This is a genomic window from Halomicrobium sp. IBSBa, assembly GCF_017612575.1.
In the GTDB taxonomy this organism is placed as follows: Archaea; Halobacteriota; Halobacteria; order Halobacteriales; family Haloarculaceae; genus Halomicrobium.
On record NZ_JADPQC010000001.1, the window covers coordinates 1,112,841 to 1,168,133 of the forward strand.

The following is a 55,293-nucleotide window of genomic DNA, read 5'->3' on the forward strand; positions in this document are numbered from 1 at the left end:
ACCGATTCGCGCAGCTTGCCGCCCAGAAGCTGATAGATGGGCTGGCCGAGGAGTTTCCCCGCGGCGTCCCACAGCGCGATCTCGACGCCGCTGATCGCGATCGTCCCGATCCCCTGCTGTGAGCCGCGTCCGGAGAGACTCTCGCGCATGAGGTTGTACAGTCGCTCGACGTCGGTCGGATTTTCGCCGACCAGCACCGGCCGGAGGTAGTCGGTGATGACCTCGTGGACGCCCGGCGACGGGTAACACTCCCCGATCCCGGTGACCCCCTCGCTGGTCTCGACGGTGACGATCGTCCACGGGAAGTTGCCGTCGACGACCACCGTCTGTACGTCGGTGATCTCGCCCGGCGGACCGTCCGCCCGGCGGGGCTGTTCGTCGAAGTCGGCCCACATAGTCGCTGCGAGCGTCGATGCGAAGTCTTCGTACATGTGTTGTCGTGTATCGACGTGTGGTTTCGCTTAGTGGTTTCGGTCCGTCTCGCGTCAGTAATCGCCCAGCAGCGGCGCTCCCTGGGTCTGTCGGAACAGATCGGCGATCAGGCGCACGTCGGCCCGTCCCTCTTGGAAGGGGGTCCGGACCTCGGCGTCGCCGCGGATACAGGCGACGAAGTGCTCGACCTCTCGCTTGAAGCTCTCCTCGTAGGAGGGCGTTCGGGTCTCGTCGGAGATCTCGTCGGTGCCGCGCTTGACCCGTACCGACGGCGGCGAGTTCCGGATGAAGGGGTCGTCGAAGGACAGTTCGATCATCCCCGTCGGCGAGTCGACGCGGACGAACTCCTCGAACCACTTGCGGTCCGAGAGCCCGGAGTCGAGCGTACACCGCCGGCCGCCCTCGTAGACGAGGTTCGCGGTCGCGTACCGTCCGTCGGCGTACAGGTCGACGTGGTCGATCGACTCGACGCCGCCGAACAGCCCCCGTAGGAGGTTCACGTCGTGACAGATGTGTTCGAGGTGCCAGTGGTAGTCGTCGGCCAGCTCGTCGTCGTCGCTGTCGATCACCTGCTTGCTGTCGGCGAGTTGCTTCTCGCGGGTCGTCTCGACGACCGACTCGGGGACGGCACCGTCGACGAGATCGTACACCTCCTCGATGTTGCGCCCGTGATTCGGGTCCACGTCGTAGGCGGTGATCTTGTCGACCTGATCGAGTGCCGCGATCTCCTCGCGAGCGGCCTCGACGGCGGGCGCGTAGCGCTTGTTGTAGGCGACCATCGCGGTCGCGTCGGCCGCCTCGGCCGCCGAGACCATCCGATCGGCGTCCGCGACCGAGACCGAGAGCGGTTTCTCGACGAGCGTGTCGATCTCCGCGCCCAGCGTCGTCTCGACCACGTCGGCGTGCTGGCTCGGCGGCGTCAACACGATCACGGCGTCGAGTTCTTCGCCGCGTTCGGCGATCATCTCGTCCACCGACTCGTACCGGTGGGGGACGTTGTACCGCTCGCCCAGCGTCGTGACCCGCTCGGTGGCGGGATCGGCCAGCGCGTACAGCTCCAGGTCGGGCAGTTCCGTCACGTACGGGATGTGCATAATCTGCGCGATCGTGCCACACCCGATGATACCGAATCGCATATACGCCGTATCCGGACAGTCGGTGTTATAACTTCCGATAGACGGGGTGGCCGGTGTCCGCGACCCCGTGATTTATTTGCACTGGCGTCCCAGAGGGGAGACGAAGACACACGACACAGCGACCGGCGAGTGCCCAGGAGTCGCTGTGTCATCCCCACAAATGACACACGTCAAAGACGCAATCGAGGCCGGAGAGTCGCCCCTCGGGACGTGGATCTCCGTCGGCCATCCCACGATCGCAGAGGCGGTAGCACAGCTCGATATCGACTTCCTCCTCGTCGACATGGAGCACACGACGATGGGGTTAGAGACCGTCGAGAGCATCGCGCGGAGCGTCGATGCCGCCGACGGCGAGACGGAGACGGTCGTCCGGGTCCCGTGGAACGATCCCGTCCGACTGAAGCGCGTCGTCGATATCGGCGTCGCTGGCGTCATGGTCCCGATGGTCGGGACGGCCGAGGAAGCCCGCGAACTCGTCCGCGCGGTGCAGTACCCGCCCGACGGCATCAGGGGGATCGCGGGCAGTCGAGCGACAGAGTACGGCCGGAACTTCGAGGAGTACGTCGCGAACGCCAACGGGACGATCCTCACGATCGCACAGATCGAGACCGAGGCGGGACTGGAAAACGCCGCCGAGATCGCCGCCGTCGACGGCGTCGACGCCCTGTTCGTCGGCCCCGCAGACCTCTCGGGTGCGCTGGGGAAGTTCGCGGAGTGGGACTCCCAGTCGCTCACGACCGCCATGGCGTCGGTCATCGAGGCCGGGAACGACGCGGACGTTCCGGTCGGGACGCTGGTCACCGACCTCGACGACATCGACACACGGGTAGATCAGGGCCACGACTTCCTCATCGCCGGGAAGGACGTCTCGCTGCTGATGGACGGCGTCGACGAAGCCATCGACCGATACGACGCCGCCTTCGAGGAGACGACGTCCGTCGAACAGGACTGATACTGCCGGCTGTAACTGTTTCAAGATATTCGCGACCCCGTGTCGCGAAATTCTTCACAGACTTACAGCTGGCAGTATAAGCTCGGCGCGCTCGGTCGGCGTTCGAGGCGGACAGCGTCGGACTAGCTGTACCAGCGCTCGATCTCGATCGTCTTGTCCGTGTAGAAGGCGACGGCGTCCTCGCCCTGCGCGTGGAGGTCACCGAAGAACGACTCCTTGGTGCCACCGAAGTGGAAGAATCCCATCGGCGCGCAGACGCCGACGTTGACGCCGATGTTGCCGGCGTCGACCTCGTATCGGTACTGGCGTGCCTCGCTGCCGTCCTCGGTGAAGATCGAGGAGGCGTTGCCGTACTCCGTACCGTCGACCATCTCGATGGCGTCGTCGAGTGACGGCTGTGCGGCGAGACACAGCACTGGGCCGAAGATCTCGGTCTGGGCGATCTCCATGTCGGCCGTGACGCCCGCCAACAGCGTCGGCCCCAGGAAGTTGCCGTCGGGGTAGTCGGGGTGTTCGAAGCCGCGTCCGTCGACGACGACCTCTGCGCCCTCCTCGACGGCCTCGGCGATCAGTTCGGTGACCCGTTCGCGAGATGCGCCGGTGATGAGCGGGCCGACGTCGGTGCCCTCGTCGAGGCCGCGTCCGACGGTCAGGTCCTCGACTGCGTCGACGAGAGCCCCGCGCAACTCGTCGTACACGTCACCGACGGCGACGACCACGTCGTTGGCCAGGCAGCGCTGCCCGGCGTTGGCGTAGCCCGAGCCGACGATGTTTGGCACCGACTGGTCGAGTTCGGCCGACGGCGTGACGACCGCGAAGTTCTTCGCGCCGCCCTGGGCCTGGACGCGCTTGCCGTGCTGGGCGGCGGTCTCGTAGACGTGTCGAGCGACCGGCGTCGAACCGACGAACGAGACCCCCTCGATGCCGTCGTGTTCCAGCAGCGCGTCGACCGTCTCGACGCCGCCGTTGACGAGATTGACGACGCCGTCGGGGAACTCGACGGCCTCGATCGCCTCGAAGATGAGCTGTGCGGTGAGGGGCACCTTCTCGCTGGGCTTGAGGACGAAGGTGTTCCCCGTCGCGACCGCGTAGGGGAGGAACCACAGCGGGATCATCGACGGGAAGTTGAACGGCGTGACGGCGGCGAAGGTCCCCAGTGGCTGGCGGACGGCCGTCTCGTCCATCCCGGGGGCGACGTCTTCGACGGTCCCGCTGGCCTCGCGGAGCATGTTCGGGATGCCGGTGGCGACTTCGACGTTCTCGATCCCGCGGCGGATCTCCCCGCGGGCCTCCGCGACGGTCTTGCCGTGTTCCCGAGAGAGCGCGTGCGCGATCTGTGCTTCCCGCGCTTCCAGTTCGTGTTTCAGGTCGAAGAGGTACTGGACCCGCTCGACCGGTGGCGTTCGCCGCCACTCCTCGAAGGCGTCGTTGGCCGTCTGGACTGCGTCGTCGACGTCGTCGGCGCTGGAAAACGGTACGTCGGCGAGGTGCTCTCCGGTGGCCGGATCGACGACCGGCTGGCCGTCCGCCGACCCGGACGCCCACTCGCCGCCGACGTAGTTCCGGACGGCGTCGGGGATCGCAGTCGCTGCTGGGGGCTGCTCGTGCTTGCGTGTCATGCGTTGATGGAGTCAGGACGAGACCACATAGATGTTACGACAGCCGGGACCGCCGGCAGCGCGCGGCCGAGGCTTACTCTTCGAGGTCCGCGAGATCCCACTCGCCGGTGACGATCGCGCCGGAGTCGGGGTTGTCGGGCTCGACGACCGCCTCGACCATCGCGGGCCCGTCGTGGGCGACCGCGTCTTCGAGGGCGGCGTCGAGGTTCTCGGGCTTGACGACGCGCTCGGCGTAGTCGAGGTTGAACGAGTCGGCCATCGCCATGTAGTCGACCCCGGCGTCCTCGTCGAACGCCGTGTTGAGGACGCGGTCCCAGCCGTACTTGTCGACCTGGAGGTTCCGGATCGACTTCCAGCCACGGTTGTTGAGGACCAGGTAGGTCACGTCGACGCCGTGTTCGACGGCCGCGGCCACCTCCTGGTTACACATCAGGAAGCTCCCGTCGCCCTCGATGTCGACGACCGGGCTGTCGGGCTTGCCGAGTTTGGCACCGATCGCCGCCGAGACGCCAAAGCCCATCGTCGAGAAGCCGCCACAGGAGACGTTCGTCCGGGGCTCGTACACCGGGAACTCGGGGTTGACCGTCTCCTGGGGCTGGCCGGCACTGGAGACGACGACGCCGTCTCTGGGCAACACCTCGCGCAGCGACGCCAGCACGCGGGAGATGCTCATCGGGACACTGTCGTCGTCCCAGCGCTCCTGGACCATCGCCGCCCACTCGTCCCACAGCTCCTGCATCTCCGCGTAGTAGTCGTTGTCTTCGGTCGAGACCGGCTCCATCCGCTCGCGCAGTTGCTCGGTGAGCTGGCGGGTGACCACCTTCGCGTCGCCCTGGATACCGACTTCGATGGGGTAGTTCTTCCCGATCTCCTGGGGATCGATGTCGACGTGGATCAGCTTGCTCGGCGGGATCTCGAAGCTGACGCCCGCCTCGAACGACGAGGTGTGCATGTCGGTGAACCGACAGCCGACGGCGAGGATCGTGTCGGCGTTGGACGCGAGTTCGTTCCCGGCCGTCGAGCCGATCCACCCCGCGTAGCCGACGAACAGGTCGTGGTCCTCGGGGATGATCCCCTTGGCCTGGAACGTCGGGACGACGGGTGCCTGGAGGTGTTCGGCCAGCGCTTGCACCTCGTCCCAGGCCTCCGCGAGCATCGTCCCGCCGCCGGGAACGATCACCGGCCGGTCGGCCTCGGCCAGCAGCGTCGCCGCCTCCGAGACCGTCTCCGGATCGCCACCGGGGCGACTGTGAGGCCGGTGCTGGGTGGGTTCGGGCAGCGTCACGTCGGCGGCAGCGCCCTGTACGTCCATCGGCACGTCGACGTGAACCGGACCCGGACGGCCGGAGCGGGCGATCTGGAAGGCCCGCCGGAGCACGCGTGGGAGCTGCTCGACGGAGCTGACCTCGAAGCTCTGTTTCGTGACCGGCTCCATGACGCTCGGGAAGTCGCCGGGCTTCTGGCGTTCGATCTCCTGGAGGATCCCCTGGCCGTACTCGTGGGTCTGTGGCGCGCCGGTGAAGACGACCATCGGGATCGAGTCGACGTAGGCCGTCGCGACGCCGGTGACCGTGTTGGTCGCGCCGGGGCCGATCGAGGTGAAGACGGCCAGTGGCTCGCCGGTCACGCGGGCGTACCCGTCTGCGAGGTGAGCGGCACCTTGCTCGTGACGGGGTTGGACGACCGATACGTCGGAGTCGTTGAAGGCGTCGAGCAGGTTCGTGCTCCCGTGGCCGGGAATCCCGACGAGGTACTCGACGCCCTCCTTCTCCAGATACGTGGCGATAATCTCGCCACCGTTCATTCGAGACATCTCGTGCGTACCGACGGAACCCCAATTATTAAACGTACCTCAAAGCGGCCGGCCCGATTACGCTCACAGCGACGGGATGACCTCGTCGCCCATCACCTCGAAGAACCGTTCCGGCTCCGGACTGGTGTTGCCGAGCGCGATCCGGTCGAAGCCCATCTCCGCGTACGCTTCGAGCTGGCCGGCGATCTCGGCCGGGTCGTCGGCGATGAGGAACTTCGCCTCGACCTGTTCGCGCGTGGCCTTCTCCCCCTCGCGCTCGATCGCCTTCGGGTTCGCCAGCGCGCGGTCGAAGACGTCCTGTGTGGTCGCCCACCACGGTCGGGTCGATTCGCGTGCCCGCTCGCGGTCCTCGTCGTAGGACGCGATCACGAGCAGCGTCGTCTCGATCTGGTCGGGGTCTCGGCCGGCGTCTGTCGCGTACCGCCTGATCGCCGGATACATCCGTTCCGTGTACTCCTCGCCGGTCTTGACCGTGATGAACCCGTCCCCGTACTCGCCGGTCAGCGACGCCGTGCTGGGACCGTTGGCCGCGATCTGTACCTCGGGTCGTTCGTCGGGCATCGTGTAGAGGCGGGCGTCGTCGACCTCGTAGTGCTCGCCCTCGTAGCTGTAGAAGCCGTCGTTCTCCCAGAGCCCGTGGACGATCTCCAGCGTCTCTTCGAGGCGGCTGCGCCGGACGTCGTAGTCGGGCCACTCGTGTCCGAGCGGTTTCTCGTTCATCGCCTCGCCGGTCGACAGCCCGAGGACGACCCGCTCGTCGTGCATCGACTGGAGCGTGGCGAAGGCCTGGGCGACCAGCGCGGGGTGGTAGTGTTCGCCTGCCGGCGTCACGCACGTCCCGACCGGGAGGTCGACGCGCTCGATCGCCGCCCCGAGCCACGACCACGCGAACCCCGCCTCTGCGTCCGTGTGAAACCAGGGGTGGAAGTGGTCCGAGGTCCAGATGAAGTCAAAGCCGTTCGCCGCAGCGAGCTCGGAGAATTCCAGTAGCTCCGACGGACTGTACTGCTCCTGGTGGGCCATGTAATCGACTGCGACCATCGTATCCCGGGATTTCGGCGAGAACCGTATAGCCTTTTCCCTGTGAAACAGAGCGTCGTCGTTGTCCCACCTCGCGACGACTCGACGATCCGTTCGGATACCACGAACGGACCAAATTGTTCGCGTCAGCCGAACGACTATATACCACTAGCCTGTACAGCCGAGCATGGCCAGCGAGCACCAGTCCCGAACGGTGGACGCGGTACAGACGAGCCTGGACATCATCGAGTTCCTCCAGTCGGTCGAGAGTGCCGGGATCACGGAGATCGCCGACGCGGTGAACCGATCGAAAGGGACGGTCCACGGACACATGGCGACGCTCGTCGACAACGAGTACGTCGTGAACGACGACGGCACGTACCGGCTGAGCCTCCAGTATCTCGACCTCGCCGAGACGGTCAAAGACCGGCTCCAGATCTACGACGTGGTGCGCAAGGAGCTGGACGATCTGGCAGAGGAGTGTGGAGAGCTCGCACAGTTCGCCACCGAGGAGCACGGAAAGGCGGTGTACATCTACAAGACCGAGGGCGAAGACGCCGTCCAGACCGCGTCGTCGGTCGGCAACCGGGCGCATCTCCACTGTCTCTCGCTGGGCAAGGCGATGCTCGCACGGATGGACGAGAGCCGGGTCGAAGCGATCGTCGACGAGCACGGACTGCCGGCGTTCACCGACGCGACGATCACCACCCGGCCGGAGCTGTTCGACGAACTCGAAGCGATACGCGAGCGCGGCTACGCCTTCGACCGCGAAGAACGCATCGAGGGGCTTCGCTGTGTCGCCGCTCCGATCACGATGAACGACGAAGTGATGGGCGCGATCAGCATCTCCGGGCCGGCCAGTCGCTTCAGCGGACCGCTGTACGAAGACGAACTCCCGAACCTGGTGACGCGGTCGGCCAACGTCATCGAGATCAACGCGCAGTTCTCCTGATACCGTCGGCCCTACGTCTGTACGATAGTGCCGCATCGAGGATCAGACCGGCCAGCCGTCGAGCGGTGGCGAAGGTCGTTCGTCTCTCGCAAACGATTTGCCGTCGCTCAGCGACCGGCGGTCGTCTCAGCGACGCCACACAGAGTCTGTCAGGAATAATCACGGTGTTTCGACAATAGAATAACACGAGTACCGTTGGTACGGGATTGTTTCAGCCCCGTCGATTCGCAGAGAACTCGTCGAGCGCCATCTCGTTTGGGAGTACCGAACGTCCGCGGTGTCGTGACGCCGAGGGCGGTGCCGAGAGATAGCGAGCGTTTCCTCCAGCATTGCACGGCACGATCGTCGAAGCCCCAGATATCGGGCACCGTCTCGGCGCGGCTCGCGATCGGTCGGCTACGAACTCTCGACGCGACGGGCGGGGCAACTGTCGACAGAACGGGACTCTCACGACGTTTTGTTCGATCTTCCCGAACAGCGCCCGACGACTCGACACCGGTTTCGGACGGTGCAGGGCGTTGTAGAACAGGGGACGGCAGACAGTTCGCGGTCGTGGTTCGGACGGTGAGCGACCGTGCGGGGTTCGCGACTCGGGCCGGGGCGTCGTCGTGGCCGTTCAGCCGACCGTCTCGATCACTCCGTCAGGAGGTCCCACCGATCGACGAACAGTCCGTCGACGCCCGCGTCGACGAGTCGTCTGGCGGTCTCCGAGTCGTCGACGGTCCACGTGTTCACCTCGAACCCCTCGGCGTGTGCCCGCTCGACGAAGTCGGTGTCGAGAGCGAGGTCGACGCCGGGGTTGACTGCCACACAGTCCATCTCGTCGGCGAAAGAGAGGCTCCGTTCCGGCGCGTCACTGACGAGGAAGGCGAGTGCCGCGTCGTCGTCGCGCTCGCGAACCTCCCGGAGCGCGTCCGGCGAGAACGACGAGAAGAGAACCTCGTTGTCGCACTCGTCGGCGGCCGTGACGACCTCCTCGGCCATGCCGTCGTGCTTGAGCTCGATGTTGACTGCCGTGTCCGACGGGACCGCCGACAGGAACGCCGAGAGTCGCGGGATAGTCTCCTCGGAGTCGAGGATCGTGAGCTCTCGCAGCTCCGCCCAGTCGGTCGTCGCGACCGATCCCGTCGCGTCGGTCAGCCGGTCGAGCTCGTCGTCGTGGAACACGACGAGTTCCCCGGAGCCACACCGCTGTACGTCGAACTCGATCATGTCGACGTGTGGCGCGGACTGCTCGACGGCGAGGATCGTGTTCTCGGGGTACTGGTCGGCACAGCCGCGGTGACCGATGAGCCGAACGTCGTCCTCCCGAGTGCTCGAACCCGTCTCGGTTCCGGGACCCGAGCCCCCGGTACAGCCCGCGAGGAACGTGGCGAGACCTCCGAGCCCCGACTGGACGAGTCCACGCCGTCCCACCGGGAGCGAGAGCGGGCGAGTCGGACTCGCACCGTCGTGCCAGGCTGCGGTGAGAGAGGCTGCCGGCGCGTCCGCACACGCGACACCGTTCGCGAATGGCTGCCACATCGTGTTACTCCGTGACCACCGCTTCGGACTTCGTCGCTTCGGGAGCCGTCGAGTGATACAGCGCGTCGCCCGATCGGGCGTCGAAGAGGTGGAGACGATCCGGATCGAATCCGACCTCGATCGTCTCGCCCGGCTGGATCTCGCTGCGTGGCTCGACTTTGACGTGGATCTCGTCGTCGCCGAGCTGGCAGTGCAGCAACAACAGTTCGCCGAGCGGTTCCCTGACCGTGGTCTCGACCGTGAACGTCTCCGCGTCGTCGGGCAGGTTCGAGGCCAGCGAGATGTCCTCCGGTCGAACGCCCATCGACACCGAAGAGTCGCTCGCGGCGTCGAGGCCCTCGCCGTCGGGGAGGGGGATGGTGAAGCCGGCGTGGTCGGCGACGTAGTGTCCGTTGCGCTCGTGGACGTCCACGGGGAACACGTTCATCGCCGGCTCGCCGATGAACTCCGCGACGAACCGGTTGGCCGGGAAGTCGTACAGCTCCTGGGGTGGCGCGACCTGCTGTAGTTCGCCCGCGTCGAGGACGGCGACGCGGTCGCCGAGCGTCATCGCCTCGGTCTGGTCGTGGGTCACGTAGACCGTCGAGGAGTCGAGTTCCTCGTGGAGCCTGAGCAGTTCGGCGCGCATCTGGACCCGGAGCTTGGCGTCGAGGTTCGAGAGCGGCTCGTCGAGGAGGAACACCTCCGGCTCGCGGACGATCGCCCGGCCGATGGCGACGCGCTGGCGCTCCCCGCCGGAGAGCTCCTTTGGCTTGCGGTCGAGGAGGTCGTCGATGTCGAGTGTCTCGGCGGCCTCCTCGACGCGCTGGTCGATCTCCTCGGTGGAGAAGTCGCTGACCGACTTCATGCCGAACTTCATGTTCTCGGCGGCGGTCATGTGGGGGTACAGCGCGTAGTTCTGGAACATCATCGCGATGTCCCGATCTTTCGGGGGCACGTCGTTGACGACCTCGTCGTCGATCCGCAGGGTCCCGGCCGTGATGTCTTCGAGCCCCGCAATCATCCGCAGCGTCGTCGACTTACCACACCCCGACGGACCGACCAGGACGAGGAACTCCCCGTCCTTTGCTTCCAGATCGATACCCTTGACTGCGAGTACGTCGTCGTACTGTTTCTCGAGATCTGTGAGTTGTATCCTTGCCATAGTAATCACTTCCGTTGGACAGCGAACGTCTGCAGGAGCGGTCGGTGAAGCACGATCAAGACGACCAGTGGCGGCAGCAGGGCGATGCAGGCACCCGCCATGATCAGGCCCCAGGGCGTCAGTCCGGCCTGTGCCGAACCCTGGAGGTAGCTGATCCCGACCTGAACCACCTGCGAGCTCTTGTCGTTGACCGCGACGAGCGGCCAGAGGAACTGGTTCCACGAGTAGATGTAGGTGATGACACAGACGCCCGCGATCATCCCCTTCGACATCGGGATCAGGACCTTGAACAGGAACTTGGCCGGTCCGATCCCGGTCATCCGGGCCGTCTCGACCAGCGAACTCGGGATCGACATGAAGTGCTGGCGGAACAGGAACACGGCGGTCGCGCTGGCGATGTACGGCCCCGTCAGTGCGAGCATCGTGTTCGTCCACCCCAGGTCCGCCATCAGCTGGAACAGCGGGACGATACGGACCGGCACCGGCAACAGCAGCGTCAGGAGGATGAACATGAACACCGCACGTTCGTAGGGGAGTTCGTAGTAGACCAGCGCCAGCGCCGCCAGCAGCGAGATACCGACCTTGCCGACGACGATGATGATGCTCATCACGAACGAGTTGAGCAGGTACGTGGTGAACTGGTACTCCGAGAGGACCGTCTGGTAGTTCGACAGCCCCTGACTCCCCAGGCCGAGGTTCGTCACCTCGTACACCTCGGAGGTCGTCTGCGTACTCATGATGATCGCGAGCAAGAGCGGGGCCGCCATCGCGACGATCGAGAGGATGATCCCGACGTGCATCGCCAGGTTGTCGGGCAGTCGCTGGCTGATCGTCCGTGATTCCTCGACGGGCGTTGAGTCTGTTTCCGTTGTAGTTGCCATCGTAGTCACCCTCCGTACTGTGCGTGGCCCTCGGTGGCCCTGAGCTGAATGTACATCAGGATCGCCACGAGGACGAACAGGATAACGGACTCGGCAGACGCCAGCCCGTAGTTACTGAACTCGAACGCGTCACGGTACAGCTTGAAGATCAGCAGATTCGTCGCCCCGCTCGGGCCACCGCTGGTCATCAGATCGACCAGCGGGAACGTCGAGAAGAACGAGTAGATCGTGTTCATCACGACGAGGAAGATCAGCGTCGGCGAGATCAGCGGCACGTACACCTTGTACAGCATCTTGAGCCGGCCGACCCCGTCGAGCTGAGCGCTCTCGGTCAGCGTCTCGGGGATGTTGTTGAGCGCGGCGACCATGAAGATGATGTTGTACCCCAGCTGCTTCCAGATGGCGACGATCGCCAGCACGGCGAAGGCCTGTGGCCCGCTGTTGAACCAGTCCAGCGTCCAGGGAGTCAACAGTTCGAGGTAGTGGGTGAAGATCCCGAGGTTCGGGTGGAGCAGGAAGTTCAGCAGGATGGCCGCCACTGCGGGCGGGAGCGCGTACGGCCAGATCGCCGCGACGAGGTACGACGACGAGCCGAGGTCGACGTCGAAGAGCATGTAGCTGATCAACAGCGACAACACCAGCGTCCCGATCACGACGACGCCCGCGAACAGGACAGAGACCACGAAGCTGTTCCGGTAGGTCGACGACGTGGCCAGTTCCACGAAGTTGTTGATGCCCGTCCACCTGAGATCCTGTCCGAGGAACGCCGACTCGTACAGGCTCAGGCGAAACGTCTCCAGTGACGGGTAGTACAGGAACGCGACGAGCACGACGACCGTCGGCAGTAGCAGCGCCGCTGCCTGGAGCTTGGAATCGAATGGTTTCGTCTGTTCTGCCATAGTTGAGCAATAAAAGTTCGCGCTCGCGGTTACTCCTCTCCGCTGTAGTTGCCGGAGTAGCTCGACAGGGTCTCCTGGACTTGGGTGTCCATCTTCGAGAGTCCCTCCTCGACGCCGACGTTCCCGTTGAGGATGCTGACCGAGATCTCCGTGTTGATACTACGCGCTTCCGGGAAGACGCCCATCACCGCACCACGCGTCGCGGGCGAGTCCTTGGTGTCCTGCAACTGATCGAAGGCCGTACGGAAGTCGGGGTTCTCCTCGAACCAGCCGTCGCTCTCGAGTTGGTCGACGGCACTCTGGCTCACCGGGAAGTACCCGCTGTTGCGGTGCCAGCGAGCCTGCTGTTCGGGCTGGACCATATAGGCGATGAACTTGCCGGCGGCCTCTTTCTTCTCGTCGGCGAGGGCGTCGGGCACCCACAGCGAGCCGCCGCCGATGACGACGCCGTTGTTGGCACCGTCCGGTGCGGGCAGGTACGCCGATCCGAGTTCGAAGCCGTTCTCCTCTGCACCGGCCTTCATCGAGACCATGTTCGACGTGGAGTCCCACAGCATCGGGACCTGGCCCGTGAGGAACGCCTGTCGTGCCTCGGACCACGCCTCGATGCCCGGGTTCAGGTACAGGTCGTCGTCGGCCATGCCCTTCCACCACTCGTAGACGTTGCGACCGGCCTCGCTGTTGTAGTAGGTCTTGTCGGCACGGCCGGCACGACCGTTCTCCTTGTTGAGCAGCACCTGGTCTTGCTTCGCGAACTGCTGTTCGATCTGCATCCAGGAGTGGTTCGGCCAGGAGATGCCGGCCTCCATGTCGGTCTGGTCGACGATCGTCTCTGCGGCGCTGCGCACGCCGGAGAGGCTCCGTGGCGGATCCTCCGGATCCAGTCCCGCCTCCTCGAACGCCGTCTTGTTGTACAGCATGATCGTGTTCGAGGAGTTGAACGGCATCGAATTGAGTTCGCCGTCGATGCGGTAGTAGCTCGACACCGACGGGAGGAGATCGTCGAAGTCGACCGCACCGTCGGGGATGACCTGCTCGATCGGCGTGAAGGCCCCGCTGTCGAGACACAGCTGTGTCCCAACCTCGAAGATCTGGGCGATGCCCGGCGGGTCGCCGGCGCGCGAGGCCTGCAGGGACTGGTTGAGGTTCTGGCGGTAGCCGTCTTTGCTAACCGCGTTGACCGTCACGCCGTCGTTCTGCTCGGAGAACTCCTGAGCGAACTGGCTCAGCGTCTCGCCGAGTTCGTCGCCGTGGATGTGCCAGAAGTCGAACGTCAGGTCGCTGCTCCCGCCGCTGTCGCCGGTGGAAGCGCCGTCGCTGCCGCCGTCGCCGCCGTCACCGCCGTCGCCGCCGTCTCCGGAACAGCCCGCGAGTCCGACAATTGTTGCTGCACCGATTCCTCTAACGTAGTCTCTGCGAGTCGGTTTCTTCATCTCCACCCCCAGAGTTGTAGTAATAGAATATAATTCTTTGGTAGGTTTATCATTCATGTTCGATCGTTTAGGTCCCAATCACCCCACTGGCTACCGATTACCGGGCCAGTAGCGGGGGGTCGCGTCGACGATGCGTCCGGGCCGAACCGGGACAGATAGTGTTGAGAGGTTGTCACGAGTCGATCACGTCCGCGAACTCGGGCGACTCGGTGCGACGGCGAACGCCGACGGTGCTGTCATCACCCGAGAGTGGTCGGGGTGGTGGTAAATGAGTTTATAATAGGTGTCCCCAATCTGCGTGGCGATTCCGTCGGGGAACGAACCGATACGTTCGGTTATTGTTGGGTATAGATCGTCCAGAGGGGCGGACCGCTACAGGAACAGGATCACGATGCCGCCGAAGACGACCCCGACGGCGATGAGGACGACGTTCCAGATCATCACCGGCCGAACCAGGTCCCAGTCGATCGTCGCAGCGAAGACGACTTTCACCAGGATGCTCGCCAGCGTCCCGGCGATGACGCCCGCGACCGCGAGGTCGCTGCTGATCTGGTCGGTCGCGACGAGCGTCACTGCCGTGGCCGTCGCGGTGCCACTGGAGATCAGGCCGGCGAGGAACGAAGTGGTGAGGAATCCGTTCGCGCCGAAGGTGGCCTCGGCCCCCGCAGACACCACGAGCACCGCCAGGAACAGGCCACCGAACACCAGCGCGTTCCGCAGGCTGAACGGAGAGGTGAGCTGGGCCTCGAAGTCCTGGTCTAGGTCGCTGACGAACAGCGACAGCCCGATACCGGTGACGGTGATCGCACCGAGGGGAACGCCGACGATGATGGCCGACTCGGGCATGAACGGGACGACGACGAGTGCGTTGCGAAACGCCATCGCGGCGTTGCTGATGAGGATCGCGCCGACCGCGAGGCTGCGCAGCGACGGCTGCTGTTTCGCTCGCTGGGCCATCTCGGCGATCACCGCGGTCGAGTTGACGAGGCCGCCGAAAAAGCCCGTCGCGATGAACCCGCGACCCCGGTAGCGCTTGACCAGCACGTAGTTGACCAGCCCGATCCCGCTGACCGCGATGACGAGCAGCCAGACCGTTCTGGGTTCGATGGCGTTCCACGGACCAAAGGCCTCGTCTGGCAACAGGGGGTAGACGACGAACGCGAGGATCGCGAACTCGGTGGCGCTCTGCATCTCCTCTTTGGACAGGCCCCACGCGAACTCGTGGAGCTCTCGCTTGAGCACGAGCAACAGCGACGAGAGAACGGCGATCGTCACGCTTTCGATGAGAAAGCCCTGGGTGACGAGGATCCCCACGCCGTAGGCGACGAACATCGAGGCCGACGTGGTCAACGAGAGACTGGCTTCGGACGCAGAGCTGAGGAGGCTCTGGACGGCCAGCAGGACGCTCATCGTGATCACGAGCAACGCGCCGGCCACGAGCAAGAGCGGTTCGCCGGTGATCGAGAGGATCGCGCCAAGAAGCGTCAGGAGCGCGAACGTCCGGATCCCGGCGTTCTTCTCAGACCACTCGCGTTCGAGCCCGAGGAACATCCCCAGCAGAACCGCGAGGCCCAGCTGGACGACTTCGGGGCTGATCTGTTCGAAGGCGAAGCTCTGGCCGTCGAGACCGCCGATCTGCAGGACGGACAGCACGGCTCCGGCGGCGTCTGTCAGTGGTTCCAACATGGTCTCTCTCCGCGATCACTCCGGCTTGGAGACGCCCGATCGTCGTTCGACCGTTCGATCCAGAGTGGCGTGTCGGCTTCCGAACGTCGCAAAGAACGCCGTCGGAGCCCCCGGTTTCGGGGGGACCCCGGCAGTAAAGCTGCTCGGCGGCGGTATTTTTGACTCATACACTGCCGCTATCAGTATGGATATATATTAACTTTTGTCTATGTTTGTCTCGGGAGACCAATATACCAGTCACCCGACGCACACGTCCGCCCCGATCGGCAGATCCCGCCACCGGGCCGACGGAGACGGTCGCGACGGCGGTGAGCGACGGCAGCGGGCGGACAGCGAGTCGCGACAGAGACCGAACTACGCATGACAGACCACACGAGACGACAGACAGACGCGAGCAGGGAACAGCCGACGGCTCCGCCCCGGCACCACAGCCGTCGTGGACAGCACCGACAGCGACAACGGTCGCCACCGCGGCCCGCGTCGTCCGGGAGCGACGGCGACCGGCCGCCAAAGCGTGGCAACGACCGATGAACTTCGAAGACCGCATCCAGCGGCGGTATCGCAGTCGGACGGGGACCGAGCGCGTCGTCGACCGGGCGGTGCTGTCGCCGACGACCCACCTGGCGGAGCCGACCGGCCGTGGCCCACTGCTGGAGCTCGTCCTCGACCAGCTCGACCCGATCTTCGCCGGTGAGCTCCCCCAGGACACGTACGTGTGGGGAGAGCGGGGGACGGGCAAGTCCGCCATCCTGGCGGCGCTGGTTCACCACCTCGACAGACACCCGCGCCCGCTGGGCCAGCTGATTCGGACGACCGCAGGGACCCACTCGCCACCGGTCCCCGAACTCGTCTACGTCGATACCCACCGGACCACGAGCGGCTTCGAGTTCTACGCGACAGTGCTCGACCGCCTCACAGACGAGCCGGCACCACAGCGGGGCGTCGGCATCGAGGCGGTCCGAGACGAACTCGACGCGGTGCTGGCGGAGCGACCGGTCGTCCCGATCGTCGATCACCTCACGGCGTCCAGACACGTGACCCCGGAGCGAGTGGCGACGCTGTTCGACCGGCTGGCCGCAGATGTCGGCTGGGTCGGTGTCGGTCGGTCGCCGCCAGCGGCCCTCGAGTGGACGCCGCCGGCCACGATCGAGTTCACGCCGTACGAGACGAGCACGCTGGTCGACGTTCTCATGACCCGCGCCGACGACGCACTCGGCCAGCACGCGCTGGGCCACGAGCACGCCCAGCGTCTCGCCGAGTGGGCCGACGGCGACGCGAACGACGCGCTCGCGGCGCTGTTCGTCGCCGCCGACGCCGCCCTGCGGGCAGAGAGCGAGCAGATCGAGGACGCACACGTCACCACCGGCATCGCGGACGTTCCCACCCAGGCGGTCTCACTGACGCGCGTGTTCGCGCTGTCGGCGGACTGCCAGTCGGTCCTGCGAGAACTCGTCGCGCTCGACCCCGACCGCCATCCGACCGTCGACGCGGCGGCGGCAGCAATCACCGACCGGGACCCGATCGACCTCTCGACGAGGACGGTACGACGATTCCTCCAAGAGCTGGCGACGGACGGCGTGCTCGAACGGACGCGCAGCTCGGGCGGGAACCGGGGAACTCCCCCCGAGCTACTCGAACCGCGCTTCTCCCCGATTCTGTTCAAGCGGCTGTACGACCACACGCGATCGCCCGACGAGACGACCGCGGTGTCCCACTCTGTCAGGTCGATCACCGCGACAGCACCGTCCCGAACAGAGAGTGAGCGTTAAGTAACGGGATTACAACATCCGAGTATGTCTCTCGATTCGACCGGCTACGCCGCTGTCGCGATGGTCTCGTGGGGCCTGTGGGCGGTGTTCGTCGAGCTCGCGATGTCGCGGTCGAGCCACCGTCCGGTCCTGTTGCTCTCGTATGGCTTCGCCGCCGTCCTCGTCGTCGGCTACTCGGCGACGACCGGAGCGGGGTTCGACATCTCGGCGTCGGTGGTGGCGTTGAGCCTCGCTGGCGGCCTGTTTGCCGGCGGTGGGACGCTCGCGTACTATCTCGCACTGGAGCACGGCGGGGTGGGAACGGCGACGACGATCACCGCACTCTACTTCGTCGTCGCGGCCATCATCGGCGTGACGCTGCTCGACGAACCGCTGTCGGCCTCGAAGGTGGTGGGCATCGGACTGGCGGTCGCGAGCGTGGTCCTGATCTCCTGATACTACCGGCTGTACATCTGTGACCGATTTCGCCACCCCGGGGTGGCGAAGCTCTTCACGAAGGTACAGCTGGCAGTATGAGACGGCGTCTCGTCGTCGTTTCGCTGGTCGATCGGACGTCGCCGTGTGGTCGCTCCGGTACAGACCGGTAATACTCCGTATGGACCAGAGTGGGGCAGATATCGCAGTCGAGCGCGCGATTGCACACACTCGACCGGGAAGCCGGCTGTGATGCCGCAGCGACGGATAGAGTGCGTCGAAGAGAGGTTGTCTGAGTGTTGGTTCGCGTCGTTCGGCACAGAATTGGGCGGCATAGATATCGTTCTCTGATTCCGGAAATATATATTGTCTTTTGTACTCGGAGTGGTGTCGATATAGACGTATTTCAGTATATGTTCTTGGACCCCACTATTCGGCAATAGACAGGGCTCAAGCACATTCATCTTTCGAAATTCACGTGCATTCTCTCGGACCATCCAGAGCCGCAAGCGGGCTCGATGACAGCGTGGCGACGGTGAACAACGAATGTATTCACTGTGCCCTGGCAAACTGGTGTAAATGCGAGCGCGGTCGGAAGAAAAACATTCGTAGAATTTAACCTGTTGACGCGAATTAGGTGAAACGATATGGGTGGTCAACAGTTCGTAACGGAGTTCTCGCTGCCGGGGGTCGTCGACGGTGGGATCGAACGGGTGAACGTCGGCTCGTGGATCGGCGATTCGATCGTCGTCCTCGTGTTCTATCCCTCCGACTTCGGGCCGCGGTCCGGACAGAGCGCCGCGCTGTTGCGCGCGGTCGACGAGCTAACGAGCGAGGTCGACGCCAGAGCGGTCGGGATCGCGTCCGACTCGGTGTACAGCCACCGGCGGTTCGCCGCCGAGGCAGACGTGGACGTGCCCCTGGCCAGCGACGCCGACGGGTCGGTCACAGCGGCGTACGGAGTGGCCTCGACCGGCGAGGCCGGCCAGACCGTCGCCGAGCGGTCGCTGTTCGTCGTCGACTATCGCGGTGTCGTCGTCCACGAGTGGGCGGCCTCGGACACCGGCGCGATGCCGGAGTTCGAGCGACTGCGGACGCAACTGCGCTCGATCACGCCCGACGGGTCCGCACGGGGGTGTTACCGCACCGGCTACGCCCGGTACCGCGAGGGGCGGCGCTACCTCTCTAGCGGGCTCGAACACTGCGAGGCTGGCGACTGGGGGCTCGCCGCCTCCGCGTTCGACGAGGCCAGCGAGGAGTTCGGCGACGCGACCAACCGCTTCACCAAGGGGCAGGGACTGGCCGACGGAGACGAGATCCACGAGTACAACAGCCGGGGGCGGGTCGTCGCCACGAAGTACTGGGAGGCCGCCGAGTGGCTGGCCGGTTTCGCCACCGCCGCGAGCAAGGGCAACGTCGAGAGCCGCGAGGAGAACCGCGAGGCTGCCGAGCAGGCCCTACAGGAGGTCCGAGACGTGACCCTCCCCGAACCGGACGCGGCGTCGAAGACCGCCACCGGGAAACACCGCGCGTAGTCGCCCCCGCTACTCGACGATCGACACCTCGTCGCCGACGCGGAGCCGTCCGCCCCGGTCGCGTTCGGGGACCCGCGAGAGCACCATGAGCGTGTAGTAGTGATCGAAGGCGTCGGGGTCCGCCCAGTCGGGGAACGTCGCCTCGCGGCGTTCGACGAATCGCTCGCGGAACTCGGGGGTCGGCTCGCCCGTCTCGGGGTCGCGCTCCGGGACGACACAGCGGCCACACGGCGTCACGCCCTCGAACCGGACGCCGTCTGCCGGCCCCGAATCCGTCTCCGTGTCGCCGGACCCGCGACTGCCGACTGCGAACGCGGGCGCATCCGCGCCGACGAAGCGGTCCTCCCAGAAGGGCGGGACGCCGCTGATCTCGACGTTGGCCCGGAGCCGGCGGCGCGCGCCCTCGACTGTCACGTCGTCGAACCACGAGGCGACCGTCCGCAGCGTCGCCGTCGAGACGATCGAGGGGCCCATGTCGCGTCGGTCGACGTACCCCAGTTCCCGGTCGCGTTCGAGCGTGAACTCGGCGTCGAACACCGACGAGAACCATCGGCTGGCGCGCTCTGGCTCCTCGTCGAGCGCGAACCGCTCGCGCTCCCCGTCGAGTTCGACCGCGAGTTCGGTACGCGCAACGTCGAACTCCGTCTCGACGTCGTGGACCCGGGCGGTCCGCTTGCCGTTGAGCACGTCGCCCGCCTCGTCGAACAGCGCGAACTCCCGGTCGTGTCTGAGAGTGCCCCCCGGCGTCACGGTCGCCTCCTTTCGGGTGACACCGTCGAGTCCCTTCACCGGATAGACGGTGAGGCGCTGGATCTGTGCCATGAGTGTGTGGTCGGCGACGATCCCCTTGTACGCTTTGTCCCGGCGTGGCAGTCAGCTTTTTGTGAGACTCCACACATCACCCGGCCATGGCACAGACGACAGCCGACACGCCCGAGTGGGGGATCGGTGGACTCGCCACACAGGCAAACACCGCGTTCGCGGCGGGCGCGGTCGTCGTCCCGCTGGCGGCGCTGGCGGCCGCGCTGGCGAGCAACGACGTGCGGGCGTTGACCTACGTCCACGTGATGGCCGGCGTCCTCTGGACGGGCATCGACATGTTCATGGGTGCGGTGTTGGGTCCGGTCGTCGGCAGTCTCGACCCGAAACAGCGGGCGGACTTCTTCGGGCGGTTCACCCCGAAGATGACGTTTCTGATGCCGGCGCTGGCGGTCGTGACGATCACTGGCGGGATCGTGCTGGCCCTGCAGGTCACGGCCTTCGCCTACGCCGACCAGTGGCTCGCGGTGTTTACCGCCATCAACACGGTGCCGATCGTCCTCCTGTTGGCCTATCAGTTCGACGCACTCGGCGACTGGCGGGCCCTCGCCGTCCTCGGGGTCGCGGTCGTCGGTTCGGGTGCGTACCTCGCGACGACGCTGCCGGGAACGTCGCTGGTCGCGATGGTCACGACGACCTCGCCGTGGCTGCTCGCGGCGCTTGGCATCGTCACGATCCTCGGCCTCCAGGGCTTCGGGGTCATTCTACCCGGCGAGATCCGGATTTACCGACAGATCGCGTCCGAGGAGCCCGACACCGAACTCGTCGGCGAGATCGGCATGCGAAACGCGAAGCTCGGCGGCGTCCAGGGCGTGTTGCAGCTCTCGATCGTCTTCGTGATGGTCGGGCTGCGATATCTCTGATCGGCGTGAGTCCGTAAAAATCGGTGTCGCTACAGAACGGCGGCCGCTCAGTTGCGGACGACGTTGGTCGCGCGGGGGCCTTTGTCGGCCTGTTCGATGTCGAATTCGACGTCAGTACCTTCTTCGAGGTCAGGGCCGCCCACGTCTTCCATGTGGAAGAAAACGTCGTCGTCCGCGTCCTCAGTCTCGATGAATCCGTAGCCGCCTGTGTCGTTGAAGAAATCAACCGTACCGTTTGCCATTACGAATATAGAGAGGGGCGGGGGAGGGATAACGCTTGCGAGAGTCGTGGTACCACGACCGTCGGCGTGCGAGATCGACGAGTCGCTTCCCAGACGCGTCCAGAAGCGACCGTCCCGCGAGCGGACCGTAGCCCAACGTGCGTACAGAGAGACGATACAGACCGCGAGCCGGCAGTGTAAAGTACATCCCGACGAAACGGCGGCGTATGCAAGCGACAGTCGGCGAACTCGTCTCCAACCTCGTGACACACTTCACGAACGATCCGCTCGCACTGCTGATGGCGCTGGCCGGCGCGGCGTTCGTCGGCGGCGCGTCGCTGTTTTTCGGCTATCTGACACTCGGCGCGGTGGCAGATTTCATCACGCCAGACGTGTCGAACGAGCCGCCGAGCCGAGCAAACTGATGGCCGTCTCCAGCTCCGGACCCAGCGGGGACGCGAAGACGACGCTGTCGGCGTAGTCGAGCAAGGCGTCGGTTCGCTCGGCCACCGTCTCGGGCGTGCCCGCGATGCAGAACGCGTCGATCATCGCTTCGCTGACGGCGTCGCCGGCCGCCCGGAACTCGCCGGCCGCGATCGCGTCGCCGACTTCTCGTGCTCGCTCGGCGTCGAGCCCGTGGCGTTCGAACACCGGTGGCGGGGAGCCGGCGGCGATGAAGGCGACGGGGATCCGCGCGGCCTCCCGAGCGGCCGAGCCGTCCTCGGCGACGGAGACGCTGGCGTAGGCCGCCAGGTCGAACTCGCCGCGCGTGTCGGGCCGGTCGGCCGCTCCCTTGGCCACTTGCTCGCTGGCCCATTCGAGATCTCGGGGGTGTGCGCCGTTGTACAGCGCGCCGTCGGCGTGCTTGGCCGCCATCCGGGTCATGTGTGGTCCCTGGGCACCGACGTACACCGGGATCTCGCCCACGTCGTAGTTCAGGCCGGCGTCGTGGGCCTGGAAGGTCCCGTCGTGGTCGACGCGCTCGCCGTCCCACAGTCGCTGTGCCACCTTGAACGTCTCCAGGACCCGACGGAGCGGCCGGTCGTGGTCGAAACCGAGGTTCGACAGCGTCGCCTCGTCGCCGGGACCGACGCCGAACAGCGCCCGGCCGCCGCTCACCTCAGAGAGCGTCGCGACCCGCGAGGCGAGGGTCACCGGGTGGGTCTCGTAGGGGTTCGCGATGCCGGGACCGACCAGGAGTTCGTCGGTCGCCTGTGCCATCGAGGACAGCGCCACGAACTGGTCGCGGTTGTTGTAGTGGTGGCTGGCGAGGACGGCGTCGAAGCCCTCCTGTTCGGCCTCGACGGCGAGTTCGGTCAACGTCTCGACTGGCTGTTCGGGGGTGAGTTCGATTGCGTACATAGCTAGTAGTTCCACTCTCTGAGCGCCTGGCGTACGAAGTCGGTCTCGGGGTCGCGAAACAGTTCGTCGCTGCCGGCGTGCTCGCCGAAGGTGAACTCACGGACGACGGCGACCGGCGTCCCGCCCGCGCCTTCGCCGGTGACGAGGTTGGCGGCCCCGGCGAGTTCGTCGACAACTGACTGGACGGTGACGCCCAGTTCCCGGCCGTCGCGGTCGTGTTCGCCCCGCCAGTCTCGGGAGGCGGGGATGCCGGCCCAGCCGAGTGCCACGCCGCGCTGGCCGTGGCGAAACGGCCGGCCCGAGGTGTCGGTGACGACGACGGCCGGGTCCGCTTCGAGTCCGGCACGGAGCCGTTCGGCGCTGGCAGTCGGGTCTTCCGGCAGGAGCAACAGGTCAGCGTCGGGGACGTTCGAGCGGTCGATGCCGGCGTTGACCGTCGTGTGGCCGAACCGCGTCACGGCCAGCAGGAACGGCGCTTCGAGGACGAGTTCCTCGCTCGCTTCGAGGACGGCCTGGGCGAAGCGTGGATCCTTCTGCTCGTCGGTCTCGTCGGCGATCCGCTCGGCGATGTCGCGTGCCCGGTCGCCCGCCGGGAACGCTGTCAGGTCTGCCTGCCGGCCCTCGGCCTTCGAGACGACCGTGCTGGCGACACAGACCACGTCGTCGTCACCGATATCCGTGTTGGCGTCGATCAGCGCTGCCAGGTCGTCACCGGGCCGGATCTCGGGCAGCCCGTCGACCGCGAAGACCTCCATACACTGTCTGTGTGGGGAACCGGAAAAAGCACCGCGATAGGGGACGACTCTGCCAACGTCGGCAATCGTTGCCGCTGTCGGATCGAAGCGCTACCGGGTCGTGCCGGAGACGAATCTCGTCCGGCGACGCGGGCTCGTCGCGGGCCGGCGTGGACGGGCGGCCCTGGCGAGGAGCGCGACGATCAGGACTACCAGTGTGAGGGCGATGCCGGTCAGCGGGGCCGTCGCAATCGCAATGAGAGCGGCCATGACGGCCAGATAACCGAGGAGACCGGCAGCTGTCAGTGACTGTCCGGGATCGGGGCGTCGTTCGTACGGTGAGTGAGACTCCATTGTATCTAGATGGAGGGGCGACACCGACATAATAGTAATCAGAATGATATTTCTGTAACGGCGATTACTGAAAATCTCTACACTGACACGTGTCCACAGACGCCAGTCGACGCGGAGCTCGTCGTTGTGGACCGATGAGTGCCGTCCCGGACGTGGCCCGCAGTCACCCGTCCCGCTCGACGGCGACCACGTCGAGGCTCTCGTCGACGACGAGGGTGAGCGTCGCGTCCCCGGCGGTGTACGTCATCGACGCGCGCACGGGATCGCGCTCGCGGAACCGCGACTGCTCCCGTCCGACGGCGTTGAACGCCCAGAACGGGCGTTCACGAACGTCGATCCCGTGCTCGTGGAAGAAGCCGCCGACGACGGGGTGGTTCAACAGCGCGCCACCCAGATCCGACGTGATCTCGGAGCCACAGCGCCCGCAGTCGTAGCGGGCCATCGGCAGTTCCTCGAACGTCGTCGGGAGGTCGTCGCGAGCGGCACGCGTCTCGGTGACCGGCACCACGGTCGCCGTGATCGGTCCCTCGCAGTGCCAACAAAAGCCCTCGCCGACGTGTGCGAGTATCGTCCGGAAGTAGCGGCTCGCGACCGCGGGGATCTCCGAGCGCTCGTGGTCGGCGAACACGCCCGGCGGGACGCCAGAGGTCGAGGTGCTCGGACAGTCCCCGCACTCGATGCGGACGGTCTCGTCCTCGTAGTACAGCGTCCGCTCGCCGCCACAGGCCCGACAGGGCGCTGCGAGCGAGATCGGCTCGATCGACCCCTCCATGGTGTAGGCTCCGACCTGGATCGCGCCGACGATCTGCTCGCCGGCCAGCGTCAGCGTGTAGCCGTCGTCGGTCTGTCTGACGAACCGGTCTCTGAGCTTGTCGAGGTGGTAGTTGAACTGTCCGGAGTCGGCCATCCCCACCTCCTCGCGCAGGTCCGAGAACGTCGCGGATCGGTCGTCCGCGTCCCACAGCGCGAGCAGAATGTCGACACGTGTCCCATCAGAGAGCGCACCGAACACCGTCTCCGGGTCGGCGGTCTCGACCAGTCCGGGCTCGCTCATGTCCAGGAGATTGAGGGGCACCGTCATAGGCGTGGTGGGGCCAGTGGGCCGACACCGCCACACCAGCGCCGTTCGAGAGAGGGTCAGCGTTCGTGTCGACGGACAGTGAGGTCGCCGTCCGTCGCGGTGGCGGTCAGCATCGTCGCCCGGGTGGCCGGCGACGCCGCCGTCGCAGAGCCCGGATTCAGCAGGCGAACGCCCCCGCGAGTCGTGTCCAACAGCTCGTGTGTGTGGCCCGAGATCCCCACGGCGTCGGTCCCGCCGTGTTCGCGGACGAGGCGAGCGACGCGGTCCTCGTACCCGCGTTTCGAGCCGGTGCCGTGCGTGACGACGAACGAGACGCCACCGAGTTCGACCGTCGCGACCTCCGGCAGCCCGACGGCCGGGTCGGTGTTGCCACGGACGGCCGTCAGCGTGTCCGCGAGGTCCTGTACGTCGGCGACCGTGCTCTCGGCGTCGAAGTCGCCCGCGTGGACGACGTGGTCTGCCGCGCGTATTCGCTCGCGGAACGGGTCGGGAATCCGCCTGGCGCGGGACGGGATGTGCGTGTCGCTGACGATTGCGATCTCCATACGCGGGCTTGTCGGCGAGCGGCCGAAAAGCCAGTGGTCGCCGGCCCGACGCCCGACCGCGGTCGAAAGCGATACACCGACGACGTGCGAACGACCACCACGAGAGATGGTCTCTGCCGTCGGCCCGTGGCTCGACACCGGCGAGGCAGCGGTGCTGTTCGCCGCCCTCGCACTGGCGACACTGGGGACGATCGCGCTCTTTCTGGTGGCGTGTGCGGCCGCCTGGCGGCGTCGAACGACGACGTACCTGCTGGTGACGGCCGCGATCGGACTGCTGGTATTGCGGTCGATCGTCGGCTTCGGGACGGCGCTGGGCGCGGTGGCGATGCCGGCCCACCACATCGTCGAACACACCTTCGACTTCCTCATCGCGCTGTTCGTGCTGGGGGCCGCCTACGCAGTGGGCGAGTGAGACGCGTTGGCCGTCGCGGACCAGGATCGCATCCGCCGTCGTCGTGGCTGGCGAGCGTTTCGAGGGACGCACCACGAGCGACTTGGTGGGCAGGCGCGTACGGTGAGTATGGACGCGACCCTATCACGACGCGAGCTGCTCGGCGCGACGGCGCTGGGACTGCTCGCCGGCTGCCAGCGCCAGACGACGCCAGAGCCAGTGACACTGGACGGAACGGAGAGTTGCGACCAGTGTGGCATGGTGATCGGGCAGCAGTCGGGACCGGTCGGCGAGACGTACTACGAGGACAACAGCCCGGCGGGCCACGATCCGCCGGCTCGGTTCTGTAGCACGGTCTGTACCTACCGCCACCGCTTCCAGACCGAACAGCGTGGGTGGACGCCGGCCGTCACGTATCTGACCGACTACAGCAGCGTCGACAGCGATGTCCGCGAGACGGACGGCACCGCCGTCCTCACCCAGCACCTCGACGCGTCGGCCTTCGCGCCGACGAGCGACCTGACCGTCGTCGTCGGGGCCGACGTGGAAGGCGCGATGGGGCCGGCGCTGGTCCCGTTCGGCGAGGCCGACGACGCCACCGCGTTCGCCGAGGAACACGGCGGCCAGACGGTCGCCGCGACGGACCTCTCCAGGGAGGCAGTCGAGCGGGAGTGATCCCACGAACTGAGAACCGACGACAGGCAATTTATGGGCCGAGGCGTACGACGGGACGACACCGAATGTCGACAGTCAGAGAGCAGGTGCGCGAGTCCGTCTCCGCGAACCCCGGGATCCACTTCAACGAACTGACCCGCCGCCTCGACATCGCGACGGGGCAGGCCCAGTATCACCTCCGGAAGCTCGTCCGGGCCGGCGACATCGACGCCGAGGAGGTCCGGGGTCGAACGCACTACTTCGACCGGGAGTACGATCCCTGGGAACGGCGCGCGATCGCGCTGGTCCGCCGGGAGACGACGCGATCGATCGTCGGACACCTGCTGGAAGACGGCCCGCTGGCGTCGGTCGAACTGGTCGACCGCCTCGACGTGGCCCGCAGCACCGTCTCCTGGCACGTCGAGTCGCTGATCGAGGCCGGCGTCGCCGAGAAGTCCTACGGCCAGCGCGGCCAGGCGGTCGTCGCTCTGACGCGGCCGGCCGAGACCCGACGGCTGTTACAGACCGTCGAGCCCTCGCTGGCCGACCGGCTGGTCGATCGGTTCAGCCGACTCGTCGACGACAGCCTCGGTCGGAACGGACATAGTAACAATTGAAACGATTCACACACCGATCGCACTGCCATCGTGCGATCGGGTGTGCATTGATTTTCAATGGCTACTATAGCGAAACCCCGCCCACAGCGCCGCCAGCGAGAGGCCACTGGCCCACCAGCACAGCGACGTGACGAGGGCGAGCCCGGTCGGGACGAAGCCGGAACGGCCCTCGAAAGCCACCGAGAGGACGTGTTCGAACACCAGCCCGCGGTACGCGCCCGAGGGCGTCAGGGCGAGGACGGTCCCGAGCGCGGACTCGTCGAGGAGACCGCCGCCGAGGGCGGTGAGGACGGTCACGTCGGTGCCGGCGACGACGAAGAGGAGTCCGAACAGGCCAAGCAAGATCGCCCGGCGGCGGGAGTTGGCGACCGCCGACAGCGCGAGCGCGACGGCGAGCGTGACCAGCCCCAGCAGCGCCGTCAGCGCGACGAAGCGGACGTACAGCGCCACCGAGTCGACGCCGCGGTGGGTCGCCAGCACCGTCGTCTCCGGACCCGCGGTCGTCGCGACGTGGGCTCCGAGAGCCAACAGCGGGACGACGACCACCGCGAGCAGCGCGACCGCTCGACCCGCGTACACGCCCGCGACGTAGGTCCACGGCGAGAGCGGGTAGGTTTCCAGCACCGCCGGCTCGCCGCGGGCCGTCGCGTCGGCGAGGGCGCGATAGCCGATCGCGAAGGCGGCGGCGGGGACGAGCAGTTCGACGACGACCAGCAGGTCGACGACCGTCGTCACGTACCCACCCGAAGGGCCGCCGCCAGCGCGGGCGACGCCGAACGCGAGCGCGGCGACGACGGCCCCGAGGACGAACACGACCCGCGTCCGAACCAGTCCCCGGACCTCGCGGGCGAAGACGGTCCAGAAGCGATCGAGCGGGCGGGTCACGACTCGCCACCCCTGCCGACCGCGGCCGTCGGCTCCGACAGCAGGTCGACAAACGTCTCGTGGAGCGGGCCGCCGGTCCGTTCACACAGCGCGGCCGGCGACCCCCTCGTCGCGACGCCACCAGCTTCGACGACGACGACGTGGTCTGCCGTCCGCTCGACCAGCGAGAGCGCGTGCGAGGTGAGCAACACGGCCCGCCCGTCCGCCGCCAGCGAGTCGACCACGCCGAAGATCCGATCGCTCACGGCCGGATCGAGTCCGCTGGCGGGTTCGTCGAGCGCGAGGATCGGCGGATCGCCGGCGAGTGCCTGTGCGATCCCGAGCAGTCGCGTCATGCCACCGGAGAGCGCCGAGACCCGTCGGTCCGGGACGGTGTCGAGTCCGACGCGTTCGAGCAACCGGTCCGGGTCGTCCTCGACCAGCGCGGCGTAGAACGCGATCGTCTCCCTGACCGTGTCGTCGGGCCGGAACGTCGGGCGCTGCGGGAGATAGCCCACCTGTCGGCGGGCGTCGGACTCGGCGTAGTCGACGGTGCCCGCGTCGGCCTGTTCGATCCCCAGCAACACCTCCAGCAGCGTCGTCTTCCCGGAGCCGTTCGGGCCGATCAGCGCCGTCACGCTGTCGGTGGGCACGTCGATTGACACGCCGTCGAGAGCCGTCACGTCACCGTAGCTGCGACGGAGGTCCGTCGCCGTGAGCGCAACGTCGTCGGTCACGGCGAGACACCCCCGTCGGTCGTCTCGTTGGTCGCCGTCGCCAGGAGTCTCGGGTTGGCCGGCTCGGTCAGGGGAGCCGTGTCGACGATACTGGCCGACCTGAATCCGGGCGTCGTCCCCCGGAGAGAACGAAGCGCGTGGACGCTGGGTGCCTCGCCCAGCACCACCGCGGCGTCGCGCCGGTGGAGCCGTCGATCGACCGCGTCCGTCGGCGAGTAGGGGCGCGACAGCGTCCGACCGCCCCCGTCGAGGTCGTACGCGCCGCTCCAGTAGTTGCCACGACCGTCGTGCGTGTAGATGCGCATGGGACCGGGCCTGCTCGTGGCGTGGCGATCGTTGGCCACGAAGTCGTTCTCGACGACCCGGTTCGACGGGACGATCGTCGCCGCGATCACGCCGACCCCGTTGTCGGCGAGGACGTTGTGCTCGTACAGCGAACGACCGGCGTTCGTCGAGAGCCCCCGCTCGGTGCCGACGACGACGTTGTGGCCGACGTAGCTACCCGAACCCGCGGTGAGGATGCCGCTTCTGGCACGGCGAACGTCGTTGCCGACGATCGCGTTGCCCGAGGGGTCCGTCATGACGACGATCCCCGCGTGGCGCTGGTCGCGCGCCCGGTTGTCGGCGACCAGTGTGTCGGAGGTGTACATCAGGTGCGTACCGAAGCGGTTGCGTCGGAACGTGTTGTTCCGGAGTACGGTCCCGTCGGCCCGGTGTAAGTAGACGCCGTCGCGCCCGTCGGTAAACGTCGAGTGCTGGACGACGATCGGCTCGTCCATTCCGACGACGCCCATGAACCCGTCGCGCCAGTCGTCGGTCCCGTCGACGGTGACGTTCTCGACGACCGCGCCGGGCGTCCCGACGAGGACGAACCCGCTGGCCGGCGTCTCGACGGAGACGTTCGCGACGAAGAGCCCGGAGACGTTCCTCGCCGCGAGGGCGGCGTCGCTCTGTCCGTATCCCTGGCGGACCGGCGCGTCCCACGACGAGTCGTCGTCCGTCGATTCGCCGACGGTCGCGTTCCCGACGCCGACGATCTCGAAACCGACGACGCCGACCCGATCGGCGGTCACCCGGAGGACCGTCCCGTCGCCGCCGCCGTCGAGTCGGGTGCCCTCGCCCCGCAGCGTCACCGGCTTGTCGACGGTGACGTTGCCGACGGTGGTCGCCGTCGGGACCCTGATCGTCGTGTTCGGCGGCGCGCGGTCGATCGCGGCCCGTACCGTCGCCACGTCGCGGCCGACGACGACCGAGACCGGACGATCGCGGTGCTCGCGGGCGGCCCCGACCCGCTCGTCGGCTCGCGACGCTCGCTGCTCGACCTGTGCCCGGACCGCCCCAGCGGGGTCGTCGGTCGGCGGCTCCCGAGCGCGGACCGTCCCCCAGTCGACGACGCGGCCGCCACAGTCATCGGTGAAGGCCTCGGCGTCCGCGCGGTCCTCGAAGGGGACGATCACCGGCCCGGCGGGGCTGCGTGCGTCGCTGTCGACGACGTAGTGGGCGGTCTCGGCCGGCGTCCACGCCGGGGTGGCCGACGCCGAGAGCGAGCCACCGGCCGAGCAGTCCACCGAGACGCCGCCGTAGTCGGAGACGTACACCGCGAGAGGGTAGCCGAACTGACTCGCGCGGGCGGGCGCGTCCAGCGCACTCACCAGCCGGTCGACGCCGGAGTAGCCGACCACGTACCGGAACTGCGAGTAGAAGACTTCAGCGCGGGGGACGGAGGCCCCCTCCGCACGCGCGATCTGTTCGGCTTCCATCGTGAGGCCGACGCCGACCGTCTCGTCGTACGCGACCGGCTCGGGGCGGGCACTGCCGGCGTCGGCGGTGAACGCAGCGGTCACGACGACGGCGGCGACCGCGACGAGGGTGATCGCGAGCCACTGCCAGCCAGTCGTCTCGGAACTGCCCATGAACTAGTCGCGGATACGATCCCCAACCCCAAACGTCGTGTGGTGTGCCCGTCGAAACAGGCGAGCGCCCAGAGATCGACCAGTGGCCGGCAGTATCAGTGGCGGCAGGGCGACGGTGTGGCGGGCCAGACCGGCGTTTACTCGCCCAGACGGGGACCCGGCTTCCAGGTGTTGCCTTCGAGCACCACCAGATCGTACCGTTCGAGGACCTGCATCGTCTCGACGACGGCCGCGGCGTCGTACTCTGCGGCCATCTCGCCGGGCAGTTCGTCGGCGATGGCGCTCCGGGTGCCACCACCCATGCGCTGGACCGTCTCCAGCAGCGTTTCGAGGTCGCTGGCAAGCGGGGCGAGCGCGTCCGGGCGACTCTCCTCGGATTTCAGCTTCGACACGACCTCTTCGTACCGGCCGGTGATCTCCATCGACACGGATACGTCCTCGTCAGTCGACTCGTCCTCTGACATACCCGAAGCGACGGGTAGATGGATCAAAAGTGTTTCCACACGCCGTCATATCGAAACAGGCCGGAGTTATTCGTTGCCACCATTCCACATTCGTCAGCCACTTGGCGGAATCGAAGTGCAGAGTGAGGCGGCGAGGGCAGTGGCGTCTACCCCAGACCGGTCAGCTGCCCGCGTCAGAGGCCGCGTCGACGGTGCTGCCCTCGCGTCGAGAGTGGACGGGATCTCGAAGCTCCCCGCGGCGGACGGCACCACGGAGTCCGGCTTCGGCGATGTTCCCGCCGTGCTCGGCCGTCCGCCGGAGGCTGTCGAGGACGCGGACGAGTCTGTAGTCGCCGTCCGCACCGTCGACCAGTCGCCGCTCGATCACGGTCGCCCGCTCTCTCACGTCGTCGCGACGGTCGAGCACGTCCCGGGCCGCCCCGGCAGCCGTCTGATCGACGACGACGCCGACGGCGTCCTCGACGACCGTCCGGGCCTGTTGGGCGAGATCGGTGAGCGCGTCGACGGATTCGGCGGGTGGCGCGTCGAGGGCCGCCACCGTGGTCGCGATCCGCTCGGCGTGGTCCGCAACCCGTTCCAGTTCGCAGGCGGTCCGCCAGCAGTCGAGCAGTTCGGGGCGGCGCTGGCCCAGCGCGTCGACCTCGTCGAGGCGGGCGAGCGCGCGTCCGAAGTGGCGATCGACCATCGCAGCCAGCCGGTCGGACTGGTCGTCCCGATCGGCGATGTCCGGGCCGCCGTCGCCGGCCAGGGCCGCCGTCGCGTCGCGGTGCATCGAGAGGGCGACGAAAGAGAGCTGGCGGACGGACTGGGGGATCGACACCTCGGCGGCGTCGACGAGGCTCTGGACCGTGATCTGGGTCGCCGTGCGCTCGTCGATCGTCACCCCGGTCATCGTACGGGTCACCGACTGGATCCGACGGGACTGTGCGTCGGTGAACTCGCCGGCAGCCTCGAATCTGACCGTCGACGCACCGGCGGCGTAGGCCGCCCGAAGCGTCTGTTCGAGGTGGACCGGGCGCTGGTCCTCGACGGCCACCTCGACGCGACCGGCCTCGTCGTCGATCTCGCGGGCCTCGACGACGAGCACGCCGTCGACGTGCGTGTGGAGGTCGACGACGGAGCCCGCTTCGAGTGACTGTTCCCGTGCCCACGACTTGGGGAGCGAGACGGTGTAGGTCCCGCCGCCGACCGTCTGGATCTTGCGGGAGTCCATCGGCTCACCCGAACTTGCCGGTGATGTAGTCTTCGACGCGCTGGCTCTCGGGATTCTCGAAGATCGTGTCCGTGTCGTCGTACTCCACGAGGTGGCCGCCGGTGAGGAAGACGGCTGTCTGGTCGGAGATCCGAGCGGCCTGTTGCATGTTGTGGGTCACGACGACGACGGTGTACTCCTCGGCCAGCTCCTCGATGAGATCCTCGATCTTCGCGGTGGCGATGGGGTCAAGCGCCGACGCCGGCTCGTCCATCAGCAGTACCTCCGGATCGGTCGCCAGCGCGCGAGCGATACAGAGGCGCTGTTGTTGGCCGCCAGACAGTCCCAGCGCGTTGTCGTCGAGTCGGTCGTTGACCTCCTCCCACAGGGCCGCCTGTCTGAGCGTCCGTTCGACCAGTTCGTGCTCCTTCTCGGTGTCGTCGCGACCCAGGAGCCGCGCCATCAGTCCCTTGTTGATGTCGCCGTGTTTGCGCGGCCCGTAGGAGATGTTGTCCCGGATCGACTTGGGGAAGGGATTGGGTGCCTGAAACACCATCCCGACGCGCTTGCGAAGCTCGACGAGGTTGGTGCCGTCTCGGTAGATCTCCTGGCCGTCCAGTTCGACCGAGCCGTCGACGCGCGCGGCGTCGACCCGGTCGTTCATGCGGTTGAGACAGCGCAGGAACGTCGACTTCCCGCAGCCGGACGGCCCGATCAGCGCCGTCACGCTCTCGTCGGGGATGTCCATCGAGACGCTCTGGAGGGCGTGCTCGTCACCGTAGTGGACGTCTAAGTCTTCGACCGACAGTTTCGCCTGCCCGGTGAAGTCGTACTCGCGCCACGCGGCGTCGATCTGCTCGTCGGACTCGCCGCTGGTCGTGGGCCGTTGCTCGCTCGATGCCTCGTCGTGGTGTTCGATTTCTGCGTTACTCATGGTGCAGTTTCCTCCGGAAGTACAGTCGACTGCCGACGCCGACGGCGTACAGCCCGATCACGACCAGCAGGAGGACCAGCGCCGTCCCCCAGCCGAACTGCTGGTTGGTGAAGATTTCCTTGGGGAACACGCCGGCAGTGATCGTCGAGTACAGCTGGTAGGGCAGCGCACTGGCCGGCGACAGCAGCGCCTCATTGGTGACGAACGGCGGGTTGGGCGTCAGCGCGAACGATCCGAGCACGTTCGGCGTGTTGCTGGGGTAGGGGGGACCACCGAACACCAGCAGGAGCGGCGCGGTCTCGCCAGCGATCCGGCCGACGCCGAGGATGACGCCGGTGATCGTCCCCGGCATCGCGGCCGGTACGACGACGCTGCGGATCGTCTGCCACTTCGTCACGCCCAGGGCCGCACTGGCGTCTCGGTACTCGTCCGGGACCGCCAGGACGGCCTCGCGACTCGTGATGAGCACGAGCGGCAACAGCATGAACCCGAGCACCAGCTGGCCGACGAGAATCGAGTTCCCGCCGCTGATACGTGGCACCAGGAAGGCCAGCCCGAACAGACCGAAGACGATACTCGGGGTCGACCACAGTCCGTTGGTCGCAACTTCGACGACCTGGGTGAAGCGACCGTGTTCGGCGTACTCGGTGAGAAAGACCGCGGCACCGACGCCGAGTGGCACCGCGAAGACGACGGCACCGAAGACGAGCCAGAGGGTGCCGATCGTCGCCGGCAACACGCCGGGGATCTCGACGAACAGCCCGCCGGTGACGTTCGTCGCGAACGGGAAGGCGGGCCACGGAATCGTCACGCCGACGACGGGGATCGTCAGCTGCCCGCCAAGCAGGCTCGCGCCGGTGAGCATCGTTTCGAGACCGTTGACGACGATGAAGCCGATCAACAGCCCGAGCACTGCGAGCATCCCGAAGACGACCGTCCCGATGAGCGCGAAGGCACCGGCCTGGCGGCCCTGCGCGCCGAAGCCGGCCTTCGCTTTGGCCCCGCTCCAGGCCGCGAGCAGGGAGCCGGCGATCACGACGGCGGGAATTAGTTCGCTGCCGGGGAAGCTGGCCGACGACCACGCCGGGGCCCAGACCCACGCCGCGTCGATCTGGCCCAGCACGACCGCGCCACCGAGCATGGCGAGCACGACGGCGACGGGGATCGTCGAGCCGATGTCCTCGCGGGTGAGCGTCGCCGCGAGGCTCCCGGCGGCACCGAACGCCACTGCCGCAGGGACCCACAGCACGGTCCCGGCACCGAGGAGTGTCGTCGCGAACAGCGCGCCCAGCACCGACCAGAGCACGCCAAAGACCGCGCCGACGGTGAACCCCGCCGTCGGAGACGGGGTGGTGTCGAGCCGATCGAGTCGGGACGCGACGCCGACGGCCACGAGACCGACGGCGGCGACGAGCAGCGCCACCCCGAGCAGGACGAGCACGGTGGCCCCTGCCACCGTCGTCGCCTCGTCGATCCACTGGAAGAGCACGCCCCAGGAGACGACGAAGCCCGCGAAGCTCACCGCGAGGACGACGTTCGCGATCAGTTCGCTCGTCGTCGAGTCGCCGCTGTGCAGCGCAGTGTCGCGGACGGTACTCATCGTTCACCTCGGAGTTTCTGTCGCATCCGCCACTCGACGAACTGCGAGGAGACGCTGAGGAACATCACCATGACGAACAGGACGACGCCACCGGCGAACAGCGCACTCATGTGGAGACCGCTGGCGTTGCCGCCCTCGAAGGCGATCACGGTCGTCAGCGTCTCGCCGTAGCCCGCGAACACGTCGAAGATCGGCGACGGGAACCCTTTCGTGTGTGAGAGCATCACCGTGGCCGCCATGGTCTCGCCCATGGCACGACCGACGCCGAGCAAGATTGCCGCCGAGATGCCCGACAGCGCCGCGGGGATGGTGACGCTCTTGGTCGTCTGCCACTCGGTCGATCCCATCGCCAGCGAGCCGCTCTTCATCGACTCGGGGACCGTCGAGAGCGCGTCTTCCGCGACCGTGACGATGGTCGGCAACGCCATGATGCCGACCATCAGACCGGCCCCGAAGTAGTTCCCGATCGTCGGGGTGTTGAACTCCGCGTAGAGGTACTGATTGACGATCGTCAGTCCGATGAACCCGTAGGTGATCGAGGGGATCCCGGCCATCAGCTCGATACCGGGCTTGACGAGTTCGCGAACGCGGGGCGGGGCCAGTTCGCTGACGAAGATCGCACCGGCGACGCCCAGCGGTGCCGCGACGATCGTCGCGATGACGGTGGTGAGTGCGGTCCCGACCATCATCGGCGTGAGCGACCAGACCGTCCCGCCGTCGCCACCCCAGAGACGTGGGGGCGATTCGGTTCGGAAGAACAGATCGAGGCCCATCTGTCGGAACACCGGCAGTGTCCGCAAGAGCAGGAAGGCGATGATCAGCGCCAGCACGCCGACGGTCGCGACGGTCGTGAGGAACGTGAGCCCCTTCGCGGTCTCGGCCTGGTACCGAGCCCAGCCGTAGGCGATCGTCGTCAGAAAGCCCGCGAGCGGCAGGATCGTCCACGCTGAGCCGACGAAAAAGAGCGCGAAGCCGACGGTGATCCAGCCGGCGACGAGTACGTGCAACGCGATCGCACCGTCTTCCGTTCGGGACCGGTAGTCTCGTGCCCGTTGTGAGAGCCCGGTGAGTGAGAGTCGTTGAAGCATTGGATCGTAGTATCCGGAAAGCCCAGGGTCCGCGACGCTATTCGTACTTCGAGGCTGCGACCTTCTCGCGCTGTGCTTCGAGGCGGTCGGCTGGCAGCTTGAAGTAGTTGTTACCGGCGACGAAGATCTCCTGTCCGAAGTCGCTCAGACAGAAGTTGATGAAGGCCGCTTCCTTCCGGGACGTGTCCTCGTAGGTGTACGCGTGGAGGTCCCGAGAGAGGGGGTACTCCTGGGCACCGAGGTTCTTGCCGTACTCGTAGACGGTGCCGTCGATCTCCAGACCGATCGGCGGCGTATTGCCGTCGGGTTCGACGAACGCCAGCGCGATGTAGGCGATGGCGTTGTCGGCCTGTCCGACCGCCTGCTGGAGCTGCTGGTTCTGACCGAACCGCTGGTCGGGACTGATCGGCTCGTCGGGGTCGCCGTAGACGTTGTTCCGGAAGGCCGTGTCGGTTCCCGACCCCTCTGCGCGACCGAGCGCGAGAATGTCCTTGTCCGGGCCGCCGACCTCGCTCCAGTTCGTGATCTCGCCCTTGTACATGCCCCGAAGGTCGTCGATCGTGATCTGCTCGACGCCCGCGTCGGCGATCTCGGGGCTGACGACGATCGGCTGGCCGTCGACGCCGACGACGTGGTCGACGAACCCGTCGAGCCCCTCGGCGTCCTCCCCGAGTTCGGACGCGGCCGAAGAACTCGCGTCGCCGATGTCGACGCGCCCCTCCATGACGCCCTCGATCCCGGTCCCGGAGTGAGAGAGGGCGATCGAGACGCGGTACGGTGGGCTGGATCGCTCGCCGGTCGCTTCGTAGCCGTACTCCGAGGCGAAGTAGTCGGCGAGTCGCATGTCGGTGCCGTACTCCTCGGCCCACTCGGAGGGCCAGTAGTCCCCGTCGCCGGCCTCGGGGTTGGAGTTCCAGTAGCTCGCCGCGGTGTTCGTGATCGGGAACACCGTCGAGGAACCGTCACCAGTCAGAACGCTCGTGTCCATCCCGCCACCGCCGCCGCTGTCCGAGCCGTCGGAGTCCATGGAGTTCGAGCCGTCACCGCTCGACTCCTCGCCGCCGGTGTCTCCGTCGGCGCTGTCGCCGTCGCCACTGCCTCCACTCTCGCTGCACCCTGCCACAGCGGCGGCCCCAGCCGAGCCCGCCGCCGCGACGAATTTCCGCCGTGATACCAGATCAGACAGTCGCGCTGACTCGCGTGTCATCACCAGAAACCGGACGGAGGATTACTAAACTCGTTTATAATAGCGGTACTTGACGGTATGTTCGTTTCGGTGCGGTACGTATCGATACGATCCCAATAGAGCCCTATATATCGATACGTACCACCGGGTCGTCGTCTCCGGGTTCGGGCGGCACGAACACGAGACAGTCCGCCCCGGCAGTATCAGTCCGCGATGTCGTCCTGGAGTCGGGCGAGCGCGTTCATCGCCTCGATGGGCGTCATCGTCGCCACGTCCAGCCGTGCCAGCCGCTCGCGGAGCGGATCGGCGTCGGGTCTGCTCTCGTCACCGGTCGCCGCCTCGACTGCGGCGTGGCCGTCGGTCGACGCCGACGGCGGTTCGCTCGCCGGGGCCGACGGCTGGGTCGCCGCGCCGTTTTCGGCGTCCGAGGGCCCACTTCGTGCGCCCTCGCTGCCCGCGTGTCGCGCTGCTCCCGCTCCCGTCTTCGAGGGCTCACTCCGTTCGTCCTCGCTGCTCACGGGTCGTCCCTCCCCGCTCGCTCGTTCCGAGGGCTCACTCCGTTCGCCCTCGCTTCCCAACAACGTCCGGGATCGCTCGACCACCGAATCGGGCACGCCAGCCAGAGCCGCGACCTCGATCCCGTAGGACGCCGCGGCCGCGCCGGGGGCGACGCTGTGCTCGAAGACGACATCGTCGCCGTCGTGGCGCGTCTCGAAGTGGCGGTTGTGGACGCCGGGCAGTTCGTCGGCGACGGCCGTCAGCTCGTGGTGGTGGGTGGCAAAGAGCGTGTAGGCCCCGATTTCGTCGTGGACGTGTTCGGTGACGGCGCGGGCGATGGCGAGCCCGTCGGCCGTCGAGGTCCCGCGGCCGACCTCGTCCAGCAGGATCAGCGAGTCGCTGGTCGCGCCCTGCAGGATGTCTGCGAGTTCGGTCATCTCGATCATGAACGTCGAGCGCCCGCCAGCGATGTCGTCGCTCGCGCCGACGCGGGTGAACACCCGGTCGACGATCGGCAGGCTCGCCTCGCGGGCGGGGACGAAGCTCCCGGCCTGTGCCAGCACGCAGAGGAGCGCGATCTGGCGCATGTAGGTGGACTTGCCGCTCATGTTGGGGCCGGTGAGGATCGTGAAAAACGCGTCCGGAGTGAGGCGGGCGTCGTTGGGAACGAACGACTCTTCGGCGCGCTCGACGACGGGGTGGCGGCCGGCCGTCACGTCGATGGCGTCCCCGCCGACGCTGGGTCGGCAGTAGTCGTGGGTCGCCGCCACCTCGCCGAAGGCCACGAGCACGTCCAGCGTCGCCAGGCGGTCGGCCAGCGCCTGCACGCGCTCGGCCTCGGCCGCGATCGCCGCCCGGACCTCGCAGAACAGTTCGTATTCGAGGTCGTCGGCGGCCGTCTCGGCGCGGACGATCTCCTCTTCGCGCTCCTTGAGCTCGGGCGTGACGAAGCGCTCCGAGTTTTTCAGCGTCTGGCGGCGCTCGTAGTCGTCGGGGACGCTGTCGAGGTTGGGGTCGGTCACCTCGATGTAGTAGCCGTGGACGGAGTTGTGCCCGACCTTCAGCGAGTCGATCCCGGTGCGTTCGCGCTCGTTGATCTCCAGGTCGTCGATCCACCGCTTGCCCGACTGCTCGGTCTCGCGCAGCGCGTCGAGGTCGTCGTCGTACCCCTCGCGGATCACGTCGCCCTCGGTGACTTCCTGTGGCGGGTCCGGACAGATCGCCGCCTCGATCTCCTCGCGCACGTCCGTCAGCGGGTCCAGCCCCTCGTAGAGGTCCGCGAGCAGGGCGCTGTCGGCGTCTGCCAGCTGCTCGCGCACGTCCGGCACGACGGCCAGCGTGGCGGCGAGCGAGCGCAGGTCTCGCGCGTTCGCCCGGCCGCGAGAGACGCGCGAGATCAGTCGTTCGAGGTCGTACACCGCCGTGAGCAGTTCGTGGAGACGTTCGCGACGCTGGAGTCCCTCGACCAGCTCGGCGACCGCCTCGTGACGGCGCTCGATCCGGTCGGCGTCCAGCAGCGGGCGGCGCAGCCAGTCGCCCAGCCGTCGCCGGCCGAGCGCGCAGGCGGTCTCGTCGACGGTGTCGACCAGCGTGCGCCCCTCGTGGCCCCGCACCGCCCGGCGCTCGAACAGTTCGAGGCTGTCGAGCGCGACCGCGTCCAGCAGCATGTACTCGCGGGGATCGTAGCGCGTGAGGTGTGTGAGATACGTCAGCTGTCCGCCGCCGTCGTCTGCGATTTCGTCGCTCGTGCCCGCACCGCCCCCGCGGGTGTACTCGGCGTACTCGAGCAGCGCGCCGCAGGCTCGCACCTCCAGATCGTCGGCCAGCAGCGCGTCCGGATCGCCGAAGTACGTCCGCACCCGGTCGGCGGCGTCCGCGAAGGCGAACACCGACTCGTCGTACGGCGTCACCATCGCCGCGGTGTCGAAGACCCGATCCTCGTCCACGTCGACGCCGGGGCCGACGATCGCCTCTGCGGGTGCGAAGCGGCCCACTTCGTCGGCGACGGCGTCGACGGCGTCGGCGCTGGTCGCGTAGAAGTCGCCCGTCGACACGTCGAGCAGCGCCAGCCCGTAGCGGCGGCCGTCGGCCGTCAGCGCGGCGACGTAGTTGTTGTCCGGGGAGTCAAGCAGCTCGTCCTCGGTCAGGGTTCCCGGCGTGATGATCCGCGTCACCGCCCGGTCGACGACGCCACTGACCGCGTCGGGGTCTTCGACCTGGTCCGCGATGGCGACGCGGTAGCCGGCGTCAAGCAGCGTCTCGACGTAGCTTTCGGCGTTGTCGATGGGGACCCCGGCCATCGCGTACTGCCCGGTCGAGTCCTCGCGCTTGGTCAGCGTGATCTCACAGAGCCGGGCGACTCGCTCGGCGGCACCGCAGAAGGCCTCGTAGAAGTCACCCACCTGAAACAGGACCAGCGAGTCGTCGTAGGCCCGACAGAGCTCGTAGTACTGGCGCATCATCGGCGTCAGCTCGTCGGCCCGCTCGGCCATCTTCTCGGGAGGTCCCAGCGCCGCGTCCATATCCGGGAGGGAAGCCCTGCCCGCCCAAATATACTGCGGGTCGGCGGGACGGCTGTGGGCAGAGGGGGAGCTAGAGCGGTGGTTCGGCGACGAGGTCGACACCGGCGTCGCCAGTCGGGGCACTAGTGGAGTGCAAACAGCCACCAAAGCGAGGTTCGACATTCAGTTTTTTACCGGAGTTTCCCACACGTAGGGCCACCTGCACGTGACTTCGACTCCGTCCGCGTCGGATTCACCGTACGCACGACTCGTGTCCGGCTTTCTCAAGAATCAACACTTCTTCGTGTTTACCGCACCAGTAGTGTTCGTCGCGTTGGTGTACCTGTTCGCGCCGACCGACGGGGCCGGCGGGAGCGGCTACTGGCTGGAGTACTGGTGGCTGTTCCCCTGCTTCCTGCTGGGCGCGACGATCGTCAACACGGTGGGGATCAGCGGCGCGGCGCTTTTCGTCCCGTTCCTGATCTTTCTCTTCCCGCTGGTCGCGTCGCCACTCGACGCCGCGACGATCGTCAAAGTCGGGCTCATCAGCGAATCGTTCGGCCTGTCCAGTTCCGCCGTCGCGTTCGTCGCTCACGGCCTCGTGGATCGGCGAGTCGGAACGGCCATCGTCGGTGGGGCGCTCCCGCTGGTGGTCGGCGGCGCGTTCCTCTCTTTCTTCCTCCCGGAGCCGGTCTTCCAGCTCATGCTGGGAGTCGTATTGACGCTGTCGGCGTACCTCCTCTTCCAGCTCGACCTCTCGCACGGCCACACGGGAGACAGCGTCGAGACCGCTGCGGCGGACGGCGGCAGCGACCTGCCAGACGACGCCGACAAGCTGGGCCACGCGGGTGTGAGTACCGACGGTGACGGACAGGTCACCCGTGTCGACCGCAGCGGAACGACCTACCGCTACGATCGATCGGGCTACGCCGAGCGGTTCGGCACGTACGGCTTCGGCGGCGTCTTCCAGGGTGTCGCCGGCTTCGGCATCGGCGAGATCGGGATCGTCTCGATGCTGCGCTCGAAGATTCCCGTCCGCGTCGCCATCGGCACCAACCACATCATCGTCGCCATCACGGCGGTCGCCGCCTCGCTGACTCACGTCTTCGGCGGCGGCCTCGTCGGAGCCCACCAGATGGACCTCGCGTCGACACCCTGGAACATGGTCGTCTTCACCGTCCCGGCGACGGTCACCGGCGGCCAGATCGCGCCCTACGTCACGTCGACGTTCAGCACGCGAACGCTGAAGCTGTTCGTCGCGGGACTGTTCGTATTGATCTCGATCGCGCTGTATATCCTCGCGAGCCAGGGGCTGTTCTGACACCGTCGACAGCCATCTGGGACCGAGTGGCCGCCCCGCGGCGAACATCGTCGCGGAGTGAGGTGTCAGTACGAGACGACGGCAGTGAGAGCCGCCAGGGACAACCGTATTCGTCTGGGCGACCAAAGACTGGCATGGCCACGGAAACACAGCCCCGGCCCCACCTGCTCGACTCGAAGCCGGCGCTCGACGACCTGATCGCCAGCGAGGAGCGACTGCTCGTGGAGTTTCACACGAAGGGCTGTTCGCTGTGCGAGGCGATGGCCCCGGTACTCGACGCGGTCGCGAAGGGGACCGACGCGACGGTCGCGACGATGAATCCCCGCGACGATCCCGTCCTCGTCGACGAGTACGACGTGCGGTCGGTGCCGAAGCTGTTGCTGTTCGTCGACGGCGAACTCGTCGAGACGCTAGAAGACGGGTTCGTCCCGGTCGAAGACGTGCGCGCGTTCGTCACCGAAACCGAGTGATACTGCCGGCAGTATGACGCGCGGGGAGCAAAGAGTCGACAGCGAGCGCGATCAGGTCCCGTCGACGAGCCGTTCGAGCTGTTCCGGGGGGACCGCACCGCGGGCGGCGTAGCCGTCGGAGACGAACGTCGGGACGCCGGTGATTCCCTCGCGCTGGGCCTCGGTAAAGCGCGTGGTGACCTCCTCGCGGAGGGTCTCGTCGTCGAGCGCGGCGCGGATCTCGTCACCGTCCAGACCCACGCGTTCTGCGAGGGCTGCCAGCACGTCCGGATCGCCGATGTCGCGTTCCTCCTGCCACAGCGCCGTGAAGATGCTCGTGTCGAAGTCGAGCCACGTCTCGTAGTCGGCCGTCGTCTTGACGTGGTAGGAAACGATCTGGGCAGACAGCGAGTCCACCTCGCTGGCCAGCTCGAGGCTCATCTCGACGTCGTACTCCGCTTGCAGGCGGCGGACGTTCTCCTTTGCCTGCTCGTAGTAGTCGTCGTCTTTGCTGTCGTCGACGGAGTGGTCGATCGAGCCGTCGGGGTTTCGTTTGTTGTGGCGCAGGTCGAACGGCCGCCAGTCGATCCGCAACTGCTCGTCGCGGTCCGCCTGGAACTGTCTGAGCGATTCGCGACCGAGATAACAGAACGGACAGACGTAGTCGGAGTAGACCACGATCTCGTCGGTCGCTGTCGACTCCGGCCGGTCAGCGGCGTCGGTGTCGGTCATCTTAACCACGTTTTGCAGTCCGGACGGAAGAGCGTTGGCCGGTCGTGTGTCCGCGGTATCAAGCCGAGGAGGTGTCCTCGCCCACCTCGACGGCGTAGTCCGACTGGATCCAGGCCGCCGAGTTGGTCCGATCGTAGACGATGGTGTCGCCGTCGTCGGTCGTGAACGCACCGAACTGTTCGTCGGCGCTGGGTTCGTCGTCGGTTGCCACGTCGGAGGGAGTGTCTGGTTCGGTCATCGATTGGAATACGGTACCAGTTCACAATGGAATGGTGGACATAAGCCTTTCCCGAGTGCGATAAGGAATAGTAATACCATACTAGGACTCGGTGCTGTCGGAGAGACTTCAAAAAAGCCGCGCACGCCGTGGACGCGTGCGATCAACGGCTACTGCCCACTCAGGTCCAGTGCGAAGTCCGACTGGATCCAGGCGTCCGGATTCTCGCGGTCGTAGACCACGAAGTTCCCGTCGCCCGTCACGAACGTCCCGTACTTGTCGCTCTGTTCCCCACCTGTTCGATCGACTGTGCGTGTCATCGTCCCATGCCACCCGGCGACCCGGGTTGGCAGACGTACACGACCACATATCATAAATATTATTAATTTCGCGGCGATTCACAGCGAGATCAGGATCACCATCCATTAGGGCGGGGTCGCCCTGTCGTCACACATGACACGAGAGGCCGCACCCGTCACGCCACCGGTCGTCCTGTCGATCGCCGGCAGCGACAGCGGCGGCGGTGCGGGGATCCAGGCGGACACGAAGACGATCGAAGCGGGCGGCGCGTTCGCGACGACGGCGATCACCGGCGTCACCGCACAGAACACGCAGGGCGTCCGAGACGTGACCACGCTCGACCCGGCGACGGTCGACGCACAGATCGACGCCGTCGTCGAGGACTTCGACGTGGCGGCGGTCAAGACGGGCATGTTGTCGACGAGCGCGGTCGTCGAGACGGTGACCGAGTACGCCGCGGCCTTGCCCGCGCTGGTCGTCGACCCCGTCATGGTCGCCGCCAGCGGCGACCGACTGCTCGACCCAGAGGCAGAGGCCGCCTACGAGGACCTGATCGCGGAGGCGGCGGTCGTGACGCCAAACGCCGACGAGGCCGAGGTGTTGACCGACATCGAAGTGACCGACGCCGACGCGGCGCGGCGCGCGGGCGAGGCGCTCGTGGCGATGGGTGCCGACGCGGCCCTGGTCAAGGGCGGGCACGTCCCCGGCGACGCCGTCGTCGACACGCTCGTGACCGACGAGACGGTCCACACCTACCGACACGATCGGATCGACACGGCGGCGACCCACGGGTCGGGCTGTACGCTCTCCAGCGCGGTCGCGACGCGGCTGGCACACGGCGACGACACGGAGACCGCCGTCGGCGAGGGGATCGCCCTGCTCGCCCGCGCAGTCCGGTACAACGTCGACGTGGGCGAGGGGGCGGGTGCCGTCCACCACACCGTCGAGAGCCGCAACGAGGCCGCGCGCAACGAGACCGTCGAAGCCGTCGAGGCCGTCGTCGCGGGACTGAGTGACGCGAACGCGACCGCGCTGGTCCCACACGGCATCGCCAACGTCGCGGGGGCGACGCCATACGCCGAATCCCCGGCAGAGGTGGCGGCCGTCGAGGGCGGTATCGGGCTGACCCGAGACGGAATCCGCTCCAACCGCGGCGTCCGTTTCGGCGTCCCGACGCCGCTCGCAGAGACGATCCTCGCCTGCCGGGAGCACGATCCAGCGGTCAGGTTCGCGCTGTCGTGTACGGCCGCGTCACCGCTCGTCGACGCGCTGGGGACGCTCGACGGGGCGACGGCGACCGTCGAGAACGGCGAGACCGAGGCGCGCGTGCAAGCGGCGTTCGCGGACTGTGAGACGACGCCCGCGGCGATCGTCGACCGCCACGACGACCGGCTCGTCGTCCTCGCGCCGGAGGCGACCCAGCTGCTCGACCGCGTCCAGACCCTCGTCGCCAGCGTCGAGGCGTGAGCCCGTAGCTACCGCCGGTAGCGGAGAGCGACCCACAGCACGGACAGAGCCACGACGAGAGCGACGACGCCGGGTCCCGCCCCGTCACCGCGGCTGGTCGCCGTCGGCGTCGGCGTCTCGGTGGCGGTCATCGTCCGCACGCGGTTCGGTCGGACCATCACCTCGACGGAGGGGACGGTGCCGGCACCGAGCGACACCGCGCCCGGACGGGGGAGCGAGATCTCCCGCTCGATGGAGGTCCTGTTGTAGGCCGGCATCGTCACGTGCCGGCGACCGACCTCCTCTGAGTCGCGGGTGAACACGACGGTCGCCTCGCCCGGGCGCGGCTCGCCGTTGTACAGCGTCGCGGTCAGGACGACGGTGTCGCCCTGCTGGGCAGTCGTGGGCTCGACGTCGAGGCTGACGACGTTGGCCCTCACCGGTCGCTGGACGGTGACGTTGAGCCGCTCGCCGTCGACGACCACGTGGTAGGTGCCCGGCGTCGGGAACCGGTGGGACAGCGGAGCCGTCGTCGATTCCCCGGCCTCGATTTGTCCGCTCGTCTCGTCGACGACCGTCCCGTTGACCCGCATCGAGACGTTGTACACGCCCGCAGTGCCACCGGCGTTGCTGACGAGGGTGTCGACGGTCAGGCGCTCGCCGGTCACCAGCTGGATCGAGTCGTCCGCGACCGTCTCGTTTCGGTAGGGGCCGGTGATCCGGTAGCCCTCGGCGTCGCCGGCCGGCGGCAGCTCGTATCCGACCCGTGCCGGGAGCTGGCCGAAGACGGCGGCGTGGGTCGTCCGGTTCCAGGTCTCGACCGACGCCGTGGTCTCGGTGTAGCTCTGGCCCTCGTCCAGCACGGACGTTCCCCCGGTCGTCGCCAGCAGTTCGAGGAAGTCGAGCTGTGACACCGGCTGTTGCTGGCCGTTCATCTCCCGGAACACGTCCTGGAGGGTCCGCTCGCGGTCGGTCGCGACGCGCAGGCGACGGTCCAGTTCGCCGGCCACGAGCGAGCCCCTGTCGTAGTCGGGCGCGCCCTCCCAGGTCGAGACGTTCGAGAGCACGACCCCGTCGTAGACCGGATGCGTCCCGCGGGCCAGTCGGTCACGGAACGCCTCGAACGCCACGGACTCCTGTTCGAGCGAGAGCAACGACGCGTAGTACGACGCCGACGCCTCCGTGAACCAGGCCGTCCGACTCGTGGGCGTGAACGCCTGCCGGGTGTGGACGTACTCGTGGAGCCAGGCGTTGTCCGGCTGGTCGAGCGGCTCCGTGTCCCGGACCCAGGCGTCGGTGTCCCCGGTCTGGACGCCCCGGACGCCCCACTCGACGGGTCCCGTGGGCGCGGCGATCAGAAACACCGTCTCGTCGCGATCGCCGACGCGCAACGCGTCGGAGCTGTTTGCCAGTGCGTCGAGGATCGCCGACGGTGACTCCGACAGCGTCGCGGCCGCCGGGACGACCAGCCGGAACCGCTGGCCGTGGGCGGTCCGCTCGTGCAGTTCGTGCTCGCCGAGGTAGACGAGCCACTCCCCGGCCGCGCCGGGACCAGCCGTCGACGAGCCGCGGTCGAACACGATCGGCGTCCCGCCAGTCGCCTCCCAGTAGGTCGGCGTCGGCGGGCGTTCGAACAGCGCCCACTGGCCCGTGCCGGCGTACAGCGCGCGGCCGTCGGTCCCGTGTGGCCCCCTCCGGTCGATGGTCTCGTTGATCCGGTAGTCGTAGGTCAGCGTCGGCTGCTGTGTCGTGCCACGCCAGCGAAAGTGGGTCTCGTTGTCGCGGACGAATCCCCGCTGGGAGACGAAAGTGGCTCCGTCGGGAAGCGCGGCCCGCATGGAGACGACACGTGCCGGAACGCTGTAGGCCAGTCGGACCCGAACCGTGCCGGGACGCTCGGGCAAGCGGTGGAACCGCTGGGTGAGTCCCAGCGTCCCGTCGTCCTGCTGGCCGGTGTCGCTACCGGCGGTGTCGCCCACGCCGAGACCGAACTGGTTGACGCCGGCAGACAGCTGCCGGGACGGCGAACCCGACTGGTCCGCCGACGCCGGCACGTCGGTGTCGACGGTCGTCTCGGCGGCAGCGGAGTCGGTGACGGTGACCGCGGGGGCGATGCTCCCCGAGAGCACCACCACGACCAGCACCGCGACGGCACCACGCGTCACCTCGCCCATTTACCACTTGTTGCACACCACCCGACAAATAGCTGACCCGTGGGAACACGGACCAATCGACGACCCACAACCCTTAGGCACCCGTCGCTCCCAGGGGCGGGTATGACAGAGGCGACGGGTATCGTCGGCGAGTTCCTCTCGCTGAAGGCGGACAGTGACGCGGATCTGCTGGCGATGCAGTGTGGCGACTTCTACGAGTTCTTCGACGAGGACGCCGAGATCGTCGCCGACGAGCTCGACCTGAAGGTAAGTCAGAAGTCCTCCCACGGCTCTTCGTACCCGATGGCGGGCGTGCCGGTCGACGACCTGACACCCTACGTCTCCGCGCTGGTCGAACGGGGCTACCGGGTCGCCGTCGCCGACCAGCACGAGACGGCGGACGGACACGCCCGCGAGATCACGCGCGTCGTGACGCCGGGAACCCACCTGGAGACGACCGACGACGCCGCCCAGTACCTCGCTGCCGTCGTCGGTACCGACGGCGACTCGGCGGACTCGGCGGGCGGAGCCGACGGGAGCTACGGGCTGGCCGTGGCCGACGTGACCACCGGCCAGTTCCACGTGACCCAGCTCGACGGCCCGGACGCTCGCACGCGGATTCAGACGGAGCTGTACAAGTTCGACCCCGCGGAGGTGTTGCCCGGCCCCGACCTGCGTGGCGACGACGACTTCCTCGATCGCCTGCGCGAGCGGACCGACGCGGCGCTGACGGTCCACACCGAGGAGTCGTTCGCGCCCGGACGAGCGCGCCACCGCGTTCGCGACCACTTCGGCCCCGAGACCGTCGACAGCGTCGGTATCGCCGACGACGACGCCGCGATCTGTGCCGCCGGTGCCGTCCTGTCCTACGTCGAGGACACCGGCGTCGGGACGCTGGCCTCGATCACGCGCCTGCAGTCCTACGGCGCGACCGACCACGTCAATCTGGACGCGACGACCCAGCGCAATCTCGAACTGACCGAGACGATGCAAGGCGGGACCGACGGCTCGCTGTTCGACACGATCGATCACACGACGACAGCTGCCGGCGCGCGCCTGCTCCGGGAGTGGCTCCAGCGGCCACGCAGAGATCGCGCCGAGCTGACGCGCCGCCAGTCCTGTATCGCCGCGCTGACCGAGGCAGCGATGGCCCGCGAACGGCTGTGTGAGACGCTTGCCGACGCCTACGACCTCGAACGGCTGGCCTCACGGGCCGTCTCGGGCAGTGCCGACGCCCGCGATCTGCGGGCCGTCGCCGAGACGCTCGGGCTGCTGGCGACGGTCGAGGACGTGATCGACGAGGACGACCGACTGGCCGACTCGCCGCTGGCCGACGCCCTCGATCGGCTCGACCGCGATGCCGCCGCCGACCTGGCGAGCGAACTCGACGCCGCACTGGTGGCGGATCCACCGGGGACGGTCCGACAGGGTGGCCTCTTCGAGCAGGGGTACGACGAGGAACTGGACGAGGTGATCGAGCGCCACGAGTCGGTCCTGGAGTGGCTCGACACGCTGGCCGACCGCGAGAAAGAGCGGACCGGGATCACGCACCTCTCGGTCGACCGCAACAAGACCGACGGCTACTACATCCAGGTCGGCAAGAGCGAGGCCGACGAGGTCCCCGAGGGCTACGAGGGCATCAAGACGCTGAAAAACTCAGAGCGGTTCACGACCGACGAACTCCAGCAGAAGGAACGCGAGGTGTTCCGGCTCGAAGAACAGCGCCACGAGCTGGAGTACGAGCTGTTCGGCGACCTGCGGGAGCGAGTCGCCGAGGACGCCACGCTGCTACAGGACGTGGGCCGCGTGCTGGCAGAACTGGACGCCCTCGCGTCGCTCGCGATCCACGCCGTCCGCAACGACTGGGCGCGCCCCGAACTCACCGACGGGCGCGAACTCGACGTGGAAGCCGGCCGACACCCCGTCGTCGAGCAGACGACCGAGTTCGTCCCCAACGACCTCCGGATGGACGGGGCGGCTTCGCCGCCGAACCGGGAGCGTGCCAGCGGACACGCGAACGACCAGCGCCAGTTCCTGATCGTCACCGGCCCCAACATGAGCGGCAAGTCCACCTACATGCGCCAGGCGGCGCTGATCACGCTGCTGGCACAGATCGGCAGTTTCGTCCCGGCCCGGACGGCGACGCTCGGACTGGTCGACGGGATCTACACCCGCGTCGGCGCGCTGGACGAACTCGCCCAGGGCCGGTCGACGTTCATGGTCGAGATGCAGGAACTCAGCAACATCCTCCACTCCGCGACCGACGACTCGCTGGTGATACTCGACGAGGTGGGCCGGGGCACCGCGACCTACGACGGCATCTCGATCGCCTGGGCGGCCACCGAGTACCTGCACAACGAGGTCCGGGCGAAGACCCTCTTTGCGACGCACTACCACGAGCTGACGACGCTTGCCGACCACCTCGACCGCGTCCACAACGTCCACGTCGCCGTCGCCGGTGAACCCCCGACTGCCAGTGGGGCTGAGTCACACACCGCAGACGAGTCCGACGGTGACGTGACCTTCCTCCGGACGGTGCGAGACGGGCCGACCGACCGCTCTTACGGGATCCACGTCGCCGACCTGGCGGGCGTCCCAGAGCCCGTCGTCGACCGCTCTCGGACGGTGCTCGATCGCCTGCGCGAAGAGAAGGCCATCGAGGCGAAAGGCAGCGGGTCGTCCGAGCCCGTCCAGACCGTCTTCGACGTGAACGCGGGCGGGTTCAAACGCGCCGACGAGAGCGAGCCGGCCACCGCCGACGGTGGAACGGCGGCCGAGGCGTCGGACGCGGGACTCGACCCCGAGACCGAGGCCGTCGTCGAGGAGCTGAGCGAACTCGACGTCAACGAGACGCCGCCGGTCGAGCTGATGGCGACGGTCCAGGAGTGGCAAGCGCAACTGGACGACGGGTGACGCGACCAGCGATCACCTATCGGCGACCGCGTGGTTTCGTCCCCACGATCGGGACGTGCTGGTACTCGATGCCGTCCTGGCCGTCCAGTGGTCGACGGAGCCGGAAGATCGCCGTCCTGCGGCCCCGTTCCTCGTATGGCAACTCCTCGACCACCTCGAAGCCCAGTTTCTCGTAGAGCCGGCGGGCCGTGCGGTTGTCCGGATCGACGATCAGCGTGAGCGCCTCGCGATCGGCGACGGCCGCCGCCGCGACGACGTGCTTGCTCAGTTCGGTCCCGATGCCCCGTCCCTGGTAGTCCTGGTGAACGAAGACGGCGAACTCCGGCTCGGCGTCGTCGGTCGGCGTGTACAGCGCGTGGCCGACGAGACCGGTCTCGCCGGCCACGACGAAGTTACAGCCCTCGTCGAGCAGTCCGTCGAGCCAGTCGGCGATCCGCGAGCGCGTCCGTGGCGGCAATCCCTGTGCCGCCTGTCCCGGCGCGAAGTCGTCGTACATCGCGACGAGGGGCTCGCGGTCGCCGTCGGCCGCCGGGCGGATCACCCAAGACGATCCCTCCCGATCGACGAACCGTGGACACCGCGGCGGGCAGTGTCGCGTCCCCTCGCACTCGCCTGCGTCCCAGTACCGGCAGACGCGGTCTGTCTGGTCCATGGCTGACTCTCTGTCGTCCCCAGTCAAAAGGAGGGGACTGCGCTCTCAGTCGCTGGGAATCACTCCTCGACCAGCGCCGTCGCTGCCGCCACGTCCCGGAGGCTGGTCGTCGCGGCGTCCAGCACTCCCGTCAGCGTCTCCAGCGCGATCGGACGAAACCCCAGCAGCTCACAGCTCACGTTGACCCGCTGGGCTCGGGGAGCCACGAACGGGTACGTCTCCGGGTCGTTGTTGTGGATGTGCCCGTGGATCACCCAGTCGTCCCAGTCGTCGGGCACGTCCTCCGGGCGGTGCGTGCAGTAGAATCGGTAGTCGCCGTGTTCGAGGACACACGAGTCGAGCACCGGGAACGGAGCCGCCGCGGGATCGAGCCCCACGTCGTGGTTGCCCTGCAACAGGAGATCCCCGCCCAGCTGTTGGAAGTACTCGATCGTCTCCTGGCCGTCCCGCATGTCCATAGCAACGTCGCCGAGGTGGACGAGCAGGTCGTCGGGATCGACCGTCTCGTAGTGGCGATCGAGCAGCGCGCTGTCCATCTCGCCGACCGACGTGAACGGCCGATCACAGTACTCGATGATGTTCGAGTGCCCGAAGTGGTGATCGGAGATGACGTACCGAGCCATGGTCCATAGCGCCGGGCGAGGGACCTAACAGTTCGGGTCGATCGGTGTTTGCTATCACACCTCATTCGACCTCTGATCGTCAATCCGGGGAGCGTCGGCCAGCCACGAGACGGAGATCCGCGGGCGGCCTACGCCGACGACGACAGCGTCGAACTCCGCCGCGTCCAGTACGACATCGACCGGGTCATCTCGAAAGTCGAAGAACTCGACACGCCCCGACGGCTCGGCGTCCGGCTGCTCGACGGCTCCGGACACTGTCGGCTGTGTGCCTGGGACACGTCTCGCGATCTCGGAGTGACGAGCGTCGCCAGGCAGTGACAGTCAGCGCGACAGAGACGGTCGCGAAAATCGTCGAAACAGTCCCGCGACGGGGCAGCGAGTCGAGCGGGCTGGAGTGGGTTCGTTCTCATACTGCCGGCGGTACCTTCGTGACGAGCTTCGCCACCTCGGGGTGGCGAAATCGGTCACAGATGTACAGCCGGTAGTCTCAGTCGGCGGTCATCTCGGCGCGGTCGGCGGCGTCGGTGGCCATGGGCGTGACGAGCTTGTAGGCTCCCCAGACGGCCAGCACGAGCAGCGCGGCGATGACGATCCCTGTTCGCAGCGTCGGGTCGATCAGCGGCGTCGCGATCACCTCGCCGGCGTCGTTAGTCAGCGGGACCGGACTGTAGGGTTTGCCTGCCAGCAGTTCCAGCACGCCCATGACGACGATGCCCAGCACGAACAGGGCACCGCTCAGTCCCAGCGCGATACGGTCGACGGTCGTTGTGGTGTCAGTCATTGTGAGTCACCTCGTTAGCCGAGGATGTAGCGTAGTTTCGGGTGGCGTTTGACCAGCTTCGTCTGCTCGACGATGGCGTCGAGCCCGTAGTACCGGCCGGCACCCAGCACGAGCACGGTCACGAACAACAGCAACCCCATCAGGTCGCTGTTGACCAGTCCGTGCCCGAACCCGGCGTTGCCGATCCAGAACAGGGTCATGAAGATGACCCCGCCGATGGACGCCAGCCGCGTCAGCAGGCCCGCCATCAGCGCCAGCCCGATCAGCGTCTCGAACAGCGGAACGCCCGGCGCGATCAACCACGCCAGGTTGTTCCCCATCCAGACCGGGATCGGCCCCAGGGCCGTGCCCGTCATCTCCTGCATGTACATCGGGCCGTAGCTGTAGGCCAGCCCGTCCTCGATGAGCTTCGTCACGCCCGCGTGGAAGAACCACCAGCCCGTGATGACCCGCAGCAGGGCCAGCCAGTAGCTCGTCAGCGGCCCGTCTAACTCGAGCTCGAAGTTCGTCGCCAGGGGGTTTGCCGTGTTGGTTGCCATAATCTCTCCCTCACATGTACGTGTTGGCGTTGATACGGGATATAAGAGGACGCGTGTTCCCAACGGGTGAAAACCGCTCTCAGATTCCGAGAGCCGTCACTCCTCGCGGTCGCCGTAGGCCACGTCCTCGTCGTCGAAGAAGCCGAAGTCGTCGTCCCGGAGCACGTAGTCGTTCTCCAGGACCTCGGAGACGATCCGCCCCAGCGAATCGAGCGCCATGTCGATCCCGTCGGGATCGTCGAGGGCGAACTCGTCGGCGGCGTCGTCGGGCAGTTCGGGGGCGCGGTACCCGACCTCGTCGCTGGCGGGGTCCCAGTAGAAGTCGAAGGCCTCGATCAGATCGAGCCGTTCGACGACCGCGAACTCCGCGGTCGAGAGCCCGGCGCTGGTCGTCCACTCTTCGAAGGCGTCCTGCCAGGCACCGGCCCGGAGGAACCCCTCGACCTCCTGTCGACGGTAGTCGTCGCTCGTGTCGACGATCTCGTTGTCGATCGCCTCGTAGTCGCCTCTGGTCTGGGGACCGCGCAACGACGGGGGGTCGGGCGTGGGAACGTCGAGCACCATGCCGAGTTGTTGTCTCTCCAACAGTATAGCCTCTCGGGCGCACAGGCCAGAAGGTTCTCAAGTGGCGACCAGAGAGGGGCGTGTATGAGACACGTCGGACTGAAAGCCCGGATGGCGTTCGTGGGGTCGCTGCTGTTTGGCTTCTACGCGGTCGCCGCGGTAGTGCTGATGGGGCTGTTCGGCGAGCGCGCGCTCCCGCTGATCCTCGTCGGGAGCGTCCTCTTCGTCGGCGTCCAGTACAAGATCGGTAAGTGGGCGGCCCTGCGCAGCGTCGGCGCGGAAGACCTGCCAGAGGACCGCTTCCCCCAGATCCACAAGCAAGTCGAGTACCTTTCGACGGACATGGGCATCGAGAAACCGCGGCTGATGGTCGCGCGGATGGGCGTGCCCAACGCCTTCGCCGTCGGCCGCAAGGGTGCCGGGACGGTCGTCGTCAGCGAGGAACTGCTCCAGCTCCTCGACGCAGACGAGGTCGAGGGCGTCCTCGCCCACGAGCTGGCTCACATCCGCAACCGCGACGTAGTGATGATGGTGCTGGGCCAGGGAATCGCTTCGATCGTCTCCATTGCCGCCCAGTGGATCGTCCTGCTGACCGGCGACAACGACCTGGCCGACTTCTTCCTGGCGATCGTCGTCGGCCAGATCGTCCAGCTGATCGTGATGGTGTTCGTGCTGGCGATCTCCCGGTACCGGGAGTACGTCGCCGACAGCGACGCCGCAGCGGAGGTCGGGGGCGAGCCACTGGCCAGCGCACTGGAGAAGATCTCGCGTGGGAGCGAGCGCGCCCAGGACTCCGCGATCGACGAGCAGGTCAGCGCGCTGTGTATCTTCGGCGAGGAGCGCGGCCTGCTGGCCACGCTCTTTGCCTCGCACCCGCCCGTCGAGAAGCGCATCGAGCGGCTCCGCAACTGAGATGGACACTCGCACCGTCCTGGCGGCCGTCCTCGGCGTCGGCCTGGGGCTCGTCTTCCTGGCCGCGCCGGGAGCCGTCCGGACCGCCTACAGCGCCGGACGCAGCCCACAGGACCGTCGCGGCGAGTACGGATCGAGCGAGCGTGCGGGGAGCCGGTACCACTCGCTGATCCGGGCGATCGGCGCGGCCTTCGTCCTCGCGGGGCTGTACGTCGGCTGGCAGGCGCTCGCAGTCTGAGGGCGACCGCCCGCGACGGGATCAGTTCTTCTGGATCTCCGTCGGGGGCAGGTCGCCCGGCCCGTCGGCCTCGACCCAGTTTTCCTCGGCGAGGACGAGCCGAGAGATCACCGCGGCCACGTCGCGGGCCGTCGCCTCTTGCTGGAAGAAGGAGACGTTGCCGAGCGACGCGCCGATCGAGCGGCTCACCTCGACGGTCGCGAGCGCCTCGTCGCCGACGACATCTTCGACTTTGCGGGTCACGCGCTCGTTGAGTTCCTTGCGCATCGGCTCGGAGAGTTCGTAGCCCGCCGGCAGGAGATCGTAGGTGATCGCGTACCCCTCCTCGTAGCGCTCGACGGCGAAGAAGGGCGTCGATTCGGCCTCGGCCTCGTAGTAGGCGTCGTCGCGCGCCTGCTGGTCCTCGTACAGTGGCACGTCGGATGGATCGAATCCTGCTGGCACACGAGAGCGTACTCGATACGGCGTTATCAACCTGTTCCCGGCGGAGGCGACGTGATACTCATACTACCGGCTGTACATCTGTGAACGATTTCGCCACCCCGAGGTGGCGAAGATCTTCACGAAGTTACAGCCGGCAGTACCAGACACCGCCCACACCGGAGCCCGCAGGCTCAAGGCGCTCCCGCCATACGATCGGACAATGAGCGAGGGGACAGACACCGAGATCCGACAGCTCGATTCGGCGACCGTCGAGCGCATCGCGGCAGGGGAGGTCGTCGAGCGGCCCGCGAGCGTCGTCAAGGAACTCGTCGAGAACGCGCTGGACGCCGACGCCGACCGCGTCAGCGTCGCCGTCGAGCAGGGCGGTATCGAGGGGATCAAAGTGACCGACGACGGGATCGGGATGAGTCGTGAGGCCGTCGAGCGAGCCGTCGAAGAGCACACGACGAGCAAGATCAGTTCGATCGAGGACCTGGAGAACGGCGTCGGGACGCTCGGCTTCCGTGGCGAGGCGCTGCACGCGATCGGGGCGGTCTCTCGGACGACGATCACCACGCGCCCACGCGGAGGCGATCGGCAGGGGACCGAACTCGTCGTCGAGGGCGGCGACGTGACCGCCGTCGAGCCGGCGGGCTGTCCCGCCGGGACGACCATCGAAGTCGACGATCTCTTCTACAACGTCCCGGCCCGCCGGAAGTACCTCAAGCAGGCCAGCACGGAGTTCGCCCACGTCAACACCGTCGTCACCAGCTACGCGCTCGCGAACCCCGACGTGGCGGTGACGCTGTCACACGACGGCCGAGAGACGTTCGCGACGACGGGACAGGGCGATCTCGAAGCGACCGTCCTCTCGGTGTACGGCCGCGAGGTCGCACAGTCGATGATCGAGGTGGACGACAGCGATCTGCCGGACGGACCACTGGAGTCGGTGACCGGACTCGTGAGCCACCCCGAGACAAACCGCGCGAGCCGGGACTACCTCTCGACGTACGTCAACGGCCGGTACGTCCGGGCAGACGCGGTGCGGGAGGCGATCGTCGACGCCTACGACACCCAGCTCGCGCCCGATCGGTACCCCTTCGCGGTGCTGTTCTGTGCCGTCGATCCGGCGACCGTCGACGTGAACGTCCACCCCCGGAAGATGGAGGTTCGCTTCGCAGACGACGAGGGCGTCCGTCGACA

Annotated in this window: 54 protein-coding genes and 1 pseudogene (2 of these 55 running past the window's edge); 18 read left to right on the forward strand and 37 right to left on the reverse strand. The window is 67.2% G+C overall.

Annotated features, from left to right (window positions below; all coding sequences use genetic code 11):
* Both IL252_RS05700 and IL252_RS05705 read right to left on the reverse strand, forming a co-directional pair.
* A protein-coding gene (locus tag IL252_RS05700) for a mandelate racemase/muconate lactonizing enzyme family protein (RefSeq protein ID WP_208627210.1) crosses the window boundary here: on the reverse strand, positions 1-431 show its 5' end (the start). 805 nt of this gene lie to the left of the window's left edge; 431 of the gene's 1,236 nt are visible here — the first part of the coding sequence; its start codon is at positions 429-431; its stop codon lies beyond the left edge, outside the window.
* A gap of 54 nt (positions 432-485) precedes the next feature.
* Positions 486-1,568: a Gfo/Idh/MocA family protein gene (locus IL252_RS05705; RefSeq protein WP_208627211.1), complete on the reverse strand. Its 1,083-nt coding sequence runs from the start codon at positions 1,566-1,568 to the stop codon at positions 486-488.
* 160 nt (positions 1,569-1,728) lie between these two features.
* On the opposite strand from IL252_RS05705, the gene IL252_RS05710 reads away from it, so the two are divergent.
* Complete coding sequence (locus IL252_RS05710) at positions 1,729-2,520, forward strand: aldolase/citrate lyase family protein (RefSeq protein ID WP_208627379.1); 792 nt, start codon at positions 1,729-1,731, stop codon at positions 2,518-2,520.
* Between the two features lie 122 nt (positions 2,521-2,642).
* On the opposite strand, the gene IL252_RS05715 is transcribed toward IL252_RS05710, so the two are convergent.
* The 3 genes from IL252_RS05715 to IL252_RS05725 form a co-directional block, all read right to left on the reverse strand.
* Positions 2,643-4,139, reverse strand: a complete 1,497-nt coding sequence (locus IL252_RS05715) for a CoA-acylating methylmalonate-semialdehyde dehydrogenase (RefSeq protein ID WP_208627212.1) — start codon at positions 4,137-4,139, stop codon at positions 2,643-2,645.
* 73 nt (positions 4,140-4,212) lie between these two features.
* Positions 4,213-5,943 (reverse strand): thiamine pyrophosphate-binding protein, encoded by a 1,731-nt coding sequence (locus IL252_RS05720; RefSeq protein WP_244256831.1) that lies wholly within the window; start codon positions 5,941-5,943, stop codon positions 4,213-4,215.
* Between the two features lie 72 nt (positions 5,944-6,015).
* Positions 6,016-6,993, reverse strand: a complete 978-nt coding sequence (locus IL252_RS05725) for a TIGR03557 family F420-dependent LLM class oxidoreductase (protein ID WP_208627214.1) — start codon at positions 6,991-6,993, stop codon at positions 6,016-6,018.
* Positions 6,994-7,159: 166 nt separating this feature from the next.
* Between IL252_RS05725 and IL252_RS05730 the strand changes: the two genes are divergently transcribed.
* The gene (locus tag IL252_RS05730) at positions 7,160-7,924 is read left to right on the forward strand and encodes an IclR family transcriptional regulator (protein WP_153554470.1); all 765 of its coding nucleotides are present in this window, start codon (positions 7,160-7,162) and stop codon (positions 7,922-7,924) included.
* A 633-nt stretch (positions 7,925-8,557) separates the two neighbouring features.
* On the opposite strand, the gene IL252_RS05735 is transcribed toward IL252_RS05730, so the two are convergent.
* The 6 genes from IL252_RS05735 to IL252_RS05760 all read right to left on the reverse strand — a co-directional run bounded on the left by IL252_RS05735 (position 8,558) and on the right by IL252_RS05760 (position 15,491).
* Entirely contained in the window at positions 8,558-9,448 is an 891-nt protein-coding gene (locus IL252_RS05735) for a glycerophosphodiester phosphodiesterase (RefSeq protein ID WP_244256838.1), read from the reverse strand.
* 4 nt (positions 9,449-9,452) lie between these two features.
* The gene (locus IL252_RS05740; protein ID WP_208627215.1) at positions 9,453-10,592 is read right to left on the reverse strand and encodes an ABC transporter ATP-binding protein; all 1,140 of its coding nucleotides are present in this window, start codon (positions 10,590-10,592) and stop codon (positions 9,453-9,455) included.
* A gap of 5 nt (positions 10,593-10,597) precedes the next feature.
* Positions 10,598-11,473 carry a carbohydrate ABC transporter permease gene (locus IL252_RS05745; RefSeq protein ID WP_208627216.1) on the reverse strand — a complete coding sequence of 292 codons (876 nt, stop codon included), beginning with the start codon at positions 11,471-11,473 and terminating at the stop codon, positions 10,598-10,600.
* 5 nt (positions 11,474-11,478) lie between these two features.
* Complete coding sequence (locus IL252_RS05750; RefSeq protein ID WP_208627217.1) at positions 11,479-12,372, reverse strand: carbohydrate ABC transporter permease; 894 nt, start codon at positions 12,370-12,372, stop codon at positions 11,479-11,481.
* Between the two features lie 29 nt (positions 12,373-12,401).
* A complete protein-coding gene (locus tag IL252_RS05755) occupies positions 12,402-13,805 on the reverse strand; it encodes an ABC transporter substrate-binding protein (RefSeq protein ID WP_208627218.1) in 1,404 nt (467 codons plus the stop codon).
* A gap of 372 nt (positions 13,806-14,177) precedes the next feature.
* On the reverse strand, positions 14,178-15,491 hold the full coding sequence (locus IL252_RS05760) for an MgtC/SapB family protein (RefSeq protein ID WP_208627219.1): 1,314 nt from the start codon (positions 15,489-15,491) through the stop codon (positions 14,178-14,180).
* Positions 15,492-16,018: 527 nt separating this feature from the next.
* Between IL252_RS05760 and IL252_RS05765 the strand changes: the two genes are divergently transcribed.
* From IL252_RS05765 to IL252_RS05775, 3 genes are all read left to right on the forward strand, one after another.
* Positions 16,019-17,260, forward strand: a complete 1,242-nt coding sequence (locus IL252_RS05765; RefSeq protein WP_208627220.1) for an AAA family ATPase — start codon at positions 16,019-16,021, stop codon at positions 17,258-17,260.
* 24 nt (positions 17,261-17,284) lie between these two features.
* Positions 17,285-17,695, forward strand: coding sequence for an EamA family transporter (locus tag IL252_RS05770; RefSeq protein ID WP_153554475.1), 411 nt, complete (start codon positions 17,285-17,287; stop codon positions 17,693-17,695).
* Positions 17,696-18,321: 626 nt separating this feature from the next.
* Positions 18,322-19,209, forward strand: a complete 888-nt coding sequence (locus tag IL252_RS05775; protein WP_208627221.1) for a redoxin domain-containing protein — start codon at positions 18,322-18,324, stop codon at positions 19,207-19,209.
* Positions 19,210-19,218: 9 nt separating this feature from the next.
* Here the strand turns inward: IL252_RS05775 and IL252_RS05780 are convergent, their stop codons facing one another.
* Entirely contained in the window at positions 19,219-20,031 is an 813-nt protein-coding gene (locus IL252_RS05780; protein WP_208627222.1) for an MOSC domain-containing protein, read from the reverse strand.
* Positions 20,032-20,117: 86 nt separating this feature from the next.
* Here IL252_RS05780 and IL252_RS05785 point away from each other — a divergent pair, with 86 nt between their 5' ends.
* Positions 20,118-20,891 (forward strand): hypothetical protein, encoded by a 774-nt coding sequence (locus IL252_RS05785; protein ID WP_208627223.1) that lies wholly within the window; start codon positions 20,118-20,120, stop codon positions 20,889-20,891.
* A gap of 47 nt (positions 20,892-20,938) precedes the next feature.
* Here IL252_RS05785 and IL252_RS05790 read toward each other — a convergent pair whose 3' ends face one another.
* The gene (locus tag IL252_RS05790) at positions 20,939-21,133 is read right to left on the reverse strand and encodes a cold-shock protein (RefSeq protein WP_153554479.1); all 195 of its coding nucleotides are present in this window, start codon (positions 21,131-21,133) and stop codon (positions 20,939-20,941) included.
* Between the two features lie 206 nt (positions 21,134-21,339).
* Here IL252_RS05790 and IL252_RS05795 point away from each other — a divergent pair, with 206 nt between their 5' ends.
* Positions 21,340-21,537 carry a hypothetical protein gene (locus IL252_RS05795; protein ID WP_012807870.1) on the forward strand — a complete coding sequence of 66 codons (198 nt, stop codon included), beginning with the start codon at positions 21,340-21,342 and terminating at the stop codon, positions 21,535-21,537.
* Here IL252_RS05795 and IL252_RS05800 read toward each other — a convergent pair.
* The 4 genes from IL252_RS05800 to IL252_RS05815 all read right to left on the reverse strand — a co-directional run bounded on the left by IL252_RS05800 (position 21,494) and on the right by IL252_RS05815 (position 25,188).
* Positions 21,494-22,474, reverse strand: coding sequence for a 5,10-methylenetetrahydromethanopterin reductase (locus IL252_RS05800; protein ID WP_208627224.1), 981 nt, complete (start codon positions 22,472-22,474; stop codon positions 21,494-21,496). The two genes, IL252_RS05795 and IL252_RS05800, sit on opposite strands and share 44 nt — an antisense overlap.
* A gap of 2 nt (positions 22,475-22,476) precedes the next feature.
* Complete coding sequence (locus tag IL252_RS05805; protein ID WP_208627225.1) at positions 22,477-23,229, reverse strand: coenzyme F420-0:L-glutamate ligase; 753 nt, start codon at positions 23,227-23,229, stop codon at positions 22,477-22,479.
* Between the two features lie 496 nt (positions 23,230-23,725).
* On the reverse strand, positions 23,726-24,616 hold the full coding sequence (locus tag IL252_RS05810) for a helix-turn-helix transcriptional regulator (RefSeq protein WP_244256847.1): 891 nt from the start codon (positions 24,614-24,616) through the stop codon (positions 23,726-23,728).
* An 83-nt stretch (positions 24,617-24,699) separates the two neighbouring features.
* Positions 24,700-25,188 (reverse strand): metallophosphoesterase family protein, encoded by a 489-nt coding sequence (locus tag IL252_RS05815; protein ID WP_153554485.1) that lies wholly within the window; start codon positions 25,186-25,188, stop codon positions 24,700-24,702.
* A gap of 106 nt (positions 25,189-25,294) precedes the next feature.
* Here IL252_RS05815 and IL252_RS05820 point away from each other — a divergent pair, with 106 nt between their 5' ends.
* From IL252_RS05820 to IL252_RS05830, 3 genes are all read left to right on the forward strand, one after another.
* A complete protein-coding gene (locus tag IL252_RS05820; RefSeq protein ID WP_208627227.1) occupies positions 25,295-25,600 on the forward strand; it encodes a hypothetical protein in 306 nt (101 codons plus the stop codon).
* 108 nt (positions 25,601-25,708) lie between these two features.
* The gene (locus IL252_RS05825; protein WP_208627228.1) at positions 25,709-26,254 is read left to right on the forward strand and encodes a nitrous oxide reductase accessory protein NosL; all 546 of its coding nucleotides are present in this window, start codon (positions 25,709-25,711) and stop codon (positions 26,252-26,254) included.
* 65 nt (positions 26,255-26,319) lie between these two features.
* A complete protein-coding gene (locus tag IL252_RS05830; RefSeq protein WP_208627229.1) occupies positions 26,320-26,850 on the forward strand; it encodes a winged helix-turn-helix transcriptional regulator in 531 nt (176 codons plus the stop codon).
* A 54-nt stretch (positions 26,851-26,904) separates the two neighbouring features.
* On the opposite strand, the gene IL252_RS05835 is transcribed toward IL252_RS05830, so the two are convergent.
* The 10 genes from IL252_RS05835 to mutS (IL252_RS05880) all read right to left on the reverse strand — a co-directional run bounded on the left by IL252_RS05835 (position 26,905) and on the right by mutS (IL252_RS05880) (position 39,848).
* Positions 26,905-27,735 carry a hypothetical protein gene (locus tag IL252_RS05835; protein WP_208627230.1) on the reverse strand — a complete coding sequence of 277 codons (831 nt, stop codon included), beginning with the start codon at positions 27,733-27,735 and terminating at the stop codon, positions 26,905-26,907.
* On the reverse strand, positions 27,732-28,451 hold the full coding sequence (locus tag IL252_RS05840; RefSeq protein ID WP_208627231.1) for an ABC transporter ATP-binding protein: 720 nt from the start codon (positions 28,449-28,451) through the stop codon (positions 27,732-27,734). The genes IL252_RS05835 and IL252_RS05840 overlap by 4 nt, the downstream gene beginning before the upstream one ends.
* The gene (locus tag IL252_RS05845; protein ID WP_208627232.1) at positions 28,448-30,364 is read right to left on the reverse strand and encodes a NosD domain-containing protein; all 1,917 of its coding nucleotides are present in this window, start codon (positions 30,362-30,364) and stop codon (positions 28,448-28,450) included. Before IL252_RS05845 ends, IL252_RS05840 begins: the two co-directional genes overlap by 4 nt.
* A gap of 137 nt (positions 30,365-30,501) precedes the next feature.
* Complete coding sequence (locus tag IL252_RS05850) at positions 30,502-30,828, reverse strand: hypothetical protein (protein ID WP_153554492.1); 327 nt, start codon at positions 30,826-30,828, stop codon at positions 30,502-30,504.
* Positions 30,829-30,988: 160 nt separating this feature from the next.
* On the reverse strand, positions 30,989-32,041 hold the full coding sequence (locus IL252_RS05855; protein ID WP_208627233.1) for a phosphate uptake regulator PhoU: 1,053 nt from the start codon (positions 32,039-32,041) through the stop codon (positions 30,989-30,991).
* Between the two features lie 4 nt (positions 32,042-32,045).
* On the reverse strand, positions 32,046-32,954 hold the full coding sequence (gene pstB / locus IL252_RS05860; RefSeq protein WP_208627234.1) for a phosphate ABC transporter ATP-binding protein PstB: 909 nt from the start codon (positions 32,952-32,954) through the stop codon (positions 32,046-32,048).
* Entirely contained in the window at positions 32,947-34,554 is a 1,608-nt protein-coding gene (gene pstA, locus IL252_RS05865) for a phosphate ABC transporter permease PstA (RefSeq protein WP_208627235.1), read from the reverse strand. Before pstA ends, pstB begins: the two co-directional genes overlap by 8 nt.
* Positions 34,551-35,642 carry a phosphate ABC transporter permease subunit PstC gene (pstC, locus tag IL252_RS05870; RefSeq protein WP_208627236.1) on the reverse strand — a complete coding sequence of 364 codons (1,092 nt, stop codon included), beginning with the start codon at positions 35,640-35,642 and terminating at the stop codon, positions 34,551-34,553. Before pstC ends, pstA begins: the two co-directional genes overlap by 4 nt.
* Before the next feature lie 37 nt (positions 35,643-35,679).
* The gene (locus IL252_RS05875) at positions 35,680-36,849 is read right to left on the reverse strand and encodes a PstS family phosphate ABC transporter substrate-binding protein (RefSeq protein ID WP_208627237.1); all 1,170 of its coding nucleotides are present in this window, start codon (positions 36,847-36,849) and stop codon (positions 35,680-35,682) included.
* Positions 36,850-37,031: 182 nt separating this feature from the next.
* Positions 37,032-39,848 carry a DNA mismatch repair protein MutS gene (gene mutS / locus IL252_RS05880; protein WP_208627238.1) on the reverse strand — a complete coding sequence of 939 codons (2,817 nt, stop codon included), beginning with the start codon at positions 39,846-39,848 and terminating at the stop codon, positions 37,032-37,034.
* A gap of 301 nt (positions 39,849-40,149) precedes the next feature.
* On the opposite strand from mutS (IL252_RS05880), the gene IL252_RS05885 reads away from it, so the two are divergent.
* The gene (locus tag IL252_RS05885) at positions 40,150-41,148 is read left to right on the forward strand and encodes a sulfite exporter TauE/SafE family protein (RefSeq protein WP_244256850.1); all 999 of its coding nucleotides are present in this window, start codon (positions 40,150-40,152) and stop codon (positions 41,146-41,148) included.
* A gap of 134 nt (positions 41,149-41,282) precedes the next feature.
* Positions 41,283-41,618: a co-chaperone YbbN gene (locus IL252_RS05890; protein WP_153554500.1), complete on the forward strand. Its 336-nt coding sequence runs from the start codon at positions 41,283-41,285 to the stop codon at positions 41,616-41,618.
* A 51-nt stretch (positions 41,619-41,669) separates the two neighbouring features.
* Here IL252_RS05890 and IL252_RS05895 read toward each other — a convergent pair whose 3' ends face one another.
* The 3 genes from IL252_RS05895 to IL252_RS05905 form a co-directional block, all read right to left on the reverse strand.
* On the reverse strand, positions 41,670-42,329 hold the full coding sequence (locus tag IL252_RS05895) for a DsbA family protein (RefSeq protein ID WP_208627240.1): 660 nt from the start codon (positions 42,327-42,329) through the stop codon (positions 41,670-41,672).
* A gap of 58 nt (positions 42,330-42,387) precedes the next feature.
* Positions 42,388-42,567 (reverse strand): hypothetical protein, encoded by a 180-nt coding sequence (locus IL252_RS05900; protein ID WP_170092637.1) that lies wholly within the window; start codon positions 42,565-42,567, stop codon positions 42,388-42,390.
* A 149-nt stretch (positions 42,568-42,716) separates the two neighbouring features.
* Entirely contained in the window at positions 42,717-42,866 is a 150-nt protein-coding gene (locus IL252_RS05905) for a hypothetical protein (protein WP_164731963.1), read from the reverse strand.
* A gap of 133 nt (positions 42,867-42,999) precedes the next feature.
* Here IL252_RS05905 and thiD point away from each other — a divergent pair, with 133 nt between their 5' ends.
* Positions 43,000-44,313 carry a bifunctional hydroxymethylpyrimidine kinase/phosphomethylpyrimidine kinase gene (gene thiD / locus IL252_RS05910; RefSeq protein ID WP_208627241.1) on the forward strand — a complete coding sequence of 438 codons (1,314 nt, stop codon included), beginning with the start codon at positions 43,000-43,002 and terminating at the stop codon, positions 44,311-44,313.
* Between the two features lie 8 nt (positions 44,314-44,321).
* Here the strand turns inward: thiD and IL252_RS05915 are convergent, their stop codons facing one another.
* Complete coding sequence (locus IL252_RS05915; RefSeq protein ID WP_208627242.1) at positions 44,322-46,466, reverse strand: glycyl aminopeptidase; 2,145 nt, start codon at positions 46,464-46,466, stop codon at positions 44,322-44,324.
* Between the two features lie 102 nt (positions 46,467-46,568).
* On the opposite strand from IL252_RS05915, the gene mutS (IL252_RS05920) reads away from it, so the two are divergent.
* Positions 46,569-49,358, forward strand: a complete 2,790-nt coding sequence (gene mutS, locus IL252_RS05920; protein WP_208627243.1) for a DNA mismatch repair protein MutS — start codon at positions 46,569-46,571, stop codon at positions 49,356-49,358.
* Between the two features lie 16 nt (positions 49,359-49,374).
* Here the strand turns inward: mutS (IL252_RS05920) and IL252_RS05925 are convergent, their stop codons facing one another.
* Positions 49,375-50,010 carry a GNAT family N-acetyltransferase gene (locus tag IL252_RS05925; RefSeq protein ID WP_208627244.1) on the reverse strand — a complete coding sequence of 212 codons (636 nt, stop codon included), beginning with the start codon at positions 50,008-50,010 and terminating at the stop codon, positions 49,375-49,377.
* A gap of 59 nt (positions 50,011-50,069) precedes the next feature.
* Entirely contained in the window at positions 50,070-50,633 is a 564-nt protein-coding gene (locus tag IL252_RS05930; RefSeq protein ID WP_208627245.1) for a metallophosphoesterase, read from the reverse strand.
* A 72-nt stretch (positions 50,634-50,705) separates the two neighbouring features.
* Between IL252_RS05930 and IL252_RS05935 the strand changes: the two are divergent.
* Positions 50,706-50,879 (forward strand): annotated as a pseudogene (locus tag IL252_RS05935) (metallophosphoesterase); the annotation flags it as partial.
* Between the two features lie 241 nt (positions 50,880-51,120).
* Here IL252_RS05935 and IL252_RS05940 read toward each other — a convergent pair.
* The 3 genes from IL252_RS05940 to IL252_RS05950 all read right to left on the reverse strand — a co-directional run bounded on the left by IL252_RS05940 (position 51,121) and on the right by IL252_RS05950 (position 52,538).
* Entirely contained in the window at positions 51,121-51,414 is a 294-nt protein-coding gene (locus IL252_RS05940) for a hypothetical protein (RefSeq protein WP_153553621.1), read from the reverse strand.
* A gap of 14 nt (positions 51,415-51,428) precedes the next feature.
* On the reverse strand, positions 51,429-51,953 hold the full coding sequence (locus IL252_RS05945) for a DoxX family protein (protein WP_208627246.1): 525 nt from the start codon (positions 51,951-51,953) through the stop codon (positions 51,429-51,431).
* A 96-nt stretch (positions 51,954-52,049) separates the two neighbouring features.
* Positions 52,050-52,538, reverse strand: coding sequence for a hypothetical protein (locus IL252_RS05950; RefSeq protein WP_244256853.1), 489 nt, complete (start codon positions 52,536-52,538; stop codon positions 52,050-52,052).
* A 63-nt stretch (positions 52,539-52,601) separates the two neighbouring features.
* Between IL252_RS05950 and IL252_RS05955 the strand changes: the two genes are divergently transcribed.
* Entirely contained in the window at positions 52,602-53,429 is an 828-nt protein-coding gene (locus tag IL252_RS05955; protein ID WP_208627247.1) for a M48 family metallopeptidase, read from the forward strand.
* Between the two features lies 1 nt (position 53,430).
* The gene (locus IL252_RS05960) at positions 53,431-53,667 is read left to right on the forward strand and encodes a hypothetical protein (RefSeq protein ID WP_208627248.1); all 237 of its coding nucleotides are present in this window, start codon (positions 53,431-53,433) and stop codon (positions 53,665-53,667) included.
* Between the two features lie 21 nt (positions 53,668-53,688).
* Here IL252_RS05960 and IL252_RS05965 read toward each other — a convergent pair whose 3' ends face one another.
* The gene (locus tag IL252_RS05965) at positions 53,689-54,111 is read right to left on the reverse strand and encodes a hypothetical protein (RefSeq protein ID WP_244256862.1); all 423 of its coding nucleotides are present in this window, start codon (positions 54,109-54,111) and stop codon (positions 53,689-53,691) included.
* A gap of 199 nt (positions 54,112-54,310) precedes the next feature.
* Between IL252_RS05965 and mutL the strand changes: the two genes are divergently transcribed.
* Positions 54,311-55,293: the start of a DNA mismatch repair endonuclease MutL gene (gene mutL, locus IL252_RS05970; protein ID WP_208627249.1), read on the forward strand. Its footprint extends 1,165 nt past the window's final position; 983 of the gene's 2,148 nt are visible here — the first part of the coding sequence; the start codon lies at positions 54,311-54,313; the stop codon falls past the right edge of the window.

What these genes read in the sequence shown, in the direction of transcription:
- IL252_RS05890 (WP_153554500.1), top strand. Translation starts at nt 41,283, where the DNA reads ATGGCCACGGAAACACAGCCCCGGCCCCACCTGCTCGACTCGAAGCCG.
- IL252_RS05925 (WP_208627244.1), bottom strand. Translation starts at nt 50,010, where the DNA reads ATGGACCAGACAGACCGCGTCTGCCGGTACTGGGACGCAGGCGAGTGC.
- IL252_RS05930 (WP_208627245.1), bottom strand. Translation starts at nt 50,633, where the DNA reads ATGGCTCGGTACGTCATCTCCGATCACCACTTCGGGCACTCGAACATC.
- IL252_RS05745 (WP_208627216.1), bottom strand. Translation starts at nt 11,473, where the DNA reads ATGGCAACTACAACGGAAACAGACTCAACGCCCGTCGAGGAATCACGG.
- IL252_RS05810 (WP_244256847.1), bottom strand. Translation starts at nt 24,616, where the DNA reads ATGAGCGAGCCCGGACTGGTCGAGACCGCCGACCCGGAGACGGTGTTC.
- IL252_RS05940 (WP_153553621.1), bottom strand. Translation starts at nt 51,414, where the DNA reads ATGACTGACACCACAACGACCGTCGACCGTATCGCGCTGGGACTGAGC.
- pstB (WP_208627234.1), bottom strand. Translation starts at nt 32,954, where the DNA reads ATGAGTAACGCAGAAATCGAACACCACGACGAGGCATCGAGCGAGCAA.
- IL252_RS05845 (WP_208627232.1), bottom strand. Translation starts at nt 30,364, where the DNA reads ATGGGCAGTTCCGAGACGACTGGCTGGCAGTGGCTCGCGATCACCCTC.
- IL252_RS05715 (WP_208627212.1), bottom strand. Translation starts at nt 4,139, where the DNA reads ATGACACGCAAGCACGAGCAGCCCCCAGCAGCGACTGCGATCCCCGAC.
- IL252_RS05735 (WP_244256838.1), bottom strand. Translation starts at nt 9,448, where the DNA reads ATGTGGCAGCCATTCGCGAACGGTGTCGCGTGTGCGGACGCGCCGGCA.
- IL252_RS05855 (WP_208627233.1), bottom strand. Translation starts at nt 32,041, where the DNA reads ATGGACTCCCGCAAGATCCAGACGGTCGGCGGCGGGACCTACACCGTC.
- IL252_RS05900 (WP_170092637.1), bottom strand. Translation starts at nt 42,567, where the DNA reads ATGACCGAACCAGACACTCCCTCCGACGTGGCAACCGACGACGAACCC.
- thiD (WP_208627241.1), top strand. Translation starts at nt 43,000, where the DNA reads ATGACACGAGAGGCCGCACCCGTCACGCCACCGGTCGTCCTGTCGATC.
- IL252_RS05850 (WP_153554492.1), bottom strand. Translation starts at nt 30,828, where the DNA reads ATGTCAGAGGACGAGTCGACTGACGAGGACGTATCCGTGTCGATGGAG.
- IL252_RS05800 (WP_208627224.1), bottom strand. Translation starts at nt 22,474, where the DNA reads ATGTACGCAATCGAACTCACCCCCGAACAGCCAGTCGAGACGTTGACC.
- IL252_RS05710 (WP_208627379.1), top strand. Translation starts at nt 1,729, where the DNA reads ATGACACACGTCAAAGACGCAATCGAGGCCGGAGAGTCGCCCCTCGGG.
- IL252_RS05825 (WP_208627228.1), top strand. Translation starts at nt 25,709, where the DNA reads ATGGACGCGACCCTATCACGACGCGAGCTGCTCGGCGCGACGGCGCTG.
- IL252_RS05875 (WP_208627237.1), bottom strand. Translation starts at nt 36,849, where the DNA reads ATGACACGCGAGTCAGCGCGACTGTCTGATCTGGTATCACGGCGGAAA.
- IL252_RS05765 (WP_208627220.1), top strand. Translation starts at nt 16,019, where the DNA reads ATGAACTTCGAAGACCGCATCCAGCGGCGGTATCGCAGTCGGACGGGG.
- IL252_RS05790 (WP_153554479.1), bottom strand. Translation starts at nt 21,133, where the DNA reads ATGGCAAACGGTACGGTTGATTTCTTCAACGACACAGGCGGCTACGGA.
- IL252_RS05915 (WP_208627242.1), bottom strand. Translation starts at nt 46,466, where the DNA reads ATGGGCGAGGTGACGCGTGGTGCCGTCGCGGTGCTGGTCGTGGTGGTG.
- mutS (WP_208627243.1), top strand. Translation starts at nt 46,569, where the DNA reads ATGACAGAGGCGACGGGTATCGTCGGCGAGTTCCTCTCGCTGAAGGCG.
- IL252_RS05770 (WP_153554475.1), top strand. Translation starts at nt 17,285, where the DNA reads ATGTCTCTCGATTCGACCGGCTACGCCGCTGTCGCGATGGTCTCGTGG.
- IL252_RS05820 (WP_208627227.1), top strand. Translation starts at nt 25,295, where the DNA reads ATGGTCTCTGCCGTCGGCCCGTGGCTCGACACCGGCGAGGCAGCGGTG.
- IL252_RS05945 (WP_208627246.1), bottom strand. Translation starts at nt 51,953, where the DNA reads ATGGCAACCAACACGGCAAACCCCCTGGCGACGAACTTCGAGCTCGAG.
- IL252_RS05760 (WP_208627219.1), bottom strand. Translation starts at nt 15,491, where the DNA reads ATGTTGGAACCACTGACAGACGCCGCCGGAGCCGTGCTGTCCGTCCTG.
- mutS (WP_208627238.1), bottom strand. Translation starts at nt 39,848, where the DNA reads ATGGACGCGGCGCTGGGACCTCCCGAGAAGATGGCCGAGCGGGCCGAC.
- IL252_RS05750 (WP_208627217.1), bottom strand. Translation starts at nt 12,372, where the DNA reads ATGGCAGAACAGACGAAACCATTCGATTCCAAGCTCCAGGCAGCGGCG.
- IL252_RS05780 (WP_208627222.1), bottom strand. Translation starts at nt 20,031, where the DNA reads ATGGCACAGATCCAGCGCCTCACCGTCTATCCGGTGAAGGGACTCGAC.
- IL252_RS05755 (WP_208627218.1), bottom strand. Translation starts at nt 13,805, where the DNA reads ATGAAGAAACCGACTCGCAGAGACTACGTTAGAGGAATCGGTGCAGCA.
- IL252_RS05730 (WP_153554470.1), top strand. Translation starts at nt 7,160, where the DNA reads ATGGCCAGCGAGCACCAGTCCCGAACGGTGGACGCGGTACAGACGAGC.
- IL252_RS05805 (WP_208627225.1), bottom strand. Translation starts at nt 23,229, where the DNA reads ATGGAGGTCTTCGCGGTCGACGGGCTGCCCGAGATCCGGCCCGGTGAC.
- IL252_RS05725 (WP_208627214.1), bottom strand. Translation starts at nt 6,993, where the DNA reads ATGGTCGCAGTCGATTACATGGCCCACCAGGAGCAGTACAGTCCGTCG.
- IL252_RS05960 (WP_208627248.1), top strand. Translation starts at nt 53,431, where the DNA reads ATGGACACTCGCACCGTCCTGGCGGCCGTCCTCGGCGTCGGCCTGGGG.
- pstC (WP_208627236.1), bottom strand. Translation starts at nt 35,642, where the DNA reads ATGCTTCAACGACTCTCACTCACCGGGCTCTCACAACGGGCACGAGAC.
- IL252_RS05775 (WP_208627221.1), top strand. Translation starts at nt 18,322, where the DNA reads ATGGGTGGTCAACAGTTCGTAACGGAGTTCTCGCTGCCGGGGGTCGTC.
- IL252_RS05785 (WP_208627223.1), top strand. Translation starts at nt 20,118, where the DNA reads ATGGCACAGACGACAGCCGACACGCCCGAGTGGGGGATCGGTGGACTC.
- IL252_RS05895 (WP_208627240.1), bottom strand. Translation starts at nt 42,329, where the DNA reads ATGACCGACACCGACGCCGCTGACCGGCCGGAGTCGACAGCGACCGAC.
- IL252_RS05705 (WP_208627211.1), bottom strand. Translation starts at nt 1,568, where the DNA reads ATGCGATTCGGTATCATCGGGTGTGGCACGATCGCGCAGATTATGCAC.
- IL252_RS05955 (WP_208627247.1), top strand. Translation starts at nt 52,602, where the DNA reads ATGAGACACGTCGGACTGAAAGCCCGGATGGCGTTCGTGGGGTCGCTG.
- IL252_RS05815 (WP_153554485.1), bottom strand. Translation starts at nt 25,188, where the DNA reads ATGGAGATCGCAATCGTCAGCGACACGCACATCCCGTCCCGCGCCAGG.
- IL252_RS05905 (WP_164731963.1), bottom strand. Translation starts at nt 42,866, where the DNA reads ATGACACGCACAGTCGATCGAACAGGTGGGGAACAGAGCGACAAGTAC.
- IL252_RS05740 (WP_208627215.1), bottom strand. Translation starts at nt 10,592, where the DNA reads ATGGCAAGGATACAACTCACAGATCTCGAGAAACAGTACGACGACGTA.
- pstA (WP_208627235.1), bottom strand. Translation starts at nt 34,554, where the DNA reads ATGAGTACCGTCCGCGACACTGCGCTGCACAGCGGCGACTCGACGACG.
- IL252_RS05720 (WP_244256831.1), bottom strand. Translation starts at nt 5,943, where the DNA reads ATGAACGGTGGCGAGATTATCGCCACGTATCTGGAGAAGGAGGGCGTC.
- IL252_RS05795 (WP_012807870.1), top strand. Translation starts at nt 21,340, where the DNA reads ATGCAAGCGACAGTCGGCGAACTCGTCTCCAACCTCGTGACACACTTC.
- IL252_RS05830 (WP_208627229.1), top strand. Translation starts at nt 26,320, where the DNA reads ATGTCGACAGTCAGAGAGCAGGTGCGCGAGTCCGTCTCCGCGAACCCC.